This is a genomic window from Jejuia pallidilutea (assembly GCF_002973595.1).
GTDB classification, from domain to species: Bacteria; Bacteroidota; Bacteroidia; order Flavobacteriales; family Flavobacteriaceae; genus Jejuia; species Jejuia pallidilutea.
Genome location: NZ_PVEO01000001.1, coordinates 749,728 through 807,398, shown reverse-complemented (window position 1 = coordinate 807,398; position 57,671 = coordinate 749,728). Strand labels below are relative to the sequence as shown.

The 57,671-nt window shown below is 34.1% G+C and carries 45 protein-coding genes and 2 tRNA genes (2 of these 47 only partly in view); 30 read left to right on the top strand and 17 right to left on the bottom strand.

The features are described from left to right. A protein-coding gene (locus CLV33_RS03560) for an NAD(P)H-dependent glycerol-3-phosphate dehydrogenase (protein ID WP_105472713.1) crosses the window boundary here: on the bottom strand, positions 1 to 397 show its 5' end (the start). The gene continues 605 nt to the left of window position 1, outside the view; 397 of the gene's 1,002 nt are visible here — the first part of the coding sequence; its start codon is at positions 395 to 397; its stop codon lies beyond the left edge, outside the window. Positions 398 to 528: 131 nt separating this feature from the next. On the opposite strand from CLV33_RS03560, the gene CLV33_RS03555 reads away from it, so the two are divergent. Continuing rightward, positions 529 to 1,470: a nicotinic acid mononucleotide adenyltransferase gene (locus CLV33_RS03555; protein ID WP_105472748.1), complete on the top strand. Its 942-nt coding sequence runs from the start codon at positions 529 to 531 to the stop codon at positions 1,468 to 1,470. Positions 1,471 to 1,743: 273 nt separating this feature from the next. Then, positions 1,744 to 2,229, top strand: a complete 486-nt coding sequence (lysM, locus tag CLV33_RS03550; RefSeq protein WP_045370895.1) for a peptidoglycan-binding protein LysM — start codon at positions 1,744 to 1,746, stop codon at positions 2,227 to 2,229. 248 nt (positions 2,230 to 2,477) lie between these two features. On the opposite strand, the gene CLV33_RS03545 is transcribed toward lysM, so the two are convergent. The 4 genes from CLV33_RS03545 to CLV33_RS03530 all read right to left on the bottom strand — a co-directional run bounded on the left by CLV33_RS03545 (position 2,478) and on the right by CLV33_RS03530 (position 4,981). Further along, on the bottom strand, positions 2,478 to 2,840 hold the full coding sequence (locus tag CLV33_RS03545; RefSeq protein WP_042242345.1) for a methylglyoxal synthase: 363 nt from the start codon (positions 2,838 to 2,840) through the stop codon (positions 2,478 to 2,480). Between the two features lie 74 nt (positions 2,841 to 2,914). Continuing rightward, positions 2,915 to 3,493: a nicotinate (nicotinamide) nucleotide adenylyltransferase gene (gene nadD, locus CLV33_RS03540; protein ID WP_042247795.1), complete on the bottom strand. Its 579-nt coding sequence runs from the start codon at positions 3,491 to 3,493 to the stop codon at positions 2,915 to 2,917. 9 nt (positions 3,494 to 3,502) lie between these two features. Next, a complete protein-coding gene (gmk, locus tag CLV33_RS03535) occupies positions 3,503 to 4,087 on the bottom strand; it encodes a guanylate kinase (RefSeq protein ID WP_105472712.1) in 585 nt (194 codons plus the stop codon). A gap of 36 nt (positions 4,088 to 4,123) precedes the next feature. After that, complete coding sequence (locus tag CLV33_RS03530; protein WP_042242339.1) at positions 4,124 to 4,981, bottom strand: YicC/YloC family endoribonuclease; 858 nt, start codon at positions 4,979 to 4,981, stop codon at positions 4,124 to 4,126. A gap of 387 nt (positions 4,982 to 5,368) precedes the next feature. On the opposite strand from CLV33_RS03530, the gene CLV33_RS03525 reads away from it, so the two are divergent. Genes CLV33_RS03525 through CLV33_RS03505 form a run of 5 tightly spaced genes read left to right on the top strand, consistent with a single transcriptional unit; the run spans position 5,369 to position 11,843 of the window. Continuing rightward, a complete protein-coding gene (locus tag CLV33_RS03525; protein ID WP_105472711.1) occupies positions 5,369 to 6,970 on the top strand; it encodes a type I restriction-modification system subunit M in 1,602 nt (533 codons plus the stop codon). A 2-nt stretch (positions 6,971 to 6,972) separates the two neighbouring features. Further along, the gene (locus tag CLV33_RS03520; RefSeq protein WP_105472710.1) at positions 6,973 to 8,199 is read left to right on the top strand and encodes a restriction endonuclease subunit S; all 1,227 of its coding nucleotides are present in this window, start codon (positions 6,973 to 6,975) and stop codon (positions 8,197 to 8,199) included. A gap of 48 nt (positions 8,200 to 8,247) precedes the next feature. After that, on the top strand, positions 8,248 to 8,613 hold the full coding sequence (locus CLV33_RS03515; protein WP_105472747.1) for a four helix bundle protein: 366 nt from the start codon (positions 8,248 to 8,250) through the stop codon (positions 8,611 to 8,613). Positions 8,614 to 8,649: 36 nt separating this feature from the next. Further along, positions 8,650 to 11,499, top strand: coding sequence for a type I restriction endonuclease subunit R (locus tag CLV33_RS03510; RefSeq protein ID WP_105472709.1), 2,850 nt, complete (start codon positions 8,650 to 8,652; stop codon positions 11,497 to 11,499). A 2-nt stretch (positions 11,500 to 11,501) separates the two neighbouring features. Continuing rightward, positions 11,502 to 11,843 (top strand): hypothetical protein, encoded by a 342-nt coding sequence (locus CLV33_RS03505; RefSeq protein WP_105472708.1) that lies wholly within the window; start codon positions 11,502 to 11,504, stop codon positions 11,841 to 11,843. 247 nt (positions 11,844 to 12,090) lie between these two features. On the opposite strand, the gene CLV33_RS03500 is transcribed toward CLV33_RS03505, so the two are convergent. After that, positions 12,091 to 12,172: transfer RNA gene (locus CLV33_RS03500), tRNA-Leu, on the bottom strand. A 147-nt stretch (positions 12,173 to 12,319) separates the two neighbouring features. Here CLV33_RS03500 and CLV33_RS03495 point away from each other — a divergent pair. The 4 genes from CLV33_RS03495 to CLV33_RS03480 all read left to right on the top strand — a co-directional run bounded on the left by CLV33_RS03495 (position 12,320) and on the right by CLV33_RS03480 (position 15,991). After that, entirely contained in the window at positions 12,320 to 13,261 is a 942-nt protein-coding gene (locus CLV33_RS03495; protein WP_042242323.1) for a ribose-phosphate pyrophosphokinase, read from the top strand. A gap of 67 nt (positions 13,262 to 13,328) precedes the next feature. After that, the gene (locus CLV33_RS03490) at positions 13,329 to 13,964 is read left to right on the top strand and encodes a 50S ribosomal protein L25/general stress protein Ctc (protein WP_105472707.1); all 636 of its coding nucleotides are present in this window, start codon (positions 13,329 to 13,331) and stop codon (positions 13,962 to 13,964) included. 165 nt (positions 13,965 to 14,129) lie between these two features. Beyond that, positions 14,130 to 15,638 carry a F0F1 ATP synthase subunit beta gene (gene atpD / locus CLV33_RS03485; protein ID WP_045370897.1) on the top strand — a complete coding sequence of 503 codons (1,509 nt, stop codon included), beginning with the start codon at positions 14,130 to 14,132 and terminating at the stop codon, positions 15,636 to 15,638. Positions 15,639 to 15,715: 77 nt separating this feature from the next. After that, positions 15,716 to 15,991, top strand: coding sequence for a F0F1 ATP synthase subunit epsilon (locus tag CLV33_RS03480; RefSeq protein ID WP_042242316.1), 276 nt, complete (start codon positions 15,716 to 15,718; stop codon positions 15,989 to 15,991). 501 nt (positions 15,992 to 16,492) lie between these two features. Here CLV33_RS03480 and CLV33_RS03475 read toward each other — a convergent pair. Together CLV33_RS03475 and CLV33_RS03470 are read right to left on the bottom strand one after the other, a co-directional pair. Continuing rightward, on the bottom strand, positions 16,493 to 17,122 hold the full coding sequence (locus CLV33_RS03475; protein ID WP_042242313.1) for a response regulator: 630 nt from the start codon (positions 17,120 to 17,122) through the stop codon (positions 16,493 to 16,495). A 48-nt stretch (positions 17,123 to 17,170) separates the two neighbouring features. After that, a complete protein-coding gene (locus CLV33_RS03470) occupies positions 17,171 to 17,614 on the bottom strand; it encodes a retropepsin-like aspartic protease family protein (RefSeq protein WP_042242309.1) in 444 nt (147 codons plus the stop codon). 74 nt (positions 17,615 to 17,688) lie between these two features. Between CLV33_RS03470 and CLV33_RS03465 the strand changes: the two genes are divergently transcribed. From CLV33_RS03465 to CLV33_RS03430, 8 genes are all read left to right on the top strand, one after another. Further along, entirely contained in the window at positions 17,689 to 18,456 is a 768-nt protein-coding gene (locus tag CLV33_RS03465; protein WP_105472706.1) for a TatD family hydrolase, read from the top strand. Continuing rightward, the gene (locus CLV33_RS03460; RefSeq protein ID WP_042242304.1) at positions 18,453 to 19,487 is read left to right on the top strand and encodes an asparaginase; all 1,035 of its coding nucleotides are present in this window, start codon (positions 18,453 to 18,455) and stop codon (positions 19,485 to 19,487) included. Before CLV33_RS03465 ends, CLV33_RS03460 begins: the two co-directional genes overlap by 4 nt. Before the next feature lie 76 nt (positions 19,488 to 19,563). Further along, a tRNA-Ser gene (locus CLV33_RS03455) sits at positions 19,564 to 19,651 on the top strand. Between the two features lie 74 nt (positions 19,652 to 19,725). Further along, positions 19,726 to 20,499: a MotA/TolQ/ExbB proton channel family protein gene (locus CLV33_RS03450; RefSeq protein ID WP_042242300.1), complete on the top strand. Its 774-nt coding sequence runs from the start codon at positions 19,726 to 19,728 to the stop codon at positions 20,497 to 20,499. A gap of 21 nt (positions 20,500 to 20,520) precedes the next feature. Next, positions 20,521 to 20,955 (top strand): hypothetical protein, encoded by a 435-nt coding sequence (locus CLV33_RS03445; protein WP_042242297.1) that lies wholly within the window; start codon positions 20,521 to 20,523, stop codon positions 20,953 to 20,955. Positions 20,956 to 20,957: 2 nt separating this feature from the next. Continuing rightward, positions 20,958 to 21,566, top strand: coding sequence for an ExbD/TolR family protein (locus tag CLV33_RS03440; RefSeq protein ID WP_042242293.1), 609 nt, complete (start codon positions 20,958 to 20,960; stop codon positions 21,564 to 21,566). Positions 21,567 to 21,593: 27 nt separating this feature from the next. Beyond that, a complete protein-coding gene (locus CLV33_RS03435; protein ID WP_042242291.1) occupies positions 21,594 to 22,073 on the top strand; it encodes an ExbD/TolR family protein in 480 nt (159 codons plus the stop codon). Between the two features lie 143 nt (positions 22,074 to 22,216). Further along, positions 22,217 to 22,657 (top strand): LexA family protein, encoded by a 441-nt coding sequence (locus tag CLV33_RS03430; protein ID WP_042247790.1) that lies wholly within the window; start codon positions 22,217 to 22,219, stop codon positions 22,655 to 22,657. An 87-nt stretch (positions 22,658 to 22,744) separates the two neighbouring features. On the opposite strand, the gene odhB is transcribed toward CLV33_RS03430, so the two are convergent. The 7 genes from odhB to CLV33_RS03395 all read right to left on the bottom strand — a co-directional run bounded on the left by odhB (position 22,745) and on the right by CLV33_RS03395 (position 36,260). Continuing rightward, positions 22,745 to 23,959 (bottom strand): 2-oxoglutarate dehydrogenase complex dihydrolipoyllysine-residue succinyltransferase, encoded by a 1,215-nt coding sequence (gene odhB / locus CLV33_RS03425; RefSeq protein WP_105472705.1) that lies wholly within the window; start codon positions 23,957 to 23,959, stop codon positions 22,745 to 22,747. Between the two features lie 30 nt (positions 23,960 to 23,989). Continuing rightward, positions 23,990 to 26,731: a 2-oxoglutarate dehydrogenase E1 component gene (locus tag CLV33_RS03420; protein WP_105472704.1), complete on the bottom strand. Its 2,742-nt coding sequence runs from the start codon at positions 26,729 to 26,731 to the stop codon at positions 23,990 to 23,992. A 234-nt stretch (positions 26,732 to 26,965) separates the two neighbouring features. Further along, positions 26,966 to 28,498, bottom strand: a complete 1,533-nt coding sequence (locus CLV33_RS03415) for an SGNH/GDSL hydrolase family protein (RefSeq protein WP_105472703.1) — start codon at positions 28,496 to 28,498, stop codon at positions 26,966 to 26,968. Between the two features lie 11 nt (positions 28,499 to 28,509). Then, positions 28,510 to 31,353, bottom strand: coding sequence for a TonB-dependent receptor (locus CLV33_RS03410; RefSeq protein WP_105472702.1), 2,844 nt, complete (start codon positions 31,351 to 31,353; stop codon positions 28,510 to 28,512). A gap of 313 nt (positions 31,354 to 31,666) precedes the next feature. Next, on the bottom strand, positions 31,667 to 33,514 hold the full coding sequence (gene glmS, locus CLV33_RS03405) for a glutamine--fructose-6-phosphate transaminase (isomerizing) (RefSeq protein ID WP_105472701.1): 1,848 nt from the start codon (positions 33,512 to 33,514) through the stop codon (positions 31,667 to 31,669). A gap of 159 nt (positions 33,515 to 33,673) precedes the next feature. After that, positions 33,674 to 35,428: a DUF4270 domain-containing protein gene (locus CLV33_RS03400; RefSeq protein ID WP_105472700.1), complete on the bottom strand. Its 1,755-nt coding sequence runs from the start codon at positions 35,426 to 35,428 to the stop codon at positions 33,674 to 33,676. 22 nt (positions 35,429 to 35,450) lie between these two features. Next, a complete protein-coding gene (locus CLV33_RS03395) occupies positions 35,451 to 36,260 on the bottom strand; it encodes a glycogen/starch synthase (protein WP_105472699.1) in 810 nt (269 codons plus the stop codon). Positions 36,261 to 36,369: 109 nt separating this feature from the next. On the opposite strand from CLV33_RS03395, the gene panC reads away from it, so the two are divergent. The 11 genes from panC to CLV33_RS03340 all read left to right on the top strand — a co-directional run bounded on the left by panC (position 36,370) and on the right by CLV33_RS03340 (position 56,592). Continuing rightward, a complete protein-coding gene (panC, locus tag CLV33_RS03390) occupies positions 36,370 to 37,221 on the top strand; it encodes a pantoate--beta-alanine ligase (RefSeq protein WP_105472698.1) in 852 nt (283 codons plus the stop codon). A gap of 13 nt (positions 37,222 to 37,234) precedes the next feature. After that, complete coding sequence (gene panD, locus CLV33_RS03385; protein ID WP_034042051.1) at positions 37,235 to 37,585, top strand: aspartate 1-decarboxylase; 351 nt, start codon at positions 37,235 to 37,237, stop codon at positions 37,583 to 37,585. 4 nt (positions 37,586 to 37,589) lie between these two features. Beyond that, positions 37,590 to 38,552, top strand: a complete 963-nt coding sequence (locus CLV33_RS03380) for a lysylphosphatidylglycerol synthase transmembrane domain-containing protein (RefSeq protein ID WP_105472697.1) — start codon at positions 37,590 to 37,592, stop codon at positions 38,550 to 38,552. A gap of 74 nt (positions 38,553 to 38,626) precedes the next feature. After that, complete coding sequence (locus CLV33_RS03375) at positions 38,627 to 39,778, top strand: alpha/beta hydrolase (RefSeq protein ID WP_105472696.1); 1,152 nt, start codon at positions 38,627 to 38,629, stop codon at positions 39,776 to 39,778. Between the two features lie 55 nt (positions 39,779 to 39,833). Continuing rightward, complete coding sequence (gene radA, locus CLV33_RS03370; RefSeq protein WP_105472695.1) at positions 39,834 to 41,192, top strand: DNA repair protein RadA; 1,359 nt, start codon at positions 39,834 to 39,836, stop codon at positions 41,190 to 41,192. Positions 41,193 to 41,503: 311 nt separating this feature from the next. Beyond that, on the top strand, positions 41,504 to 45,910 hold the full coding sequence (locus CLV33_RS03365; RefSeq protein WP_105472694.1) for a LamG-like jellyroll fold domain-containing protein: 4,407 nt from the start codon (positions 41,504 to 41,506) through the stop codon (positions 45,908 to 45,910). 195 nt (positions 45,911 to 46,105) lie between these two features. Continuing rightward, on the top strand, positions 46,106 to 49,834 hold the full coding sequence (locus CLV33_RS03360) for a LamG-like jellyroll fold domain-containing protein (protein ID WP_105472693.1): 3,729 nt from the start codon (positions 46,106 to 46,108) through the stop codon (positions 49,832 to 49,834). Positions 49,835 to 49,957: 123 nt separating this feature from the next. Then, positions 49,958 to 53,362, top strand: coding sequence for an isoleucine--tRNA ligase (ileS, locus tag CLV33_RS03355; protein WP_105472692.1), 3,405 nt, complete (start codon positions 49,958 to 49,960; stop codon positions 53,360 to 53,362). A gap of 5 nt (positions 53,363 to 53,367) precedes the next feature. Further along, entirely contained in the window at positions 53,368 to 53,751 is a 384-nt protein-coding gene (locus tag CLV33_RS03350) for a TraR/DksA family transcriptional regulator (protein WP_042242249.1), read from the top strand. 138 nt (positions 53,752 to 53,889) lie between these two features. Further along, positions 53,890 to 54,516, top strand: coding sequence for a lipoprotein signal peptidase (locus tag CLV33_RS03345; protein ID WP_105472691.1), 627 nt, complete (start codon positions 53,890 to 53,892; stop codon positions 54,514 to 54,516). A gap of 45 nt (positions 54,517 to 54,561) precedes the next feature. Beyond that, positions 54,562 to 56,592, top strand: a complete 2,031-nt coding sequence (locus CLV33_RS03340) for a fibronectin type III domain-containing protein (protein ID WP_146109706.1) — start codon at positions 54,562 to 54,564, stop codon at positions 56,590 to 56,592. Positions 56,593 to 56,614: 22 nt separating this feature from the next. On the opposite strand, the gene CLV33_RS03335 is transcribed toward CLV33_RS03340, so the two are convergent. Continuing rightward, positions 56,615 to 57,178 (bottom strand): 5-formyltetrahydrofolate cyclo-ligase, encoded by a 564-nt coding sequence (locus CLV33_RS03335; protein WP_105472689.1) that lies wholly within the window; start codon positions 57,176 to 57,178, stop codon positions 56,615 to 56,617. A 58-nt stretch (positions 57,179 to 57,236) separates the two neighbouring features. Beyond that, positions 57,237 to 57,671: the 3' portion of a succinylglutamate desuccinylase/aspartoacylase family protein gene (locus tag CLV33_RS03330; protein ID WP_042242244.1), read on the bottom strand. The gene runs 537 nt beyond the window's last position; only the last 435 of its 972 coding nucleotides appear in the window; the start codon falls outside the window, past its right edge; its stop codon occupies positions 57,237 to 57,239.

Genomic DNA, 57,671 nt, shown 5'->3' with positions numbered 1-57,671 from the left:
TTTCAAAAGGCACATTGTAACGCTCGTTTATGTGCTCGCCTAATAATAATCCAGATTCTGGTACTATACCTTTTACCGCAGAAACTATTGTTTTGTTAGAAATATCTACCGTTAGTTTTTCTAATTCGCTATGAATAAATGCAGAAGGGATAACAAAAAATAACACATCGGCCCATGCGGCCATTTCATTGATATCGTTACTAAGCTTTAATTGCTCTAGATGAAACTCTACAGAACTTAAATAATTAGGGTTGTGTTGCTCTCGTAAAATATGCTCTTTTATGTATACACTGCGCATGTACCATCCAATTTTATTTAAGTTTTCACTAAGCATTTTTACTATAGCCGTTGCCCAACTTCCTGCTCCAAAAACTGCATATTTTAAAGGTTCATTCATAAAAAACTAAAAAAATGTTTCTGTTCCAAAAGTACATAAAATATAGAAGAATGAAGAAATGGGGGTGCTTCAAATTTTTTTTTGGCACGCTGTTTGAATCTATAGTAACAGAAACCCAAAAACGAATGATTATGAAGACTGTAAAATTACTTTTAAGCGTTGTATTGGCATCAACACTCTTTACGTCGTGTTATACAGAGGTTATCGTAGATGATTTTGTAGACGAACCAATAATTAATGCAAACCAAGTACTAAACTCTTACGAGCTTTGGTATGTAGATATAAACCAAACTATTGGCTTTGGAGAAATACCGTTTTTGCAAAAGGCATTTACTATTTCTTTTATTAATGGTACGCTTTACGCTAATAATAATTTGGTAGGTATAGGTAGTAGTGGCGATGGTTTTGGTATTGATGTAGCAAGTTATAGTGCATATAATGCCATATTGGACGTAACCCACGATATTGATGGGTTTGTAACGTTTGATGTGTTTGTTGTAGATAATAATACCATAGAATTATATAACCCCAATACGGATACATCGTACTTTTTAGAAGGGTACCAACGTAGAAATTTCGATTACGATTTTGTGTTCTACGATAATATTCATTATTTCTTGCAGGAGTATGAAGCTTGGGAAAAGACATTTACAAGTGAAATGGGAGCTATAAACGAGTTTGATAACGAGAATTACTTACAGTTTTTAGCAGGTGGTAACGATTCTACATTTAGAAGTTCTCAGGACAATTTTGGAACGAATCCTAATAACTTAATTTGGGACTACACAGGGGTTTACGGTGTTGGCGATGTATTAAACACTATAAACTTAAAAACTTTAACATTAGATTATGATTTCTTTGACAATGAATTCTTTGAACTAAGCGTTATAGATGACAGAACGATAGAGCTGTATCATCCATCTTCTAAAACCATTTACGAATTTAAAGGAAGAGGTTACATACAATATTTAAAAGCGGGTAGTACAAAAGACGAAACTGCTGCTAAAAAAGAAAAGAAACGTAAGTTTAAAAAAGAAAGAGTAGACAACCCAAGGGAAAGCTCGAGGTTATAAATAAATAGAAAATTAAGGGATGATATCCCGCAATAAGCGGGATTAGTTCAACTATTTAATTTGAGTATGGTTTTACAACAAGCCATTCAAATTAAAGTTTCACTAAAATTTTGGTTGGTTATTTAGTTTAGAAACCGTTTAAAGCAAACTTGCTTTGGGCGGTTTCTGTTTTTGGGTTAAATTATGTGACCATTTCGTTCCTTTTGTGTCTAAAAAATGTGTAGCTTTAAAAATTACATAAAATAAAATTATTAACCCTTAAAATAAGTTAACATGGGATTATTTTCATTTATTAAAAACGCAGGAGCAAAAGTATTTGGTATTGGTAAGACCGATGAAGAAGAAGCTGCTGAAGCTGCTGCTAAAGAGCTTAAGTTAGAGCAAATGGCTGCTAAAAAACTAGAAGAAACAATTAACGATTTACAGTTGCAGGTAGAAAACCTAAATATATTTATAGATGAAGACACAGCAACTATAAGTGGTGCCGCATACGACCAAGCTACAAAAGAAAAAGTAATTTTAGTGGTTGGGAACTCTAACGGTATTGCTGTTGTTGATGACCAAATGACGGTAGAAAATGTTGAGCCAGAGGCACAATTTCATACTGTAGTAAGTGGTGATACTTTAGGTAAAATTGCAAAAACATATTATGGCAACGCCATGAAATATCCTATGATATTTGAAGCGAATAAGCCAATGCTTACCGATCCGGATAAAATTTATCCAGGACAAGTATTGCGCATTCCTGCCTTAGACTAAAAACACCTACAATATTTATGTTATGATAAAACCCGGCTCGCAAGAGTTGGGTTTTTTATTCTCAAAAATAAAAATAGTATTGCTATTTAATTTTATGCGTTAAAATTATTTAAAACACATACTTAAAAGATATAACTTGCTATTTTACAGTCTAATAATTCATGTAAAACACTAAGTTTATCCTTTCTTCTTGTGGGGAATTAATAGGTTGTTTATTGTAGAATATAAAACTAAACAATGTTAGTTTATTAAAGAGCTTTAACTAACAATTCTGCTGTAGCAGGATTTGTAGCAAGTGGTACATCGTGTACATCGCATAGTCTCATAAGCATATTGACATCTGGTTCATGAGGATGCTTTTCTAGAGGGTCTCTAAAAAAAATAACCATTTTGCATATTCCTTCGGCAACTCTAGCTGCTATTTGGGCATCGCCACCAAGAGGGCCAGATAATAATTTTGTAACCTCTATACCTGCTTTCTCAACTTTTCCACCTGTAGTACCAGTAGATATTATACAGATGTTTTTTTCTTGAAACTTTACTTTATGCTGATTTAAAAACTGAACCATTTCAGCTTTTTTACCATCATGCGCGATTATGGCTATTTCCATTCTTAATTAGATTATAATTATTATACATAAACGAAATTAACTAATTGAAAATATCGTTTAAAACTAAGCTTGTTTTATTTATAAAAATTCATCTCATCTAAATATTCCCAAACATGTTGAGGTAACATAGGCTTAACATTTTTGCCTTCTTTAATGGATTTTCTAATAAAGGTTGAAGAAAGCTCCATTATGGGAGCATTAATAATGTGTATTTTTTTATGACCATCAAACCGTGTTTCAGCTTTGTCCTTTGAAATCCTAGGGTATACGTATATATGGTGGTTTTCAAGAATAAGCTCGTAGTTTTTCCATTTATGAAAGCTCTTTAGGTTGTCTTCTCCCATAATTAATGCAAATTCGTAATTAGGATATTTTTCCTGTAGGTGCACTAATGTGTTTACAGTATAATTGGGTTGTGGTAAGTTAAATTCAATATTACTAGGTTGTAATCTTTGGTAATCTTTTGTTGCTCGATATACCATTTCTAAGCGTTGGTAATTATCTAAAAGCGAGCTTTTCTTTTTAAAAGGGTTATGTGGTGTTACTACAAACCAAACTTGGTCTAGATCACTATACTCTGCAATATGGTTGGCAATAATTAAATGACCTATATGAATAGGGTTGAAAGAACCAAAATATAAGCCAACTTTCATGAATAGAGTTTAAGAATTAATAAATTTACTAACTATATTTTTAGCTTCTAGAAGGGCCTTGTCTAAGTTGTCGTTTACTATTATAGTATCAAATAATGGAGCGGTAGCTAATTCTGCAGAGGCTTTTGCAACACGCATGTTTATTTTATCGTCGCTTTCTGTTTTACGTTTTTTTAATCTAATTTTTAGCTCATCAATACTTGGTGGTTTTACAAATATGGCTAATGTTTCTTCTGGAAATTTTCGCTTTATACGCAAGCCACCAGAAACATCAATATCAAAAATTACATTTTTACCTAGTGCCCAAATACGTTCTACCTCGGCTTTTAAGGTGCCGTAGAAATTGTCGCGGTATACCTCTTCCCATTCTAAAAACTCATCATTTTTAATTTTACTTTTAAAGTCTTTTGCAGACATAAAATAGTAATCCTTACCATTAACTTCAGTACCACGTTTGTCTCTTGAAGTTGCCGATATTGAAAACTCTAGGTTTAAATCTTCAATACCCAATAAATGCCGTACAATAGTGGTTTTACCAGAACCAGAAGGTGCTGAAAACACGATGAGTTTACCTTGTTTCTTTTCTTTAGTCATGTTTAATTTTACTGTATACTGAGACTGGAAACTAAATTATAGTACATTTAATAATTGTTCCTTAATTTTTTCAAGTTCATCTTTCATTTGTACAACCAATTGCTGCATTGGGGCGAAATTGCTCTTAGAGCCAATAGTGTTTATTTCTCTACCCATTTCTTGACTTATAAACCCAAGTTTTTTTCCATTAGAGTCTTTAGAGTTAATAGACTCTGTAAAATAATTTAGGTGATTTTTTAAGCGTACCTTTTCTTCGGTTATATCAAACTTTTCAATGTAATACACAAGTTCTTGTTCAAATCTGTTCTCATCATATTTTTCCCTTAACTCATCAACGCCCTTTTTTAAACGCTCCCTAACACCCTCCACACGTTCGGGGTCCATTGCGATAACATCTTCAAGAATGTTACTAATTGCGGTAATACGATTGTTAAAATCTTCTTCTAGAACTTTGCCCTCGTTAAGTCTGTAACTAATTAAATCTTCTACAGCTTTTAATATTTCAGCTTCAATAGCTTTCCATTCGTCTTCATCAATTTCTTCCCTAACAGTATTTAGCGCATCAGGAAAACGTACTGCCATTTCAAGTAGTTGTGCATCATCTGTATTTACTATAGCCCTTAATTGCGACATGTACTGTTTTACAACAGGGGTATTTAATTGTGTTGAGGTATCTTCTGCTGTAGCTTCAACATAAATTGAAAAATCAATTTTGCCACGTACTAATTTATCGGCTAGTAGTTTTCTAATGGCAAGTTCCTTCTCTCTGTAAATAGAAGGCATTCTAGCATTCAAGTCTAAATTTTTACTGTTTAGAGATTTTAGCTCTATAGTGATTTTTTTTGTTGGTAATTGTAAAACAGATTTTCCGTAACCTGTCATGGAATAAATCATAAACACGTGTATTAAGTTTTGCAAAGGTAATTAAAACTGTAAGAAACCTAAGTATACCTATAAAAACACCTGTTTTCACATAAACACTACATGTAAACACACAAAACCACCACTCCTAAAAACTTTTGTGGTGCAACAATGACACCCAAAAAAACCTTTATTTTAATGGTAAACACAGTAAACCCTTAAAATTACCCAACACCACCACAAATAAAAACTTTTGTGGTGTAACTCAAAATACGCAAATACATCTGGTAATCAATAAAATAAAACATTCATTTTGATATTTTTTAATTTACTATAGTTTTAAGTTAATTATAAGGTAAACCATAAGGTCTGTTTCATATAAAACTTTATTTTTAACAATCGAAATTACTTACACCACTTATGTCAGAAGAACAAAAAAAACTACTAGAAAAACAATTATGGGCTATTGCTAACCTTTTACGTGGTAAAATGGATGCAGATGATTATAGAAACTATATATTAGGTTTTATATTCTTTAAATATCTATCAGAAAAGCTACATATATACGCTAACAAAATATTAGCACCAGACAATTTAACTTACGAGCAATTAGATGAAAATTCAGAGAATGGTAAGTTGTATATCGAAGCGGTTAAAAAAGCTTGTATTAAAGAATTAGGTTATTTTTTAAAGCCGAGTGAATTATTTACATCTATTGCTCAAAAAGGAAATAACCTTTCAGAAATAGAAACTAATGAAATTGATGAAGCGAAACAGTTTTTCATCATTGAAGATTTAGAGCGTATTCTAACCAATATTGAGCAAAGTACAATGGGTACAGAATCTGAAGATGATTTTGTAAAACTATTTGAAGATTTAGATTTAACATCTGGAAAATTAGGTAGAACCGTAAAAGCCCAAAATGAAACTATTGCAAAAATTATCACGCATTTAGATGAAATCGATTTTCAATTAGAAGACACTGAAAGCGATTTATTGGGTGATGCGTATGAATATTTAATTGGCGAATTTGCATCAAGAGCAGGAAAAAAAGCAGGGGAATTTTACACACCTCAAGAAGTTTCAACCATATTAGCAAAAATTGTTACTACACGTAAAAAGCGTTTAAAATCAGTTTATGATCCAACCTGTGGTAGTGGGTCCTTGTTGTTACGAGTAGCCAAAGAAGTGGATGATGTAGGAATGTTTTACGGTCAAGAATTAAACCGTACTACTTACAACTTGGCACGTATGAATATGATTCTACACGGTGTAAATTATCGTCAGTTTGATATCAAACAAGAAGATACTTTAGAAGAGCCTCAACATATGGATATAGAGTTACGTGCAGAAGCTATTGTAGCAAATCCACCATTCTCTGCAAAGTGGAGTGCAAAAGGTATTTTTAGTACAGATGATAGATTTAGTCAATACGGTAAATTAGCACCTAAAACAAAAGCAGATTTTGCATTTGTACAGCATATGATTCATCATTTAGATGAAAACGGTATAATGGCAACCGTTTTACCTCACGGTGTATTATTTAGAGGAAGTAGTGAAGCACATATAAGACGGTATTTAATAGAAGACAGAAACTACATTGATGCCGTTATTGGCTTACCTGCAAATATCTTTTTTGGTACAGGGATTCCAACCTGTATTTTGGTGATTAAAAAATGCAGAGAAGTTAATGAAGATGTATTATTTATTGATGCAAGTAACGAGTTTGAAAAACAAGGTAAAGACAACAAGCTACTACCAGAGCACATCAATAAAATTGTAGATACTTATACCAACAGAGAGGTTATAGATAAATACAGTTATAGAGCTACCTTAAAAGATATTGAAGATAACGATTACAACCTAAACATACCACGTTATGTAGATACCTTTGAAGAAGAAGAACCTATTGATATTAATGCCGTAGCTTCAGCAATACAAGCATTAGATATAGAAATTGCCGAAACCGATAAACGTATTGCTTCCTATTGTAAAGAGTTAAATATTAAAGCACCTTTTTAATAATGGAATTATTACAACCAAAACTGCGTTTTATTGAATTTAAAAATCAATGGATAAAGACAAAATTAGGTGCATTGGGTGTGTTTAAAGGTGGTGGGACACCTGCAACTAATAAGGCTAATTATTGGAAAGGTAATACCCCTTGGATTTCAAGTTCAGATATATTAGAAAATGATATTTTTAATATTAATATTACTCGTTATATATCAAATGAGGCAATCGAAGAAAGTGCTGCAAAATTAGTTCCGTTAAATAGTGTGTTATTTGTTTCAAGAGTAGGTATAGGTAAACTTGCTGTTTCTAATCTAAATTTATGCACAAGTCAAGATTTTGCTAACCTTACACCAAAAAAAGATAATAGTTGGTTTATAGCATATTATTTTTTATCTAAAAACAAACTACTTCATCAATTCGCACAGGGTACGTCAATAAAAGGTTTTACAACAGGGGATTTAAAAAGTATTCCTATAAATTTACCATCCATTCCAGAACAACAAAAAATAGCATCATTCCTTACAGATGTAGATGATAAAATTACCAAACTAACCAAAAAGAAAGATCTTTTAGAGCAATACAAAAAAGGCATAATGCAAAAAATCTTTAGTCAAGAATTAAGATTTAAAGATGATAATGGTAATGCGTTTCCTAAATGGGAAGTGAAGAAGTTGGGAGATTTAGGTAGTACTTTAAACGGTTTAACAGGTAAAACCAAAGAAAACTTTGGTAGCGGTAAACCATATATTCAATACAAGCAAATTTTTGATAGCTCTAAAATAAATATTGATAATTGTGGATTAGTTGATGTAACAAGTACAGATAATCAAACCAAAGTTCAATATGGTGATGTTTTTTTTACAACTTCATCTGAAACACCAAATGAAATAGGCACTGCATCTGTATTATTGGATAGTGTTGGCGAAATGTATCTTAATAGTTTTTGTTTTGGTTTTAGAGTAAATCAATCAATTTTATATCCATCATTTAGTCAGTTTCTATTCCGTAGTAACGATTTTAGAAAAAAAATGATTCCTTTAGCTCAAGGTAGTACAAGGTATAATATATCAAAATCTTCATTTCTTAAATTAAAGGTTTATTTACCATCTATTGAAGAACAAACCAAAATAGCCAATTTCTTATCAGATATAGATATAAAAATAGAAGCCTTAAATACCAAAATAGAAAATAGTAAAGCCTTTAAAAAAGGATTATTACAACAAATGTTTGTTTAATTAATTGATAATGGATGGTTGAGAATTGAGAATGGAAAATGGCTAGTTATGAAGAAAAAGGAAAATTTGGTGATGGATAAATCGTATGCTTTTGCTTTACGTATTATTGGTTTGTATAAATATCTAACTTCTGAAAAAAAGGAATATGTATTGTCTAAACAGTTATTGCGTAGCGGAACAGCTATAGGTGCTTTAATAAAAGAAGGTGAGCACGCACAGTCTAAAGCAGATTTTTTAAATAAAATGAATGTGGCATTAAAAGAAGCAAATGAGGTTACTTATTGGTTACAGTTATTAAACGATAGTAGTTATATTTCAGAAAAGGAGTACAATTCTATTTTTCCAGAAAGTGAGGCTATTTTAAAAATGCTAATAAGCATTGTAAAAACAACAAAACAAAACTTAAACCGATAATCATCAATCTTCAATTATCAATCCTCAATTAAAATAATGACAACACAGCCAGAACAAGTATTAGAAAACAATTTAATAAGCCAACTTATTAGTTTAGGTCATAAATCAGTTGTTATAAAAACAGAAGATGATTTATTAACCAACCTAAAAACGCAATTAGAAAAACATAATAAAACAACGTTTACAGCTTCAGAGTTTGAAAGAATAGTTATCCACTTATCTAAAGGTAACATCTACGATAAAGCCAAAACCTTACGAGATAAATATGTGCTTCAAAAAGATAACGGAGAGAAAGCATATATCGAGTTTATTAATCAAGATTTCTGGTGTCAAAATCAATTCCAAGTAACTAATCAAATTACTATTAACGGTAAACGAGAAAACCGTTACGATGTTACTATTCTTATTAACGGCCTACCATTAGTACAAATAGAATTAAAGCGAAGAGGTATAGAACTTAAAGAAGCCTTTAATCAAATTCAACGGTATCAAAAAGAATCTTTTGCATCAAACAATGCACTATTTAATTATGTACAGATTTTTGTAATTAGTAATGGTGTAGATACCAAGTATTATGCAAATAGCCAAAAACAGAGTTTTAAGTTTACATCGTTCTGGAGTGATGAAAAGAATAAAAAAATCACACAATTAGAACCTTTTGCAAATATCTTTTTAGAGCCTTGTCATATTGCTAAAATGATTACCAAATACATTGTGTTGCACGAAAGTGATAAAACATTGATGGTATTAAGACCTTATCAGTTTTTTGCAGTAGAATCAATAATTGATAGAATAAAGAATAGTAATAAAAATGGCTATATATGGCATACTACAGGTTCAGGTAAAACACTAACATCATTTAAAGCAAGTCAAATAATAACTCAAAATCCTAAAATTAAAAAAGTAGTATTTGTAGTAGATAGGCAAGATTTAGACGACCAAACAGTTAGAGAATTTAGAGCATTTGATAAAGATAGTATTGATGGTACAGAGAACACAAAAATGCTTATTAGTCAATTTTTAGATAATAATAGACCGTTATTAGTTACTACTATTCAAAAGCTAAATAGTGCCATATCAAAGGCTAAATTTAGAAAGCAAATAGAAGTTTTAAAAGATGAAAAAATAGTATTCATTTTTGATGAATGTCACCGTTCACAATTTGGAGATACGCACAAACGTATTGTAAATTTCTTTACCAATCATCAGTTATTTGGTTTTACAGGAACACCAATATTTGTAAAAAATGCGCTTAGTAAAAAAAGTATCAAACAAACTACAGCAAATTTGTTTCACGAGTGTTTACATCAATACGTCATTACAGATGCTATCCGCGATGAAAATGTATTAAAGTTTTCTATTGAATATTATAATGTGTTCAAATCAAAAGATGGGATTGATGATACGAAAGTAGAAGATATAAACAAGCAAGAAGTTTATGAAAGTGATGATTATTTGAATACTATTACCAACTATATCATAGCAAATCACAATCGTAAAACGCATCACAGAACGTTTACAGCAATGTTTTGTGTGAGTAGTGTAGATGTACTTATAAAATATTACGAGCTGTTTAAGGCTAAAAAGCAAGCTGGTAAACATAACTTAAATATTGCTTCTATATTTTCATACAGCCCCAATCAAGAGGATGCAGGTGCAAATGGCGAAATACCCGAAGAAGATTTTCCAGATATTAATATGGCTGCTGAAGCCGCTTCAACCTACGGTAGTATCCCTCACAAAGATAAGTTAGACCAATGTATTGCAGACTATAACAAACAGTTTGGTACTAAACACACCGCAAAAGATGGCAATGCCTTTTTAAACTATAAAAAGGATATTTCTAAACGCGTTAAGAACAAGCAGATTGATATATTATTAGTCGTAAATATGTTTCTTACAGGTTTTGATAGTAAGTCTCTAAATACCCTTTATGTAGATAAAAATTTAAACTATCACGGTTTAATACAAGCTTATTCTCGTACCAACAGAATATTAAACGAAAAGAAATCACAAGGAAACATTTTAGCGTTCCGTAATCTAAAGCAAAATACAGATGATGCTATTGCTTTGTTTTCAGATAAAAATGCGCAGGAAACTATAATAATAGCACCTTATGAAGAGCAAGTAAAGAAATTCAATGAAGCGTATAAGGTATTAATGGGAATTGCACCAACGGTAGATAGTGTAAATGATTTGGTTACCGAAGAAGACGAATTAGAATTTGCAAAAGCCTTTAGAGAAATAATGCGATTGAAAAATATACTAGCATCATTTATCGAATTTACATTTGATGATACCTATATGAAAGAGCAAGAGTTTGCAGATTATACAAGTAAATATTTAGACTTACACGATAAGATTAAAACGAATAATCAAAAAGAATCAGTATCTATTTTAGATGAAATTGATTTTGAATTAGAATTAATACATCGTGATGAAATAAATGTAGCCTACATAATGCGATTATTAGCACAATTAAAAGAAGCTACACCAAAAGACCAGGCAAAACAGAAAAAGCAAATTATAGATTTAATTTCAGGAGAAGCAGAGTTAAGAAGTAAACGCGCATTAATTGAAAAGTTTATTCAGAATAATTTACCTAAAATAAGTGATGAGGAAGATGTTGAAAGCGTGTTTAAACAATATTGGGAGGTTGAAACCAGAAAGGCTTTACATGAATTAACCGCTAAGGAATCATTAAAACAAGATAAGGTTGAAACCATTATAAATGACTTTCTATTTACAGGAAGAATGGCAACCGAAGACGTAGTAATTGAGGCATTAAAAAAACAACCAAGTGTATTGCATCGAGAATCAATAAGTAATAGAATTACAGAACAGATAAAGGATTTCATTAAGACTTTTATTAATGGAATTGATTAATTATGAACGCTGGATTAGAACATAATGAAAAACAAAAAGTAATTGGAGCATTAAGAAGTGCAACTCATAAATTGATTAAGCAATTACAGCAGGACAAAATAGTATCCTTACTAGAGTTTAATGAGCTGTGTAAAATAGCCTATAAAGATGATGTTTGGTTAGGTGCAATTAGCAAATTAAATTATGATTACAGAGATTATTCATTTCTAGATGTAAAAATTAATTGCAAGTATTTAGGAAGTAAATTTAAAGTTAGGTTTTATATGGGGCCACCTGCTCCAACTCATAATGAAAGACCTCATATTGCTCATAATTTAATGGTTGAGGAAGTTGATAATATTTAAAGGTTATTTATATCTATAAAAGCAAGGGGTATTAATATATTTTGTTGAATTATGCCTTCAAAACTCTTTAGTGTAGCTCCTGTTAGACTGTATTTCTAAAGGCGATGGCTATGAGTTTTGTTTTTAATTAAGTCAATAATAGCAAAACTTAGCTTTTTTTATACTAAAACTAAGGATATTGCGTTACTGTATTGTTTCTAGTTTAATCGTAAAACCCTGTTAATCATATAATTAACAGGGTTTTGTGTACTCAAGGTGGGAATCGAACCCACACTTCCGAAGAAACTGGATTTTGAATCCAGCGCGTCTACCAATTCCGCCACTTGAGCAATTTTGGATTGCAAAAATATATATTTTTTCGATATGTAACACGAAAATACTACGCAATATACTTTTCAGGTTAAAATAAATGTATAAATTTGCACCTCGTTAAAAAAAATCATCTTTTTTAAATCCTAAAAAACAACTAGTTAACCATGGGCGTTGTAAATACTGAAGCTAAAATTTTTGCTTGTACGCAAAGTACAGCATTAGGTGAAAACATTGCCAAGGCCTTTGGAGCAAAACTAGGTAATGTTATTACATCTACATATAGCGATGGTGAGTTTCAGCCGTCTTACGAAGAATCTATACGTGGTACACGAATTTTTATTATAGGTTCTACGCATCCAGAGCCAAGAAACTTAATGGAAATGTTGTTAATGATTGATGCCGCTAAACGTGCATCAGCAAGACACATAACCGCCGTAATGCCCTATTTTGGATGGGCAAGACAGGATAGAAAAGATAAACCACGTGTGCCAATTGCGGCAAAATTAGTAGCTAAAATGCTCGAGGCTGCTGGCGCAACCCGAATTATAACAATGGATTTGCATGCCGACCAAATACAAGGTTTTTTCGAAAAACCAGTAGATCATTTATTTGCATCTACCATTTTCCTGCCGTATTTAAGAAGCTTAGAATTACCAAATTTAACCGTGGCTTCACCAGATATGGGTGGTTCTAAAAGAGCTTACGCATATTCTAAGGCTTTAGGAAGCGATGTGGTTATTTGTTATAAGCAGCGTGCTAAGGCTAATACAATATCTCATATGGAGTTAATAGGAGATGTTACCGGTAAAAATGTGGTTTTAGTTGATGATATGGTAGACACTGCTGGTACATTAACCAAAGCAGCAGATTTAATGATGGAAAGAGGCGCGCTAAGTGTTAGGGCTATATGTACACATCCAATATTATCTGGTAAGGCTTACGAAAAAATAGAGGCATCTAAACTAGAAGAATTAATTACAACAGATTCTATTCCTCTAAAACAAAATAACGATAAAATAAGAGTGTTAAGTTGTGCAGAATTGTTTGCAGAAGTAATGGACAAAGTGCACCATAACAAATCCATAAGCTCTAAATTCGTAATGTAATCCTCCTTTGTTTATCGATAAAAGGAGAAAAAAAGAATATTAATTAAATTATTTATATAAAACAATTATGAAATCAATTACAATCAACGGATCTCAAAGAGAAAGCGTGGGCAAAAAAGCAACAAAAGCCTTACGTAATGCTGGTCAGGTTCCTTGCGTATTATACGGAGGAGATAAGCCAGTACATTTCTCTGCACCAGAATTGGCTTTCTCTAAACTTGTATACACGCCCAATGCGCATACAGTTGTGATTGAGCTAGACAATGGCGTTACTTTTAACGCTGTACTTCAAGATTTACAATTTCACCCAGTAACAGATAGAATTTTACATGTAGACTTCTACCAATTATTCGAGGATAAAGAAATTGCATTAAACATTCCTGTAAACCTTGTGGGTAATTCCAGAGGTGTTAAAAATGGTGGTGTTTTAAGAAAAAACAACAGAAAGCTGCGTATAAAGGCGCTTCCTGCTAACTTACCAGATTTTATAGAGATAGATATTACACCTCTTAAAATTGGAGATAAAGTAGCGGTAGGCGATTTGCCAAAAGAGGGCTATACCTTTTTACATTCAGACAATACAGTGGTTTGCCAAATTAAAACAGCAAGAACTGCTATTATTGAAGACGACGATGATGATGAAGAAATTGAAGGTGAAGAAGGAGCAGAAGCAGCAACTGCAGAAGAGACGTCTCAAGAATAAATTTATTAACAACGATTGTAAAAAGCACTTTCTTAACGAAGGTGCTTTTTTATTGTAAAAAACCTAAAAAACAACTTTAATTTTAAAATTTAAAATATATCTTTGCACGCGAAAACTAAAAGTGGTTTTTATCAATTAAATCGCATAATATTAAACACATAAGTAATGTCTAAAGTTACAGGTAAAGTTGCACAGATAGTAGGGCCAGTTATCGACGTTGAGTTCGCAGCAGGTTCAGAGCTTCCAAAAATTTACGATTCATTAGAAATAAACAGACCAGATGGTTCAATCTTGGTATTAGAAGTACAATCTCATATTGGTGAAGATACAGTACGTACCATTGCAATGGATTCTTCTGATGGTTTAAGTAGAGGTACAGAAGTTTCTGCTACAGGTGCTCCAATACAAATGCCTATAGGAGATGATGTTTATGGGCGTTTATTTAATGTAATTGGCGATGCTATCGATGGTCTTGGAGATTTGCCTAAAGCGGGAGAATCTGGATTGCCCATTCACAGACAAGCACCTAAGTTCGAAGATTTATCAACTTCAACAGAGGTTTTGTTTACCGGTATTAAAGTTATCGATTTAATTGAACCATATGCAAAAGGTGGTAAAATTGGTTTATTTGGAGGTGCCGGTGTAGGTAAAACAGTATTAATACAAGAGTTAATTAACAATATTGCAAAAGGCCATGGTGGTCTTTCTGTATTTGCTGGTGTAGGAGAGAGAACTCGTGAAGGTAACGACCTTTTAAGAGAGATGTTAGAATCTGGCATCATTAAGTATGGTGATGATTTCTTACATTCAATGGAAGAAGGCGGATGGGATCTTTCTAAAGTTGATAAATCAGCTATGAAAGAATCTAAAGCTACTTTCGTGTTCGGACAAATGAACGAGCCTCCTGGAGCTCGTGCTCGTGTAGCACTTTCAGGATTAACTATAGCTGAGTATTTTCGCGATGGAGCTGGAGACGGACAAGGAAAAGATGTATTATTCTTCGTAGATAATATTTTCCGTTTTACACAAGCTGGTTCAGAGGTGTCCGCACTACTTGGTCGTATGCCATCTGCGGTAGGTTATCAACCTACATTAGCAACCGAGATGGGTGCAATGCAAGAGCGTATTACATCAACTAAAAAAGGATCTATTACATCTGTACAAGCAGTTTATGTACCTGCAGATGATTTAACCGATCCTGCTCCTGCAACTACGTTTGCTCACTTAGATGCTACAACTGTATTATCTCGTAAAATTGCAGAACTTGGTATTTATCCTGCGGTAGATCCGTTAGATTCTACATCTAGAATATTAACAGCCGATATTTTAGGAGCAGACCATTATAATTGTGCACAACGCGTTAAAGAGTTGCTACAACGCTATAAGGAGTTACAAGATATTATTGCTATTCTTGGTATGGAAGAATTATCGGAAGAAGATAAACTAGCTGTATCTAGAGCAAGACGTGTACAACGTTTCTTATCTCAACCTTTCCACGTTGCAGAACAATTTACAGGAATTCCAGGTGTATTGGTTGATATTAAGGAAACCATTAAAGGATTCAATATGATTATGGATGGCGAATTAGATCACCTTCCTGAAGCAGCTTTTAACCTTAAGGGTACTATCGAAGATGCTATTGAAGCTGGTGAGAAAATGTTAGCTGAAGCCTAATTAAGTTCAGAGTTAAGAATTTAGAGTTCAAATATTGTAACTCATAACTTCTAACTCGTAACTCATAACTAAGAGATATGTATTTAGAAATTGTATCGCCAGAAGCGACTTTATTTAGTGGGGAAGTAGATGCTGTTGCTGTTCCAGGTGTGAATGGTGAGTTTGAAATACTTCAAAATCACGCACCAATTATTTCCTTATTAAAAGATGGGTTAGTAAAAATCTCAGGAAATATTGTTCTAGATGAAGAGGTGGCACCTAAATTTACAAAAACTGGTAAGGGGTTTGCACTTTCAATAAGTTCTGGAACCATAGAAATGAAAGACAATAAACTAATTGTTTTAGCAGATTAATAAAAAGTATATAAAACTTATTAAAAAACCCCCGAAACATTAATGTTTCGGGGGTTTTTATTTTAACTAACTAAAATAAAAATAAAGTTTAGAAAATAATAACCAGTAGGTTTATTGCAATAGTAGCAACGACTAAAATTGCGAGTCCAATTGCAAACGATCTGTCCAAGATAGTGTCTGTAGTTTTCATAGTGGATTAATAATTAAGTTAGGATTTCCCTTAAGATTTTTAAAAGAAACCCTGCGCTAGTACCGCACAGAGTTTCAGGTAATTCTCTCTCAAAAGAATTGATTAATAGCTTCTGTAAATGTAGGGGTAAGAGTTTAAAAAAAAAATACGCAGTTGTACGTATTTTTATGTGTTAGGCAAAGAGGTGTAAAAGCGAAAGCCCTAGATTTAATAATCTAGGACTTTCTAATAATTCTCCCTAAGAACTAATTAATAGCACTGTAAAAGTATAGTATATCTAGGTTGTAAAAAATACGTACTTCTACGTATTTTTATAAAAAAGGCTTATTTAAATTTGCCCAAATTGATAATGAAGTGGGCTTATTATCTAACCCTAATTTAGATACAATATTACTTCTGTGTTTGTCAACAGTTCTAGGTGAAATAGATAAGTCTTCGGCTATTTCTTGAGATGTTTTGTTTTCAGATATTAACTTTACAATTTTAAGCTCAGATTTTGTGAGTAACTGTAGTTCTTTGGGGCGTTTATTGCTGTTGTGTTTTAGGTAATGTGCAATTTCTTCGCTAAAATAAGGTTTGTTGTTTTCTACATGAGAGATGCAATTTTCTATCTCTTCAATAGCAAATTCTTTTAAAATATATCCATATACACCATATTCTAAAGCTTGGTCGTAAAGATCCTCTTCTTTATCAAAAGTAATAAGAATAACTTTCGTGGGCAGTTTGTTTTTTTGTACTTCCTCTGCTATTTCCAATCCTGTTTTAAAAGGCATTCTAATATCTAGAATAGCAATTTTAGGTTTGTGTTTTACAATGAGGTTGTAAGCACTTTTGCCGTCTTCTGCACTTCCTAAAATATTGTAGCCTTTAGAAGTTAAAAAGTCTGTTAAACCACGAAGCATTAGCGGATGATCATCTGCTATTACTATAGATGTATGCATTTAGTCTAGGGATATTTTTTGCTATTAATAAAAATAAGTTTGAAAAACTTACAATTTTAAATATAAATATTTTTTCTCATAATCAATTACGGCTTTACCTTTTTTCAAAATATCGGCACCAATAATACCATCAACAGGTTTAGAGTTATGGTTTATTAATGCAGTATTTACATGAACAAGATTAAATAAAACTAAAACCACTTTGTTATGATTCCATTTCCCTATTTTAATCTTATTTTTTCTAGACATTTTGGTTTCCATATCTATTGCGCCAGCGCCAGCAGCAAGTATTTTAGAGTCTTTTACTTTTAATTTAAAAGTCTCAATAGCTTCAAAACCAACACAAGAGCTAGATGCGCCAGTGTCTAAAATAAACCTGCCTTTTACACCATTAATTGTTGCTTTAATTTCAAAGTGGTTTGTTTTTGTAAGCTTTAATTTAATTTTGGTGTAAGCTTTATTTAAAAGAAAATCTTGAAGCGAAATATCCATCAGTTAGGTTTTAAGCAAATATAATCTATAAAATCGTTTACTTTTACAGAAAAATTCATTTAAACTTTATACACTTGGTAATAACAGATACCCATACCCATTTATATAGTGAAGCTTTTGATGAGGACAGACACGAGATGATTAACCGTGCTATAAAAAAAGGTGTTACCCGGTTTTTTATACCAGCAATAGATTCTACGTATACTGAAGCAATGCTTAAATTAGAGAGCGATTACCCCGAAAATATTTTTTTAATGATAGGTTTGCACCCTACCCATGTTAAGGAAGATTATGAGGAAGAATTGCTACATGTTGAAGAAATGCTAAAAAAACGACAGTTTTATGCTGTTGGGGAAATTGGAATAGACTTGTATTGGGATAAAACAACGCTTGGTATTCAACAAAAAGCTTTTAAGCATCAAATTCAACTTGCAAAAAAGTACAGATTACCTATAGTAATTCATTGTAGGGAAGCTTTTAACGAAATTTTTGAAGTATTAGAAACTGAAAAAGACGAAAATTTGTTTGGTATCTTCCATTGCTTTACAGGCACTTTAGAACAGGCACACCAAGCTATTTCTTATAACATGAAATTAGGTATAGGTGGAGTAGTTACTTTTAAAAACGGAAAAATCGATAAGTTTTTAAATCAAATTGGTTTAAAACATATTGTTCTAGAAACAGATGCACCATATTTGTCTCCAGTTCCCTACAGAGGTAAACGCAACGAGAGTGCTTACATTGTTAATGTATTAGAAAAACTATCAAATATCTACCATACATCTGTAGAAGATATAGCTGAAATTACAACTCAAAATTCAAAAGATATTTTTAAAATATGAGTATTTCTAAGCCCAACATATTATTAATTTATACCGGTGGTACTATTGGTATGGTAAAAGATGTAGAAACCGGTGCTCTGCATGCTTTCAATTTTAATAATCTATTAAAACAAATTCCAGAATTAAAACTGTTGGACTGTAAAATAGAAACGGTGTCTTTTGATAGCCCGATAGATTCCAGTAATATGAATCCTGAACACTGGATTCAAATTGCAGATATTATTGAATCAAACTATAATAGTTTTGATGGTTTTGTTGTGCTTCATGGGAGTGATACAATGAGTTATACTGCATCGGCCTTAAGTTTTATGCTAGAAAACTTAGCAAAACCTGTAGTTTTTACAGGAGCGCAATTGCCTATTGGAGATTTAAGAACAGATGCTAAGGAAAATTTAATAACATCTATACAAATAGCCTCTCTTTACAACGATAAAAACAAACCCATTATAAGAGAAGTATGTTTGTATTTTGAATATAAATTGTATAGAGGCAATCGTACCACAAAAATTAATGCAGAACATTTTCAAGCATTCAAATCGTTAAACTACCCTTGTTTAGCAGAATCTGGTGTGCATTTAAAGATAAATCACCAATATTTATTAAAACCAAAATTAAACACTCGCTTGAAAGTTCATAGAGTATTAGATACTAATATTGCCTTAATTAAACTATTTCCTGGAATGAATGAGGCTTACTTAAACAGTGTGCTGCACACAGCAAACTTAAAAGCAGTTATTCTAGAAACCTATGGTTCTGGAAATTGTACAACAGATAAATGGTTTGTCGATGCTTTAAAAAATGCAATATCAAATGGCGTACATGTTGTAAATGTTACGCAATGTGTTGGAGGTGGTGTAAATATGGGGCAATACGAAACCAGTAGTCATTTAAAAAAAATAGGTGTAATATCCGGAAAAGATATGACGACTGAATCTGCTATAGCTAAACTAATGTACTTATTAGGAGCGTCTTATTCAAAAGAAGATCTAAAAAACAGGTTTGAAACATCGTTAAGAGGAGAAATAGCCTAAATTTAACGCTTAAACACTTTACTGTTTGATTTTTTTTTTGTTATTTGGTCTCCCTTAAAAATTACGATTAAGCCACAGAGAGGTGGCCGAGTGGTCGAAGGCGCACGCCTGGAAAGTGTGTATACCTCAAAAGGGTATCGAGGGTTCGAATCCCTTCCTCTCTGCACAATTATATTTAGTTTTTAATTGTATTTTTTATATCTTTAACACTTTAACTAATAAAATTAAGATTTAGAACATGAAAAGATTATTTTCTATCCTTGCCATTACAGGAATGATGGTATTTGGAACTGCAAATGCAACTACTAACGCAACAGTTAATACTGCTGCTACAACTGTTGTAACTACTCAAGATAGCGAAGAAGCAGCACCAGCTGAAGAACTTGGCTTTCATCAAGGATTAAAAAAGCGTTTTATTGAAGGAGGCCCAGGCTTTATGGGTATTGTATTGTTGTGTTTAATTCTTGGATTAGCAATTGCTATTGAGAGAATTATCTTTTTAAACCTTTCTACAACAAACACAAAAAAGTTAACTCAAAATGTAGAAGACGCTCTAGCTTCTGGAGGTGTTGAAGCTGCGAAGGAAGTTTGTAGAAACACAAAAGGACCTATCGCCTCTATTTTCTATCAAGGTTTAGATAGAACAGATGAAGGTATTGAAGCTGCTGAAAAAGCTGTTGTAGCTTATGGTGGTGTACAAATGGGACAACTAGAGAAAAATGTTTCTTGGATTTCTTTATTTATCGCACTAGCGCCAATGCTTGGTTTCATGGGTACTGTAATCGGTATGATTCAAGCATTTGATAAAATTGAGGCTGCAGGTGACATGAACCCTTCGTTAGTAGCAGGTGGTATTAAAGTAGCACTTTTAACAACGGTATTTGGTCTTATTGTAGCAATTATTCTTCAAATATTTTACAATTATATTATTGCTAAAATTGATAGCATAGTTAACGACATGGAAGATTCTTCTATCTCTTTAATGGATATGCTTATCAGACACAAGAAGTAATAATTTAAAATTGTAACTATTATGAAAAAAATATTAACCATAGTATTAGCCATTGTTGGAATTCTTTCCATAGCATTTCTAGCAATGATAATATCAGCAGGAGACGATGCTGTAAAAGCAGGAGATGCCAGTAGTTCTGTTAACTCTATTATGTATATAGGATATATTATATTAGGTTTAACTCTAGCATTTGTTGTTATATTCAGCTTAAAAAATATTTTAACAAATCCAGACACACTTAAAAGTACCCTAAGAAGTTTAGGTTTATTCGCTTTGTTAGCAGTGATTTGTTATTTTGGATTAGCTAAGGGTGTAGAAACACCTTTAAAAGATGGTGGAACATTATCAGAAGGCGGATCAAAATTATTAGGAGCAGGACTGTACTTGTTTTATTTCCTAATTGTTATTGCTGGCCTTTCGATGTTGTTTTACGGAGTTAAAAAAATGATTAAATAATTATGGCAAAACGAGCAGCACCTGAAGTTAATGCAGGCTCAATGGCCGACATTGCTTTCTTATTATTGATATTCTTCTTGGTAACAACTACCATAGAGAAAGATTCTGGTATTAACCGTAAACTTCCTCCAATGGAAGACAATACCGAACCGCCAATAATAAAGCAGAAAAACATCTTTACGGTTCTAGTAAACAAACAAGACAGATTGCTTGTTGAAGATGAGCCAATGGAGATTAAAGATTTAAGAAAAGCCGCTAGAGAGTTTTTAGATAATAATGGCGATGGTACCTGTTCTTTTTGTAAGGGTGCAAGGGATCCAAAGTCATCTGATAACCCAGATAAGGCTATTATTTCTTTGAAAAACGATCGTGAAACTTCATATGCAGCCTACATATCGGTACAAAATGAATTGGTTGCAGCCTACAACGAATTAAGAAACAGGAGGGCTCTAGAAATAGGAGCCTCTAGGGGTTTTCCAAATATGAATTTCCAAGAAATGCAAGAATTGCATAAAGATGTGAGATGGAGTGGAAATAAGACTAAGTTAAAAGATCTTATTGATCAAATAAAAACAGAAATTCCACAGAAACTCTCTGAAGTAGTAGAATAAATAAATTAGAATTAAAAACTTAAAAATATGTCTAAGTTTAAAAAGAAAAAAGATGGAGGGTTAGCACCAATTAATACGGCGTCTTTACCTGATATTGTTTTTATGTTATTATTCTTTTTTATGGTAGCTACCGTAATGAGAGAAGATACACTAAAAATAAAAAATTCACTACCAGTAGCAGATCAAGTTGAAAAACTAGACAAGAAGAATCCAGTTAGCTACATTTACATGGGTAAACCAAGTGAAAATTATAAGAAGTATGGTACAGAAGCAAGAATTCAGTTGAACGACGATTTTGCTTCAGTAAGTGATGTAGCCGCTTTTATCGCTGCAGAACGTGCAGCCTTAAGAGAAGAGTTAATACCATTTTTAACAGTTTCACTTAAAGTAGATAGAGATGCTAATATGGGTATAGTAGGAGATGTAAAGCAAGAGCTAAGAAAAGTAAATGCTTTGAAAATCAATTACACTACTGGGGTAGGCGATGCCTTAACGAATATGAGGTAGATAAAAATAATCTTAATATTTTTAAAAAAGTCGAGGTTATAATATCTCGACTTTTTTGTGCGATAAACGTTTTTAGAATGAGTTAATAGTTTGAAATATTTATTAACTTTAAATAAACTTCATCTTAATAGCATTGGTGTAGAATGATATTACATAAATCTAAAAATCTTACTTTTTTTAAACCTAGGATTTTAAAAAATTCTGGCGCATCTTTCTTTGATATGGGAATATCAGCTGGATTTCCTTCTCCAGCAGATGATTTTAAAGAACAGCGGTTATCTTTAGACAATGAACTTGTAAAAAACAAGGAGGCTACTTTTTTTGCACGCGTAAGCGGACAATCTATGATTGGAGCTGGACTCGATGATGACGATTTGCTGGTAATAGATCGAAGTTTAGAGCCAACACACAATAAAATAGCTGTGTGTTTCCTAGATGGCGAGTTTACAGTTAAGCGTTTAAAAGTTGAAAATGGTACTATTTGGTTACAGCCAGAAAACCCAAGTTATAACCCAATAAAAATAACAGAAGATAACAATTTTGTTATTTGGGGAATAGTTACAAACGTTATAAAGAAAGTTTAGATATCTAATCTAATAAGCTACAGCAGATAAAAAAAGCGAAACATACAGATGATATGTTTCGCTTTTCTTTTAAATAAAAGAGTGTTTTTATAACTCCAGTGCTTTTTTAACATCATTGTCCATTAATAACTCTACAGGATTTTCTAGTGCTTCTTTTACGGCAACTAAGAACCCTACACTTTCTTTTCCGTCAATAATTCTATGGTCGTAAGATAGTGCAACGTACATTATTGGTCTAATTTCAACCTTACCATCAACAGCAACAGGACGTTCTACAATATTGTGCATACCTAAAATACCACTTTGCGGGGGGTTTATAATAGGCGTGGATAGCATACTTCCAAATACGCCACCGTTAGATATGGTAAACGTTCCTCCCGTCATTTCATCAACGGTAATTTGTCCGTCTCGTGCTCTAATAGCTAAACGTTTTACTTCAGATTCTACACCTCTAAAGCTTAAATTTTCTGCGTTTCGCATTACTGGTACCATTAATCCTTTTGGTCCTGAAACAGCAATACTAATATCACAGAAATCGTAGCTAACCATTTCTTTACCATCAATCATAGAGTTTACGGCAGGATACATTTTAAGAGCTCTTACAACGGCTAGGGTGAAGAAACTCATAAAACCTAAGCTTACACCATGTTTGGTCTTAAAGGTTTCTTTATACTCATTTCTAAGGTTAAAAATAGGAGACATGTCTACTTCATTAAAGGTAGTTAACATTGCCGTTGTATTTTTGGCCTCAACTAAACGTTCGGCAACCTTACGGCGTAACATAGACATTTTACTTCTTGAAGTACCTCTACTGCCCCCAGTAGGTGTTCCCATAGAAGGTACAGCCTTAACAGCATCTTCTTTCGTTACTCTACCATCTTTTCCTGTACCTTGTATAGAAGAGGCGTCCATACCTTTTTCTGCTAGAATTTTCTTTGCAGCAGGACTAGCACTTCCTGTAGCATACGTTTTAGATTCTGTAGCTGGAGCAGGAGTGGGCTCCTTTTGGGTATTTTCTTCTTTCTGCTCTGCTTTTGGAGCTTCATTACCACCTTCTGGTTTTTCTGCACTTGTATCTATATGGCATACCACAGCACCAACTGCTACAGCATCGCCTTCCTCAGCTTTTAAAGTAATAGTACCACTTGCCTCGGCAGGTAATTCTAGCGTAGCTTTATCACTATCTACTTCGGCAATAGCTTGATCTTTTTCAACATAATCGCCATCTTCAACTAACCAAGCAGCAATCTCTACTTCAGTTATAGATTCCCCCGGAGATGGTACTTTCATTTCTAAAATCATGTGTGTATAATTTTAATTATATTTTATTTTTTATTGTATATCAAAAACAGTGTCAATAACTCTCTGTTGTCTTCTTTTGTCCCTAGTACTAGAACCTGGAGCTGGTACTGAATTAAATGGTCTAGAATTTACTTCTAGTTTCACCAAATTCATACGTTGTAACATGTAGCTCCATGCCCCCATGTTTTCTGGTTCTTCTTGTGCCCAAACATATTTTTTAATATTTGGATAGCGATTTATAATTTCCTGAATTTTTTCAAAATGTAACGGGAATAATTGCTCAATCCTTACCAAGGCAACTTTATTAGTATCTAATTCTTCTCGTTTCGCTAATAAATCGTAATAGAACTTGCCAGTACAGAAAACTAATTTTTCAGCTTTTTTAGGGTCTATGGTATCATCAATAACCTCTTGAAAACTACCTGTTGCCAAATCACTTATAGACGATACGGCTTTGGTGTGCCTTAACAAGCTTTTTGGAGTAAAAACTATTAATGGTTTTCTAAAATCTCGTTTCATTTGTCGTCTCAACAAGTGAAACATATTGGCGGGTGTTGTACAATCTGCTACAATCATATTGTCGTTTCCACATAATTGTAGATACCGCTCCATTCTAGCTGATGAATGCTCAGATCCTTGGCCTTCATAACCATGAGGTAGTAAAACAACAATACCGTTTTGTGCTTTCCACTTATCTTCGGCTGCAGATAAGTACTGATCGAAAATAATTTGAGCACCGTTACTAAAATCACCAAACTGCGCTTCCCAAATTGTAAGCGTGTTAGGATTTGCCATGGCATACCCATAATCAAAACCTAGTACCCCATATTCAGATAAAAATGAATTATAGATATCCATGATACCCTTATTGTTTGGGTTTGTATTTAATAGGTTAACGCGTTCTTCAGATATGATGTCTCGTAATATAGCATGCCTGTGACTAAATGTACCACGTTCTACATCTTGACCAGAAATGCGAACATTGTAACCCTCTTCAAGTAAGCTTCCGTATGCTAGTGTTTCTGCCATACCCCAATCTAAAGTATCGGTTTCAAAAACCATTTTAGCACGTCCCTCTAAAATACGTTCAGCTTTTCGTAAAAACTTAACTCCCTTAGGAACTGTAGAAACAATTTTTGAAATATTTTTTAATTTATTTTCAGGGTATTTAGTGTTTTCCTCTTGCAACATGGCATTAACGTCCCTACGCGTAAAACCGTTCCAACGTTCTTGCATAAATTCGCGAACTTTAGAGGATTTAGCTTCTTTAGCCTTATCATATTCGCTCTCTAGAGTATTTTTAAATTCTGCTACAATCTCATCAGAGTAGGCCTTGTTTATAGTGTTTTCAGCTATTAACCTATCAGAATATATTTTATACGGATTGGGATGTTTAGAGATGTTTTTATAAAGGTTGGGCTGTGTAAATCTTGGCTCGTCACCTTCGTTATGACCGTATTTACGATAGCCTAACAAATCTATATAAACATCTTTTTTATAGCGCATTCTGTAATCTAGTGCCATTTCTACGGCATGTACCACAGCTTCTGCATCGTCGGCATTTACGTGCATTACAGGCGACAGGGTTACTTTAGCAACGTCTGTACAATAGGTACTAGAACGCCCATCGAGATAATTGGTGGTAAACCCTATTTGGTTGTTTACAACAATATGGATGGTGCCTCCCGTTTTATAACCACTTAATAGGCTCATTTGGGCTACTTCGTAAACAATACCTTGTCCTGCTATTGCTGCGTCTCCATGTACTAGGATAGGTAAAATTTTAGAGTCGTCTCCATCATAATCAGTATCAATTTTAGCTCTTGTAATACCTTCGGCAACAGGGCCAACAGTTTCTAGGTGCGATGGATTAGGTACTAAATTCATCTTGATGGATTTACCATTTTGATAGGTTTTATCTAGCGTTAATCCTAAGTGGTATTTAACATCGCCATCTATGTTTTCATCCTCAAAATCTTTACCATCAAACTCACTAAATAGCTCGTGTAATGGTTTTCTAAAAATATTAACTAAGGTACTTAAACGACCACGGTGCGCCATACCTAACACACATTCTTTAACACCATATTTTTCTACAGCATTGTATAACGTATTACTTATTGCAGGTATTAAAGATTCACCACCTTCTAAAGAAAATCGTTTTTGCCCTACATATTTTGTTTGCAAAAAGTTTTCGAAAGTTACTGCTTGGTTTAGCTTAGAAAGAATATATTTCTTGGTTTCAGCCGAATAACTGGGGTGGTTATCGTTCACATTTAATTTGTCTTGCCACCATTTAATTACGTCTGGATTTCGTAAGTACATATATTCTACACCAATGGAATCGCAATAAATACTGTTTAAGTGTTTAATGATAATTCGTAGTGGTTGGGCACCTATACCTAAAACTTCTCCGGCATTAAAAACGGTATCTAAATCGTTTTCGGAAAGCCCGAAATTTTCTATATCTAAAGTTGGTGTATAAGTTCTTCTGTCTCTTACAGGATTTGTTTTAGTAAAGAGATGTCCACGGCTTCTATAGCCATCAATTAAGCGAGCTACCTGAAATTCTTTTTGAATATGTTCAGGTATTTGAGTGGTAACCCCCTCAATTATCTCACCATCAAGACCATAATTTTCGCTACCAAAATCGTAACCTTGAAAAAAGGCTCTCCAACTAGGTTCAATACTATCTGGATTTTGTAGATATTGATCGTACAAATCTGCAAAATATGCTGTATGAGCAGCGTTTAAAAAGGAAAATTTATCCATTATTATTTTATGCTATCACTTTTAAAAAAAGATTCACCAAAAATACAACTTTTGATAAAATTAGATACGCTATTAAACATATTTGTAACAGTTTGTGTTTTTTTTAGTTAAACCTAAGCAATAAGCGTTAAAATTTTAACAGATTTCTTAAAAAAGTTATATGGTTAACAAAGCAAAAGACACCTTGATTCCAAAGGTGTCTTTTAAATATTAAAATTGAATGCGATATGCTATTTATTGTAAGGTAGGAGCATAATTAGTTGGATAATTGTTTGCTTTTGCAAGGTTACCAGAAGCTTTAAAGTTGGAACCAAAATTTTCATCAATAGCTTCTAAAAATTTGTTTGCCATAAAAGCATAGCCTCTTGCATTTAAGTGAATACCATCTAAACTAATAGCACCACCTGTAACTAAGTTGGCAGTAAGGTTAAAACCATCAAAATCAACTCCAGTACTTGCAACTTCACTAAGTATAGCATTTAAGTCTACTAAAGCAATACTTTCGTTAGAACTTGCTACACTTGCTATTGTAGCGTTATAAGCGTCTGTTGCTGTTTTAATTTCTGTAAGTTCATCAGCATCTAAAGCATCTTTATCATCTATACCATTAACAGCAGCTATAACCAACTGAGCTTGCTCTGGCGTTGGTGTGCCACCTTGCTGTAACAATCCTAATACTTGAAGTACCTCAGGGGTTAAGGCAACTGTACCATAACCTAGTGCCAAAGCATCTTGGTTTATGGTTAAAACTAATAATTCATCTTCTGTCATTTGTCTAAAACCTAATGGATTAGTTTGAGTTACAGGTACATCGATAATCCATCTATTTGGTCCTTCGTTAAAAGTAATTGCATATTGGGCAGCCAGTGCTTGTGCTTGTGCAGGAGGAACCCCTTGTAATATTGCCCCTTGTAAAAATATACCGCTAACAGCTTGAAATACTCCAGTTAATTGAGCTGCAGTTGCTGCATCAAGAACAAGAGCGTTGTTAGGTACAGTTGTAAAAAATGGTAAATCTGTTACATAGGGCACATTAGTTACAACACCTTTTGCGCCGTTTGATGTTAGTGTACTTACTAAGGCATTAAAAGCACCATCAAAAGTTGCTGAATCTGTAATAGGGTTAGACCCGTCTCCGCCAGATGTAGCATAGCCTAAAACATCGTTACCTCCAATTTCTGAAAGTGTAAAAAATGTAGGGTTTTGCGCCATAGCGTCTCCTAGCATGGTTGCAGTTGGGCTAGATGCCATTCTAACAAAATAAGGGTTGGCCAAACCTAGTGCTAAATTTGTAGGATTACCATAGCCATCAAATAATAAATGAAAGCTTTTAGCCCCTGGTACTCCCATATTATTAAAGCTTCCCGATAAATTGTTTAAAGCTTCAGTAGTTGGTGTAGCTGGTAACCTTACTGGTCCTGCTCCATTAAAGAACAGCCTTGGTTGAAATTGTGGGTTGGCCATTCCGCCAATAAGAAGCCCTCCAATATTATCATTCATTAACGGTTGTGTAAAATTACCGCCACCAACTTTTGCAAATTGTTGAGATAAAATATTTGGAAATGAGTTTTCTTGACTTGCTTTAAATAATGCGCCATCTGTAAACCCAGAGGTAAATGAAGCACCTAGGGCAACATAGTTTGAAAAGTCTGCACTACCAGAAGTAAGTTCTGGAAGCACTTCTGCTTCAGGAATTGGACTTTCTACTTCTTCACATGATAAAAAACCAATTAATAGAGCGAAAAGCGAGATATATTTGAATTTCATAATTTCTTTTTTTATAGATTATTAATTGTCCAAGACACATAATATTGCGAACCAATAAATCCAGTTCCAGCGGCAGTAAAGTATTCGTCGCCTAAAAGGTTGGTGGCTCCCGCTTTAAAAGATGATTTTAAACTTGGGACTCTAAAATTAATTTGAGCATCTAGAACATGGTAAGCAGGAATATCGGCAGTTAGGAAAGAGGCTTCCCAGACGTAGTTGTCGCTCCACCTCCATGCCAAATTAAAACCGAAATTTTTGAATAGATCGGCGTTTCCAAATGTGGCCTTAAATTTATGTTCAGGGGTGTTAAAATTTGTTTGAAAATCTGAATTTGCTTGTCTGTCAAAATCTAGTTTAGCATACGTATAATTTGCACCTAAATCAAAATCACCAAAGATTTTTGTTGTAACACCCAAAGAGGCACCATAAGAATTAACTTCTTCTGTTGTATTGGTATAGGCTCTGTAAGCCTGAAAATCGTTATTGGCTAAGGCAATTACCGCTAGTGGGGTAGGATTTCCTCCAACAGGGAAGGTTTGTGAAAGTTCTACATCTCCATAGAATGGGTTTACAACATCAACGGTTGTAATAAAGTCTTGATATTGGTTGTAATAAGCGCTAAAATCAATAATTACGCTTTCAACTTTACCTCTATACCCAACTTCGAACGAACTTACTTGTTCTGGACTTACAAGTTCAGGATTTGCTATTTGTAAATCTGCTGGATTTTGAGAAGCCGCAAAAGCGGTAACCGAACTTCTTGTAAAAGAATTATTGTAGGCTCCTGTTCCGTTGTAAGTAAAAGAACTTCCTCCTAAAATGGCTTGACCAGTAGGAGATATTTCAGTACCGCTTACAGTTCTAGTAAAACGCTCTGGATTATCGAAAGCACTACCAATTAATGTTATTGGCCCAACATTAAACCCTATGTATAAGGCTTGTGTATCAGGATTTCTAAAACCTGTTTGGAACGAGGCTCTTATGTTATGGTTTTTGCTTTCGCCAATGTTATAACCCAATGATAGTCTTGGAGAAAAGAATGCATCAAATAACTCAGATTTATCATAACGTAAAGAGGCTGTTAACTTTAAGCGGTCGTCTTCTAAAAATTCCTTTTGAATTTGAGTATAAAGACCAACTTCTGAATATGGAATTTCACTATCTCTATCGGTGTAAATAGAGCCAAAAGAGTTAAGTACATACTTTCTGTAAGACCCACCAACCTGAATTTCGGCAAAATCTGTGAGATGGCTAAAATTGTAATTGGCATCAGAATGGTAAATTTTAGATTCGTCTTTAAGTTGACTACCGGTTAATATATCTGGATCGTTAGTTACTGTATTAAAAGCGCTTTGGAATTCTGGAGTTCCAGGTTCGTAACGTCCAGTATCGGCAGCTTGTCTTGCTGCTGCATGAGCTTGATCTGCTGTTAAGCCCGCTAGTGTTCCTTGAATAAAAGCTCCAGCGTACTCACCAAACCATTGGTCGTCTGATTTCCATTGTCTATTAATATTTACGCCTGTAAATACCATATCATAAGAATCTCCAGCATTATCGGCAGTTACATAACCTCTAACAAAGAAGTTATCATTCTTAATTTCTAATTTGTGCTGTTGTAAAAAGAAATTTTTAATAGAGTACCTGTTGGAACCTTGATAAATTGTAGAACCAGAACCTATTTTACCAACATATTGTATTTCAAAATCATTTTCCCAAGGGCGATAATACAATCCCCAGTCTGCTTTTATACTTTTTGCATCATAATTTGTGAGGTCTTGTTCGTTGTAGCCTGTTCTACTCACATTAACATCTGGTATTAAGTTGGCCAATGCTGGATTTGGCAATTGACTGAGAAATGTTGGACTTTCTTTTACGTTTCTAAGATTTGTTGATACCAAATCTCCATACACATTAACACCATCATAATCAATATCATTTTCACGGGTGCTATTTGGCTTAATAAAAGTACTATTTCTGTCTTTTCCTCTGGTATCATTAGCTACCCAATCGGTTCCTTGTAAATAGCTAAAGTTTACTTTTGCAGCAAATTTGTCATTAAATTTATGTGCAACTCTAATACCGTAATCTTTATACTCATTATTACCCGCAGCTTCTTGCGATGTTACCCCACCTTTTACATAGCCGCTTATCCCAGAATGGTCAAAAGGGCTTTTACTGGTCATAAACAAAATACCATTAAAGGCATTAGCACCATATAACGCTGAGGCAGCTCCTGGAAGTAATTCTACACTTTGCACATCGGTTTCTACCATGCCCAGTAAGTTTCCTAGTGGAAAGTTAAGAGCGGGTGCTGCATTATCCATACCATCAACGCGTTGCATAAAACGCGTATTGGCGAAAGTGGCAAAACCTCTAGTGTTAATAGATTTAAATGTTAAACTGTTGGTGTTAATATCTACACCTTTTAAGTTTTCTAAGCCATCATAAAATTCAGCCGATGCTGTATTTTTAATGGCTTTAAGCCCGTAACGCTCAATAGTTACTGGCGATTCGAATATACGTTCAGGTGTTCTCGAAGCTGAAATAACCACCTCATCTAAAGCAGTTCCTTCATTTAGTATAACATCAATTGTTTGGTTGTTTGATGTTATTTCCTGCGAAAACGATTCGAAACCAACACTACTTACTTGAATGGTAAAAGGCGGTGTTTGGTTTGTTGTTAAGGTAAAGCCGCCATCAAAATCTGTGACAGTTCCTATGGTTGTACCAACAATTATTATGTTGGCACCTGGTATGGGTTGTCCGCTATCATCATTAACGGTTCCAGAGATAGTTGTTTGTGCATAAGTTACAGCACAAAACAAAAACAAAGTAAACTTGAGAATTGTTTTCATCTATATTAACTAGTTTTATTAAGGGTTTAGTCTATTGCGTTAATAGACATGTACGGGCTAAAAATATAAAAAAATTATGCACGCATAGTAGATATTCACAAAAAAATGTATTAAAAGTTACATTTTTGATAAAAAAGTAGTGATAAAAATAGAAATAAGTAAATTAAAAAGGTTGTATGAAGCGTATTATCTTTAGTGCACTTAAAGCGGTTTTTTTAAAAATCAAAATTCTGATAATTAAAACATTAGCTTAATATGCTACCAGTTTGAAAGGCATTAAAAAAATTTTCAGACAACCTTAATAAAAATATTGTTATTCTACAGTAACAGATTTTGCCAGATTTCGTGGTTGATCTACGTTTTTACCTAGCATTACAGCAATGTGATACGATAATAATTGTAAAGGAATAGTTGTTAATAATGGTGATAGCGCTTCAATAGTTTCAGGAACTTCTATCACGTGGTCTGCAAGCTCTCTTACTACGGTGTCTCCTTCGGTAATTACACCAATAATTTTTCCTTTTCTAGATTTTATTTCTTGAATATTGCTTACTACTTTATCATAGTGTTCAGCTTTTGTAGCGATAACCACAATAGGCATATTTTCGTCTATCAAGGCAATTGGCCCATGCTTCATTTCTGCAGCAGGATAGCCTTCAGCATGAATATAAGATATTTCTTTTAGCTTTAGTGCGCCTTCTAGTGCTACAGGGAAATTATAACCTCTACCTAAATACAAAAAGTTTGCAGCATCTTTATAAATGTGAGACACTTCTTTTATGTGGGCATCAGCTTCTAGGGCCTTTTCAACTTTTTCAGGGATTAGTTCCATCTCTAATAAATAGCGACGAAAGTCTGAACTAGAAATAGTACCCTTAGCACGTGCTAAACGCAACGCTATTAAAGATAATACTGTAATTTGAGTAGTAAATGCTTTTGTTGAAGCTACGCCTATTTCTGGTCCTGCATGTGTGTAGGCCCCGGCATCACTTTCTCTAGCTATTGAAGATCCAACAACATTACAAACGCCAAATACAAATGCACCTTTAGATTTAGCCATTTTTATAGCGGCCAATGTATCGGCAGTTTCACCAGATTGGGAAATAGCTATTAAAACATCATTTTCTGTAATTACAGGGTTTCTATATCTAAATTCTGAGGCGTATTCTACTTCTACAGGAATTCTAGCTAAGTCTTCAAAAATATATTCAGCAACTAATCCTGCATGCCATGATGTACCACAGGCTACAATAATAATACGATTAGCATTAAGGAATTTTTTCATATTATCCTCTACGCCTGCCATTTTTATAATGGCTTCATCTCTTAATAAACGCCCTCTATAAGTATCTGTTATCGCCTTAGGTTGCTCGTGTATTTCCTTGAGCATAAAATGGTCGTAACCACCTTTTTCAATTTGTTCCAGGTTTAACTGTAATTCTTGTATGTAAGGATCGACCAAAGAATCGTCTTTTATTTTTCTTACTTTAATACCTTTGTGGAATCTAATAATGGCCATTTCTTCGTCTTCTAAATAAATGGCGTTTTTTGTGTATTCTATAAAAGGAGATGCATCACTGGCGATAAAAAATTCTTCATCACCTATGCCTACAGCAAGTGGGCTTCCTAAACGGGCTACAACTACTTCTTCTGGTTTGTTTTTGTCGAATACGGCAATAGCATACGCGCCAACAACTTGGTTTAATGCTATTTGTACGGCTTTACCTAATTTAACACCTTCTTTAGTTTTAACTTCTTCTATGAGGTTAATTAATACTTCGGTATCGGTATCAGATTTAAACGTGTAGCCTCTTTTTATTAATTCTTGTTTTAGTGAATCGTAATTTTCAATAATTCCGTTGTGAATTATTACTAAATCTCCTGAATTTGATACATGCGGATGAGAGTTTACATCGTTAGGAACACCGTGTGTAGCCCAACGGGTATGGCCAATTCCAAGATTACCGGTTTTAGAAATTTGGGTTTCTACGCAAGCTTCTAAATCAGAAACTTTACCTTTTGTTTTTGATACTTTTAAGTTTGTACCATCAAATAGCGCAATACCTGCACTGTCGTAGCCACGATACTCTAAACGCTTAAGGCCTTCAATTACAATTGGGTAAGCATCTCTATGTCCTATATATCCAACAATTCCACACATAATTTTTTATTTGATTTTTTGGGGTTATTTTAGACGAACAAATATGTAAAATAAAAGCAACGACTTGTAATTATTTATGTGAATGTATCATTTTACACGATAAAAACCATTTTAGTGTAATATTAAGCACGTAATAATTTATTTTAAACCACTTATTTGTTATTCAGACTCTGTAAAGAATATTTCTAAGCGCATTTTTTTATCATCATCAGCACTGTTGCTTCCATGTAACACTGTTCCTCTGGGTGTAATTACGGTAGAGGCTGGTACACCAGTAACATCACCAATATCATTAAGTAGTTGTGTGCTTAAATTTAAGTTTACGTTATTAGAAAGTACTAGCCCTAGTTTTGTATTGTCAATATCCTGAATTAAGATACTGTTTAGCAAATCGGTAATTTTAAGTTTGTATTTTGAAATTCCGTTTTCGTCGGTTATTCTTCGGCCTAAAGTAAAGGATCTTGAGACTAAAGGGTTTGAAGCATCGATTGAAACATCAAAATTGTAATCTAAAATAGGGCTATTATCTCCTAAATCGTATAGGTAGAGTCTGTCGTAAGTATGATAATCTTCTCCATTAGCGTCTTTAGGGTCATCGGGAGTTATAAAAGTCTCGTCTTCATAAATCACTAAATGCGCTTCATTTATAAGTCGCTTAAGTTGATATAGTTCATTTACAGGTGCTAATACGTTACCGTTTTTATCAGTTTTTCTAAAAGTCTTTTTAAAACACTCTAGAGCATCATCGTCTTCTTGTCCATCGCCATCACAATCTACTAAACCGTTAAACAAATCTATAACAGCCATAGAGCCAGCAGTACCTTTTAAATAAAGTTTTTCATCGCCATTGGTTGTGTTGGGCGTTGTTGGAAGAATAGCTGGATTATAATTGTTAATAAAGGTATTAAGCCTGTTGCCATTAAAATTTAGTACATAAGTCCCAGTATCACGATCTGTATCAGTGTCATCTCCGTCTTCACTAGAATAGTTAATGGTAAGGGTTGCGCCAGTATCAGCTAGGTTTAACAGAACCATACTTCCCTCGCCATTTTTGGCTTCGGCTTTTATGTATAAGCCTCTAAAATGATTGTGGAAGTTGTTTGTATTGCTTAAAGTGGGTAAACCTGCTTGGTCTAAGATTAGAGATTTCCAATAGGCTTTACTCTGGGGTGTTTCAGCTAGTTCAATTACTTCAGCGGGAGGTAAATAGGTTGTAGACGATGTTTCTCCTACAGTATCTGTTATTGCTCTAGCGGCACTGCTAGGTTCTATATCACCATCAAAAAAGGTAAATCCAATGTGGTCATCAAAATTAATTGTACCGCTTTCAATTTCGGCAAAATTATCGGTGCTATTTATGGATGCATCTGCTTTCGAAAAATAGTTTTGAGAATTATCTTCGGGGTTATTGGGGTTAAAGTTTCTTAAAAAATATTTATTCTCGTAAACTTTTAGGGCTATAGGCTTTATGTTTTCTGGGTTGTTGTTTTCAACAAATAAAGAGTCTAGTCTATATATAGGAGTTCCATCTGTTTCAACACCTGTTTGAGTACTAAAATAAGGTATAGTTAAGGTTACAGATTCTACCGTTGGGTTTATACCAAACATTTCTGCGCTGTTAATTGCAAAACTAGTAGGTGTTACTTGGGTAACAATACTTGCAGTTGTTGTGCCGTAAATAGGATCGTTAAAAAAGCCTAATAGATTTGATGTTAAACCATTTATTTGTTGCCCACTTAAATTTCTATTATAGGTTATAATAGGTACTTCTAACTGGCTAGCGTTAAAATTAAAATTGTTTTCACCAAGAACATCACTTTCAATAGAGCTGTATTCTCTGTCGCACGCTACAAATGCCAATACAATAAACAACACAGCAACGGTGTATTTTAGGGCTTTAAATATCTTCTTCATAAATCTTAAAGGACGATTGGGATTAACCTAAAACTTCAGTGCTAAAGAACTGAGTGTAAGCTTCACCAAATTCGTCTTTGCTTTTGTATTCTAAAACAGGTTTGTTAGATTCTTTAATGTATTTCTCTAAATTGTCTGGTAAAACTTCAGAACCTATAATTAAAGCATCAGAATAATCTACAGCAACTTGCATTAAATTATTGTACGTAGGCTCTTCTAACGGTTTTATAGCTTCTTCGTTTATGTTGTCAAATTTAATCTTATTGACCATATCTTTATTTAACGTATTGTTAAAACTTTGATTGTATACCGAAGTAACTATTTTACTTTCGTTAAAAAGCGGCTCGTCTTTGTAGTATTCTCTAAGGTATAAAGGTAACAAAGAGGCTAACCAACCGTGTACATGAATAATATCTGGCGACCAATTGAGTTTTTTAACCGTTTCTATAACACCTTTTGCGAAGAAAATTGCACGTTCATCGTTATCGTCAAAAAGCTTTCCATTTTCGTCGGTTAAGGTAGCTTTCCTTTTAAAATACTCGTCGTTGTCTATAAAATAAACCTGAATACGCTCTTTTGGAATAGAGGCTACTTTAATGATTAAAGGCATGTCTAGGTCGTTAATTACTAGGTTTATACCAGATAACCTTATCACTTCATGTAATTGATGTCTTCTTTCATTAATATTGCCATAACGAGGCATGAAAATTCTAATTTGACCACCTTGTTGATTAACCATTCTGGGAGCCTCGAACGACATTGAAGAAATTTCGGTTTCAGGTAAATAAGGCACTACTTCAGATGATACATACAATATCCTCTTATCTTTCATATATGGTTTGCTTTTGCAGATTCAAAAATAAAAACACGCAAAAGTACAAAAATTTATGCAAAGTCCCCGTAAAATCTTAAGTTTGCACCCGTTAATTTTTTATTACAAAGTGAAGATTTACACAGAAAAAGATAGAATTAGTACCGAAATAGCAGCATTAAAATCTAAAGGTTTAAGTGTTGGAATGGTGCCAACCATGGGAGCGCTCCACCAAGGCCATTTACAGTTGGTAATTAAGGCATTAGGCGACAATGATGTTGTAGTGGTGAGTATTTTTGTAAATCCAACACAATTTGATAATAAAACCGATTTAGAGAAATATCCTAGAACGCTAGAAAATGATGTAGAATTATTAGAAACAGTTAGTAAAGACCAAATTATGGTTTATGCGCCTACGGTTGACGATATTTATGAAGGGCATGCCATATCTGAGGCGTTTGATTTTGATGGTTTGGAGTTTGAAATGGAAGGAAAATTTCGCCAAGGACATTTTGATGGTGTTGGTACTGTAGTAAAGCGTTTTTTCGAAATTGTGAAACCTGATAGCGCTTATTTTGGTGAAAAAGATTTTCAGCAATTGCAAATTATTAAAAAGCTGGTTGAAAAGCATCATATTCCCGTAAAAATAGTAGGCTGTAAAATTCATCGAGAACCCAGTGGTTTAGCTATGAGTTCTCGTAATACAAGGTTAAAGCCCAACCATAAAACTGCTGCGCCGTTTATATATAAAACACTAAAAACTGCCAAAATAAAATTTGGCACAGAAAGTGCTAATAAAGTTATGGAATGGGTTGAAAATCAGTTTAAAAACCACGATACACTAAAACTAGAGTATTTTTTAATCGCTGATGCTAAAACCTTAAAACCAATTAAAAGAAAATTAAATAAAAAAAAGTACAGAGCCTTTATAGCTGTGTATGCGGGCGAAATTAGACTTATTGATAATATCGCATTAAATTAATTACCTTTGCCACATGCAAATTCAAGTTGTAAAATCTAAAATTCATAGAGTTAAATGCACAGGTGCAGAACTCAATTATATTGGTAGTATTACTATTGATGAAGATTTAATGGATGCTGCTAACATTATACAGGGAGAAAAAGTTCAGATTGTAAATAACGACAATGGGGAACGTTTAGAAACCTACTGTATACCAGGGCCCCGAAACAGTGGTGAAATCACTTTAAATGGTGCAGCTGCTAGAAAAGTTTCTGTAGGAGACACGTTAATTTTAATTACTTATGCTTTTATGGATATAGAAGAAGCAAAAGTATTTAAACCTTCTTTAGTGTTTCCAGATGAAGCTACTAACCTCTTAAAATAAAAGGTTGAATCCTAAAATAAAGCGAATATTAACTATAACAATTCCACTAGTATTAGGGGTGTTTTTGGTTTGGTATTCTTTATCTCAAATATCACTTGAACAATTAGTCAGCTATTTTAAAAAGGCCGATTACACATTTATTTCATTAGGTGTTTTCTTTGGTTTATTAAGTCATTTATCTAGGGCTTACAGGTGGCGTTTTCAGTTACAGCCCATGGGTTATCATATTAAGTTAGGTAATAGTGTAATGGCAGTTTTTGCGACATATCTTATTAATTATACTGTTCCAAGGGCTGGCGAGGTAGCTCGGGCTTCTATTTTAACAAATTACGAAGGCGTACCTTTTGAAAAAGGCTTTGGAACCATTGTAGCAGAACGCATTGCAGATTTAATTATGATGTTTTGTATTATAGTGGTTACCCTTTTTCTGCAATTTGATTTTATATACGGTTTCTTGGTTGAAAAATTTAACCCAACTAAAATAATTATGGGTGTTTTTTTGCTCTTGTTTTTTGGTATAGTTTTTACAATTTTTATAAAACGCAGTAATTTAAAAATAGCCTTAAAAATTAAAAGTTTTGTAAATGGTTTAATAGAAGGCGCCTTGAGTATTTTTAAAATGAAAAAAAAGTGGGCATTCATTTTTCATACATTTTTTATATGGACTATGTATGTTCTTATGTTTTATGTAACCTCTTTTGCTTTAGAAGAAACTAGTTATGTGCCTTTTGCGGCCATATTAATTGGTTTTATAGCAGCAAGTTTTAGTATTGCTGCCACAAACGGTGGCATTGGCTCTTATCCTGAAGCTGTAGTTCTCGCATTTACTTTGTTTAATATTCCCGAAGACCCTAGTCGTGCCTTTGGATGGATTATGTGGGGATCACAAACTTTACTAATTATTGTATTTGGAGGATTATCTCTTATTTATTTACCAATTTTTAACCGAAAAAAGGCAATCAAGTAGCAGTATTGTTAACTTTCAATCTCTAAGTTAATTTATTACCTTGCCGCTATTAAAATCTCAAATTATTTTTGAAAATGAAAAACGCATGCATTTTTGTTTTTTTAATAGCTGTGTTAATACCAGTAGTTAATGCGCAAGTAAAGTACGAAAACTTTCAATCGGCTAAACTGGGTGAAGAACGGCAAATTAAAATTCAACTACCAAGAGGATATGATTTTAATAAAGATAAAAGTTATCCTATTTTTATTGTGCTCGATGGTGATTATTTATTTGAGGCCGTAGCAGGAAACGTAGATTATTACTCTTATTGGGAAGATATGCCAGAGGCCATTGTAGTAGGGGTAAACCAAGTAGATACGCGTTACGAAGATTGCTTATATTCCGAACAAAACTCATTACCTGTGGAAACAGGTGCTAATTTTTTCGAGTTTTTGGGTATGGAGCTTTTGCCATATATAGAGGCTAACTACAGGACAGTAAACTTTAAGGTAGCTGTTGGTCATGGTAATACGGCAAACTTTATCAATTATTATCTTTTAAAGTCAAACCCATTGTTTCAGGCTTACATCGTTGTTAGTCCAGAATTGGCGCCAAATATGTTAGCGTATATTCCTGAGAGCTTAACTAAAACACAGTCTAAAATTTTTTATTATCTAAGCAATTCCGAAGGCGATACTTCATCTTTAAAACAAATGACAGAAGCTTTGCACACCGATGTATCTGCGATAGAAAACGATAATTTATCGTACAGCTTTAATACCTTCGAAAATGCCTCACATTACTCTGGGCCAGCACATGCTATCCCCAATGCGCTTCAAAATATATTTAAGGTATTTCAGCCTATAAGTAAGAAAGAATATAAGGATGAGATTTTAGAATTAGAAATTTCTCCAGTAATATATCTAGAAGAGAAATACCAAGCCATTCAAGATTTATTTGGAATAGAAAAAAAGATTTTGATTAACGATTTTAAAGCAATCGCAGCAGCAATAGAGAAGAACGAGCTATTTGAATATTATGAACCACTTGGAAAACTAGCGCGTAGACATTATCCCAAAACGCTATTGGGAAATTATTATTTGGCAAGGTTTTATGAGGAAACAGGAGAGCCAAAAAAAGCGATGAAAACGTATCAATCGGCTTATACCTTAGATGAAATCGCAGGTATTACAAAAGATAAAGTGCTACAACTTGCAGATGCTATTAAGCAAGATTTTGGATACTAGTTTAATATTTTAAACCTAAACTTACGGCTCTCTTTTAGAGGGGATAAAAACAGATATGGCAAAAGTAAAAACAACATTTTTTTGTCAAAATTGTGGCGCACAATATGCAAAATGGCAGGGACAGTGTAATGCTTGTAAAGCGTGGAATACTATAGCGGAAGAGGTGCTGCAAAAACCAGAAAAAAGCGATTGGAAGACAGCTTCCAGTCCATCAAAACGTGTTTCAAAACCATTGCAGATAAAAGATATTGATGTTTCAGAAGAAGCACGATTAAATACTTCAGACAATGAGTTTAACCGTGTTTTAGGTGGCGGAATAGTCCCTGGTTCTTTAACATTGTTGGGTGGCGAACCTGGAATAGGGAAAAGCACATTGCTACTTCAAATTTCACTTAAGTTGCCATATAAAACGCTTTATGTTTCTGGTGAAGAAAGCCAAAAGCAAATAAAAATGCGGGCAGAACGCATTAACCCCGAAAATAACAATTGCTATATTCTCACAGAAACTAAAACCCAAAATATATTTAAGCAAATAGAGGCTTTAGAGCCAGATATTGTTATAATAGACTCTATACAAACCCTACATAGCGATTATATAGAGTCATCTTCTGGAAGTATTTCTCAAATAAAAGAATGTACTACGGAGCTTATAAAATTTGCTAAGGAAACAGCAACTCCAGTCATCTTAATTGGTCACATTACTAAAGATGGTAACATTGCTGGACCAAAAATTTTAGAGCATATGGTGGATACTGTTTTACAGTTTGAAGGCGATAGAAACCATGTATTCCGAATTTTAAGAGCACATAAAAACCGTTTTGGTTCTACAAACGAATTGGGTATTTATGAAATGCAAGGATCTGGATTGAGGGAGGTTTCAAATCCGTCAGAAATATTAATTTCTAAAAAAGATGAAGAGCTCTCAGGTAACGCTATTGCTGCAACATTAGAAGGCATGCGCCCTTTAATGGTTGAAGTGCAAGCCCTTGTAAGTACAGCGGTTTACGGTACGCCTCAACGAAGTGCTACAGGTTTCAATGCCAAACGATTAAACATGTTATTAGCTGTTTTAGAAAAAAGAGCTGGTTTTAGGTTGGGTGCAAAAGATGTTTTTTTAAACATAACCGGAGGCATAACGGTAGACGATCCTGCTATAGATTTAGCAGTTGTTGCGGCAATTCTATCTTCAAATGAAGATGTGGCTTTACAGAGCGATTTTTGTTTTGCCGCCGAGGTTGGTTTGTCTGGAGAAATTAGACCTGTACAACGTGTAGAACAACGCATTTTAGAAGCCGAAAAATTAGGGTTTTCAACAATTTTTGTATCCAAATACAATAAAATAGCACTTAAAAACACTGTAATTAAAATTCAATTGATTTCTAAGATTGAAGATGTAGTAGAGTTTATTGTTTAGTAATAGAGTCTCAAAATTATAGTTTCGAAACTAAAAAAATCTTATTTTTTGTCTCTTTATCGAAAAAATACTGCTCTTTATCCGATTTTATGTTGCTTTTATCGAATTTTTAATCTAGATTTGTCCCTGTTATAGGTATCGTTATACCTACATATGAAATAATATTATATACTTCCCTCAAAGTGTTATTTCACAAATTAATCTAATGAACCATCATATTTTGTTATTCTGTTGTGGGCTAAGGCTTACAAATAGTACTGCTATTAAACAATAATTATAAATTAATTCGATTTCCCCAAAATCTATTAATTATGAAATTTAAACTACTGTTAACATTACTCTTAACGTATTGCTATTACTTAAAAGGAACCTCTCAAACTAACGCACCAAGTATTCAATCTGGAGTTACGTTTCAATGGAGCGATACACAAACTGCAGCAAATCATTCAGCTACCATACAAAGTATTACAGTAAACGGTATTGTTTACTTAAATTTCGGATTGCCTACAGGCTATGAAATAACGCAGTTAGGGCCTAATGGGCACAGTGCCAATAGAATTCTTGAAAATGGGGTTAATTTAGAGAATACAAGTTCAAGTAGCACATGGAATGCTTCTGCTTTATCGGCATTTCAAGATTTAAATTTAAACCACTATTTCAATTCCAGCTATAATGGAAGAAATATTTGTGATGATTTTGTAAGCGAATCTACTACAACTGCGCAACGACAAACATTAACTTATGGTACTGGAATTTTGGCCACCTCTAGTGGAATTATAGCAGTAACGGAACGTAATGCAAATAACTGTCTTCACCTAGAGCTTTTTGGTATTCCCGCAGGTGGAGGCGCCGAACAGTCTTTAGGAGAAACGTTTATAAATCAAACTTCAACTCAATTTGGTTTTGGGGGAACAGGAACAGGAGGCCCAAACGGATTGGGAACTCCCGGGGCTATAAACCCTCCTAAACCAAACTCAGATTATTGGTTAAGCGACAGGGTAGTAGAAAACAAAGGAACACTTGGTATTGCGTTATTCTATTTAGATGATATTGCTCCTAATGGTTCTGTAATTACTAAGGCACAATTAACAGCCTCCACTACAGATCATGCTGATGGCAAATTATTTATATTCACCTTAGAAGACGAAGATAAAGATGGTTACAGTGATGTAGATGATTTAGATGATGATAACGATGGTATAAAAGATACAGATGAATCTGGAGGGGTAGACCCTTCTGCAGACCACGATACGGATGGTATTCCCAATAGTAAAGATCCAGATTTTTGTACCCTAGGTGCATCTGGGTATTGTGAAAATATGGATCAAGATGGCGATGGTATTCCAAATTATTTAGATTTAGATAGTGATAATGACGGTATTACCGACGTTAGAGAATCTGGAGGGACTGATGCCAATAATGATGGTGTCGCAGATGGTGCCATTGGTATAACTCCAACCACAAACGGTATACCAAGTTCTGCTGGTACGGGAACAATTCCGGTGAATACCGATGGAGATCTGAATGGTAGCGGAAACCGCTACTTAATTTATGATTTTTTAGATATCGATTCAGACGATGATGGTATTCCAGATAATGTAGAAGCGCAATCTACAATAGGTTATATGGCTCCAAGTGGAACAGTATCAATTTTTGGAATAGATACTATTTATGGAACAGGCTTAACATTACAAGATACAGACGGTGATGGTATTCCAGATTATATTGATTTAGATTCTGATAATGACGGTAGTCCAGACGAGGCCGAAAACGGTATGCCTTTTCCCAGTACAAATCAAGATATGGATGCAGATGGTTTAGTAAATCCATTTGAAACCACAAATATAAATGATCCTGTTTGGGATGTTAATGAAGATATTGAAAACCCTTCTAGCTTATCCATTCTTCCTGATGGTGATGGTGATTTAGGTTCTGGAGGAGATTTAGACTATAGAGATGTATTTAATGCAAACCCTCCTGCCATTGCTACCATAGACTTTGATGGTATTGACGATTATGTGGTAGGTAAAGAATTAATGTCCAGTTTTAACGAAAGTAATACCAATGGTATTACGTTAATGGGCTGGGTAAAAAACGACTTGAGTGATAGCGATACTTCTACAGTATTTTTATTTGGAGAAGATAATGCTATAGAGTTAACAGCTACTGGGGCTAAACTAGAATTTTCTGGGCGCTTTAAAACTTCGGTTGGAGGCTCACATACATCAAAATTTTCAAGGGCTAATGGGTTAAAGCAAGGTATATGGAGACATGTGGCTGTTACTGTAGATTTTACGAGCAATAACGCAAGCATGTTTATAGATGGTAAATGGGTACATACACGTAATTTGGCATACCCTGGAGGACATGATGTTGTTGGTTTTTACAGTGAAGTAACAGCGCAATCAGAAAAATTTATGTTAGGCAGGGAGAACGAAACCAGTGCTTCATATTACGATGGTTGTATAGATGAGGTTCGTGTTTTTAACAACGTATTTACAGAAGCTGAGATCCAAGAAATTGTATTTCAAGAAATTGAAAATAGTGGAGGTAAATTAAAAGGCGCCATTACTCCTGGACAAGTTTGTACTAAAAATTGGAGCGATCTTAAGTTGTATTACCCTATGACCAATATTGTTGGTTTTACCTTACCAGATGAATCTGGGAATAACAATTCTGGAATGTTGCGCAACATAACTTCAATACAAGAACAAACAGCACCAATGCCTTTTACAACAAAGCAAGATGGCAATTGGCACGATAAAAGCACATGGTTGTATGGGGATGTATGGGCATTACCAGGAGATGAGTTGTCTCAAAATTCATCTAATTCAGACGAATATTATACTTGGGGTATTTATCATATTAGAAATAGCGTAACCTTAACCACATCTTTAAGCAAACCTAGTTATCCTGGAGCTTTGGAGGGTCTGCATGCATTAGCACTTATAGTAGACCAAAAAGACTGGGCTGATAACGGGGATGTTGTTCTTACTGTTGGAAATGAAACTAATGATTTACAATTAAATGTCTCTAAATATTTAAACCTAGGTGGCACTATAGATTTACTGGGAGATTCCCAGTTAATCCAGACCGAGACGAGCGACCTGGTAACCTCCTCACAGGGAAAGATACTAAGGCGACAGGAAGGCGCCACCAACCCATATTGGTACAACTATTGGTCCTCGCCAATAGGCACCTTACGAGCCACGAGCTACAGAAACAACAATACCTCGGCCAACAACACGAACAATACCTCTTATAACCTCCAGATGCTCAGGGACGAGTCTGGTGCAGGGATGCGCTTTACTACCGATTACACGGGCAACGGGCGCATAAGTACATTTTGGCTGTACACCTATATCAATGGTTTGTCCTATTACGATTGGACAAAAATAACCAAGACCACTTCCCTTAGCCCGGGCATTGGTTATACCCAAAAAGGCACGGGCTCACCTTTGGCACAGCAGCAGTATATCTTCCAGGGCAAGCCCAACAACGGGACAATACTTGTAGATGTAGAAGATCGCGGGGGTCCAGGATCAGTTGCAGGCACTAGCAAGACGGAGTTTTTGTTGGGCAATCCCTACCCGTCGGCGTTAGATATCGGTAAGTTTATAGACGATAATGAGGGCGTTATAAAGGGCGATATCCAGTTATGGCAACAATGGAGCGGTAACTCGCACAACCTAGATGCCTATAACGGTGGTTATGCCCAGGTAAATAAAATGGGAGCAGTAAGAGCCTCTCAGTTCATAGGTTTGGAAGGAGCTACAACGGGAGGTCTGGAAGGCACCAAAGTACCATCAAAATATCTACCCGTAGGCCAGGGCTTTATTGTGGAGATAGAGAACGACGGAGTAACGCCGTTTGATGGTACGGTAGAATTCAACAATGGTCAACGCGTGTTCGTTAAGGAATCCGATGCAGATGGAGATTTCAATAACGGCTCTGTGTTCTTTAAGACGCAGGGCGTAAAGGGTACAAAAGTTAGCCAATCGAACACTGGTGCTTCAAATACGGACAGCATACAAAAGATACGCTTGGAGTTTAGGTCCGTAACAGGTCCAAGCACAAAGCGGGAGCTGCTCCTAGGGTTTAGCGAGCACACCACAGATGGCTACGACTATGGCTATGATGCAGAGGCACACGATGCGAGCAATAATGACCTTAATCTAGCCATGGCAGGTAAGCACATGAACATGCAAGCTTACGGAGCAATAACAGCAGATAAAGTAGTGCCGCTACATTTTAGATCATCGGGCGATAATAGTTTTGAGATAGAAATCTCAGAAACAGAAAATATAGATGCAGGACAGGAGGTTTACCTAAGGGACAATCTTACAGGAGATTACTTTAACCTTATGCAGGACCAACCGTATAGGTTTACCTCGTCGCAAGGTGTTTTTAATAACAGACTGCAGCTTGTGTTTCAAGATGCTGCATCGGCACTAAGTACAGCCGAGGCATCCACAGAAGAAAATTATATGTATTACGATAAGGGGGGTAATGTACTGTATGTAAAGAACATGAGTGGAGATATAGCAAAGTTTGTACTGTACAGTATTACAGGGCAGTCTATGATGGCGCTAACCGATGTGGAAGCTTCAACGTTAAGCAATGGTATTAAACTACCTGAAATGGCCAGTGGTACGTACATTGCTGTGTTTAGGTTAGACACAAATCAAGTGCTTACCAAGAAACTGGTTAAGAATTAAAACGTATTTTAACGATAAAAAAAGCTTTTAATCGTTAAAAATATACGAAATAATTAGTTTCTTGTAGTTTATTGTATTAATTTTGCTACACATAAAACGAGCCTACTTTGATTAACATTCTCTCAGTTTTTCAATTTCTCAAAGGGTGTAAACGTTGCACCTGCATAAATTTAATTGACCCTAAACAATTAAACCATGAAAAGAAATTATGTAAAACGCTTAATAAGGTTTTTCAGCTTCATTACTGTCCACTTTATTTTAATTAACACAATTAATGCGCAATACTGCCAGCCAAAAAATATTGGAAAATTCAACGTTAACTATATTTCTAATGTTGCAATAGGCACTATAAACAATAGCAGCAATGGGAATACGGGCAACTACACATATTTCTCAGATATTGCAGCTACCAATGTTATTGCGGGAGAATATCTAGAAGGTGAAATTACACTGACTATAAATGGATGGAATACAGCAAAAAATACAGTAATCATCTGGTTAAATTTTAATGAAAGTAGCGATGATGATTTTGACGATGATAGCGAGCGTTTTTTAATTTCATTTCAGGACAAAAATAATACCAGGGGTAATAAAGAGGTAAAAGTACCTTTTAAGATAGAAATCCCAAGTAAAATAAAGCCAGGGAATTCAATTTTAAGAGTAGGTTACAGAACAGGTAATAGTAATAACTTTAGTTCGTGCGATTTCAAATACGAATCGGGTGAAGTTGAAGATTACAATATTACATTTATTTCAGATTATGATGAAGATGAAGATGAATTTGAACCCGAATTTTGTGAGCCCAAAAACATAGGTAGTTTTAATACAAACTACATATCAAATATTTCATTTGGAAGTATTGATAATACTAGCTCTGGAAAAACAGGAGATTATAGTTACTATTCAGAATTACCAGCAACAGATATACCCGTAGGTTCCAAACTAGAAGGCACAGTTACAGTAACGCTTAATGGATGGAACTCTAATACCAATATGGTAGTGGTTTGGTTAAATTTTAATGAGACCAACGACGATGATTTTGACGACAATGGTGAGCGTTTTTTATTTCCGTTTAGAGACACTAATAACACTGGAGGTAAAAAAACTGTTAAAATTCCTATTGAAATAAAAATTCCCGAAACTGTTAAACCTAGCAAATCTGTAATACGATTTGGCTTAAGAACTGGTAAAAATGAAAATTTTACTGCATGCGATTTTAAATATCAAGCAGGAGAAATTGAAGATTACAAAATTAACTTTATTACAGGCGAAGAAGAAGATAAAGACACAGATGGAGATGGAATTCCAGACTCTGAAGACATGTTTACGCCTAATCCTCCAGCATCGTCAACTTTAGACCTAGACGGTGTAGACGATTATTTAGATAGTAACTTAAACCTTAGTGGTTTTGAGCAATTAACCTTAATGGCCTGGGTAAAGCTAGATGAAACTTTTTCTGAAACAGGAACGCTGTTTAGCCAAGGTAAATTAAAAGTAAAGGTTAATAAGAACAAGCGCGTAGTGGCAAGAATTAATGGAAAGTCTATTGTGTTAAAATCTGATGATGAATTAGAAGGATTGAAAGAAAATCTATGGACACATATCACCGTTACTTTTAACAATGCGCTTAGAAAAGATAAATTAAAAGTTTTTATAAACGGGCATTTGGCCAAAACAGGAAACGACGAATCATACTCTAAACCTATTGAATCATCTCAAAACCCTTTTACAATGGGTAAAAATGTGTCAACAAATAAAGAGTTTTTTAATGGGGATATAGATGAAGTAAGACTGTTTAATATAGCATTATCCGATAATCAAATTCAAAAAATTGTATACCAAGAAATTAAAGAAGATGCAGGCAGTGTAGCTGGTGTAATAGTTCCAAAAATTATAAAAGATGATGTAACACAAGAAGCCATTCCATGGTCTAGTTTAGTAGCCTATTACCCTATGAGCAATATTATAAGCTCAACTACCGAAGATTTTTCATCGTATACTAATACCGCAACACTTTACAATGCTAAAACAGTAAAAGCGCAAACAGCTCCTATGCCTTTTAAAACAAAGCGTAATGGTACGTGGACGGGGAAGGATAATTGGTTGGAAGATGTATGGGATACAAAAGAATTAGAAGATTCTTATTTTACAATTGTTAGGGTTAGCCATGATATAGCTGTAAATACCTCAATTAAAACATCGGGTTTAATATTAGATTCTGGAAAAACAATAACCCTTAAAGGCGATAATGAATTAAGAAATAGCTATTATTTAGAATTAAACGGAACGATTGATTTAATGAACGACTCCCAACTTGTTCAAACAGAGCATAGCGATTTGGTAACCTCTAGCGAGGGTAAAATATTAAGGCGTCAAGAAGGTACATCTAGTGCGTTTTGGTATAATTACTGGGCAGCTCCTGTAGGTATAAAAAAGGCATCTGCCCTAACCAATAACAATGCAACTACGAATAACCCAAATAACACTGATTTTAGATTAGATATGCTAAAAGACGATTTTGGCTTTAACACACAATTTACAGGGAATTACACTGCAAATGGCAACATAAGCACATATTGGCTGTATACGTTTATTAATGGCACTTCGTATTGGGACTGGACACAAATAACACCCTCAACGCAAATAACACCCGGTATGGGTTATACCCAAAAAGGAACAGGGGTTCCTAGCGAAACACAACAATATATTTTTGAGGGGAAACCAAACAATGGCACCATATTAGTTCCTGTAAAAGATAAAGGCGGTCCAGGTTCAGTCGCAGGAAAATCTAAAACCGAATTTCTTTTAGGAAATCCTTATGCCAGTGCCATAGACGTTGTGAAGTTTATTGACGATAATGAAGGTGTTATTGATGGTACTATACAATTATGGCAACAATGGAGTGGTGCTTCCCATAACATGGCAGATTATGATGGAGGTTATGCTCAAGTAAATAAGCTAGGAGGCGTTAGGGCTCGTCAATTCTCAGGGCTTAACGGCGGAACAACAGGAGAAGCCGTGGGTACTGTAGTACCAACAAGGTATTTGGCTGTTGGGCAAGGGTTTATTACAGAAATAGTTGCAGATGGTAATGTGGTATTTAACAATAGCCAACGCGTATTTGTAAAAGAAGCAGATGCAGATGGTAAATTTAACAATGGGGCTGTATTTTCTAAACAATCAACATCCAAATCTGTTAGTGATACTACACATGTTGAAAACAATGAAGATCTTATAAAAAAAATACGTTTAGAATTTAATACAATAGTTGGTCCTAAGTCAAAAAGAGAATTATTATTAGGATTTAGCGACATAACATCAGATGCTTTCGATTATGGATATGAAGCAGAAACGGATGATATCAGCAATAACGATTTAAATTTAACCTTAGAAGGTAAAAACATGAACATACAGGCCTATAGTGCTATAACAGCAGATAAAGTAGTGCCATTAAACTTTAGGTCATCAGGTGATAATACTTTTGAAATTAAAATATCAGATTTAGAACATATAGACGAAAACCAAGACATTTATTTAAGAGATAATCTTACTGGAGAGTATTTTGATTTAAGACAAGAGCAACCCTACACATTTACATCAGTACAAGGCGTATTTAACGAAAGATTAGAAATTGTATTTCAACCTAAAGCAGCAACACTAAGTTCAGAAGAAGTACAAACAAGCCAAAACTATATTTATTACGATGTGTTAAACAACGTGCTTTATGCTAAAAAGCTAAATGCAGCGGTAACCAAGTTTACCATATACAGTATCTCTGGGCAGTCTGTAATGCAGTTAAGTAATGTAGATAGTGCTACATTGCACAACGGTTTGCAGTTACCAAATATGTCTAGCGGTACTTATATAGCAGTTTTTAGAACAGATGATAACCAGGTAATTACTAAAAAATTTATAAAGAATTAACCCGTTTTTATAACCAACCTTGTTAAAAAAAGCTGAATATTTTGTTCGGCTTTTTTTCTGTTTTAAAATTACACATTTAAGGATAATTCATTAAATTCGCGAACTTATAAGAAATAGGTATAAATGCACATGAAATTTGCTGAATATAAAGGACTTGACTTACCAAAAGTAGCAGATGAAATTCTCAGCTATTGGGAAGAAAATAATGTTTTCGAGAAAAGTGTAACCACTAGAGAGGGTGCTACACCTTATGTGTTTTACGAAGGGCCACCATCTGCAAATGGCTTACCCGGTGTACACCATGTATTAGCACGAGCTATTAAAGATATTTTTCCAAGATATAAAACCATGAAGGGTTACCAAGTAAAGCGTAAAGCTGGTTGGGATACACATGGTTTACCTATAGAGTTGGGCGTAGAAAAAGAATTGGGCATTACCAAAGAAGATATAGGCAAAACCATTTCGGTAGAAGATTATAATGCCGCGTGCAGAAAAGCGGTAATGAAGTATACAGATGCTTGGAACAACCTTACCGAAAAAATGGGCTATTGGGTAGATATGGACGACCCATATATTACTTACGAGCCCAAATACATGGAGTCTGTTTGGTGGCTGTTAAAGCAGATTTACGATAAAAAATTATTATACAAAGGCTATACCATCCAGCCCTATTCACCAAAAGCAGGAACCGGTTTAAGTTCGCATGAGTTAAATCAACCAGGTACCTATCAAGATGTTACTGATACTACTATTGTAGCTCAATTTAAGGCAATTCCAGAATCATTACCAGATTTTTTAAAGAATGAAGGCGATATTTACTTTTTAGCTTGGACCACTACACCTTGGACGTTGCCAAGTAATACCGCTTTAACAGTAGGGCCTAAAATAGATTATGTTTTAGTTGAAACCTATAACCAATACACGTTTAAACCTATTAAAGTTGTATTGGCAAAAAAATTAGTCAGTTATCAATTTTCAGGAAAGTTTAAACAAGTTGAGACTACCGATGATGTTTTGACCTACAAATCTGGAGAAAAAAAGATACCTTTCAGAATAGTAGCAGAATGTAAAGGAACTGATTTAGTTGGTATTAAATACGAACAACTTTTGCCCTATGCGCTTCCAAACGATAATCCAGAAAACGCTTTTAGAGTAATTTCTGGAGATTTTGTAACTACCGAAGATGGTACAGGAATAGTACATACCGCCCCTACATTTGGTGCAGACGATGCCTTGGTGGCAAAACAAGCTACTCCAGAAATACCACCTATGTTGGTAAAGGATGAGAACGGTAATTTAGTACCACTGGTAGATTTACAAGGGCGTTTCCGTCCAGAAGTTGGAGAGCTAGCTGGTAAATATGTAAAAAATGAGTATTACAACGAAGGAGAAGCACCAGAACGTTCTGTAGATGTTGAAATTGCTATTCAATTAAAAACAGAAAATAAAGCCTTTAAGGTTGAAAAATACAAACATAGTTATCCCAACTGTTGGCGTACCGACAAGCCAATTTTGTATTACCCGTTAGATTCTTGGTTTATAAAAGTTACTGATGTTAAAGAGCGTATGCACGAACTAAACAACACCATCAACTGGAAACCAAAGAGTACAGGAGAGGGGCGTTTCGGCAACTGGTTGGCAAATGCAAACGATTGGAATTTATCTCGCTCACGCTATTGGGGAATTCCGCTGCCAATTTGGAGAACCGAAGATGGTAAAGAAGAATTGTGTATTGGCTCGGTTGAAGAATTAAAGACGGAAATGGCAAAAGCTGTTGAAGCAGGTGTTTTAGATAAAGACATTTTTGAAGATTTTGAAGTGGGTAACAATTCTGAAGAAAACTATGCTAAAATAGATTTACATAAAAACATTGTAGATCAAATTACTTTAGTATCACCATCAGGTCAACCCATGAAACGCGAAAGCGATTTAATTGATGTTTGGTTCGATTCTGGTTCTATGCCTTATGCGCAATGGCATTATCCATTTGAAAATGCCGATTTAATAGACAATGGCACTACATTTCCCGCAAACTTTATAGCCGAAGGTGTAGATCAAACCCGCGGATGGTTTTACACGCTTCACGCCATAGCTACCATGGTTTTTGATTCTGTCGCTTACAAAAATGTAGTATCTAATGGATTGGTGTTGGATAAAAACGGACAAAAAATGTCTAAACGTTTAGGGAATGCTGTAGATCCGTTTGAAACACTAAGTACCTACGGGGCAGATGCCACACGGTGGTACATGATTTCTAATGCAAACCCATGGGATAATTTAAAGTTCGATTTAGATGGTGTAGAGGAGGTGAAACGTAAATTCTTCGGAACACTTTACAACACCTATTCTTTCTTTAGCTTATACACAAATTTAGATAAATTTAGTTATGCTGAAGCTGATATTCCTTTAGAAGACAGGCCAGAGTTAGACCGTTGGATTCTTTCAGAATTACACACCTTAATTAAAAAGGTAGATGCTTTTTATGCAGATTACGAACCTACAAAAGCAGCACGTGCCATTTCAGATTTCACACAAGATTATGTAAGTAACTGGTATGTGCGATTAAGCAGAAGACGTTTTTGGAAAGGCGATTACCAAACCGATAAAATTTCGGCATACCAAACTTTATATACATGTATGGTAACTATTGCCAAATTAGGCGCGCCTATTGCACCATTCTTTATGGATAGATTGTATTTAGATTTAAATGCAGTAACCCAAAAAGAAACTTTTGAAAGTGTGCACTTAGCAGATTTCCCTGTGTATAACGAAGCTTATGTTAATAAAAGCTTAGAACGAAAAATGGAAGCGGCACAAACAATATCATCTTTAGTATTATCGTTAAGAGCAAAGGAGAAGATAAAAGTACGCCAGCCCCTTCAAAAGATTATGATTCCTATTGATAGTGCACAACAAAAAGAAGAGATTTTAGCAGTATCAAACTTGATAAAGCACGAGGTAAATGTTAAAGAGATTGAATTACTTGACGACGCTTCTGATGTTTTGGTGAAAAAAATAAAACCAAACTTTAAAGTTTTAGGGCCTCGCTTTGGTAAAGATATGAAGGCAGTTGCTAGTGCAGTAATGAACTTTACGGCGGAAGATATTAACAAAATTGAGCAAAACGGAAGTTTTAACGTTGAAATAAACGGAAAAAATGTTACTTTAGAACGCGATGACGTAGAAATTACGTCTCAAGATATTGAAGGATGGTTGGTTGCCAACGAAGGTTCGTTAACTGTTGCGCTAGATGTTACCATCTCTGATACTCTTAAAAAAGAAGGTATTGCTAGAGAATTGGTAAATAGAATTCAGAATTTAAGAAAAGATTCTGGTTTTGAAGTGACTGATAGAATTGATGTAAAATTACAAAAGGACGAGCAGGTTAAACAAGCTGTAGACTCTAATATTGATTATATAAAAACCGAAACATTAACAGAAGAATTAGAAATAATTGAACAAATAGATAACGGTATAGAAATTGCTTTTGATGACGTAAATACCAAACTATTTATCACAAAACATTAAAAATTATGGCTTCAAATACAAACGTAAGATACTCGGATGCGGAACTAGCAGAATTTAAAAAGCTAATTCAAGAAAAAATAGATAAAGCACAACACGATTTAGAATTGATAAAAAGTGCTTATATGAACGACCATAATAATGGTACAGACGATACGTCGCCCACGTTTAAAGCGTTTGATGAAGGCAGTGCTGTAATGAGCAAAGAATCTAACTCGCAGTTGGCTATTCGTCAAGAAAAGTTTATTCGCGATTTAAAAAATGCGTTGATTAGAATTGAGAATAAAACCTATGGCGTATGTCGTGTAACGGGTAAATTAATTAATAAAAAGCGTTTAGAATTGGTACCACATGCAACCTTAAGTATTGAAGCTAAAAACATGCAGAAATAACACATTCCTTTGTCGTTTTTAGCGATATTGAAATGAAAAAAAGAAATTTCATAAACAAAAACGCCAATCTTTACAGTAAAGAAAGGCGTTTTTCTTTTAAAAATGGCACCCTGAGCGTAGTCGAAGGGCTTTCAAAACATGTCACTAAAAAAATCCATTATTTTAATCGTTATTATTTTGCTTATCGACCAAATAAGCAAAGTATACATTAAAACTAACTTTATGCTACACGATAGCGTTGCCGTATTTAGTTGGTTTAAAATTTACTTCATTGAAAATGAAGGTATGGCCTGGGGCACACGCATTAGTGATATTTTACCTTTTATATCAGATAGGACAGCAAAAACATTTTTAACCTTATTTCGTATAGTTGCTATTTTTGGAATAGGGTATTGGTTGTACAGTGTTACAAAAAAACAAAGTTCACGAATTTTAACAGTAGCCATAGCACTTATTTTCGCGGGCGCTCTAGGTAATATTATTGATTCTGTATTTTATGGAGTTTTATTTGAGGATAGTTACAATCAAGTAGCAGGCTTTCTTCCAAAAGAAGGTGGATACGATAGTTTATTGCATGGTAAAGTTGTAGATATGCTATACTTCCCAATGTATAAAGGCTATCTTCCCGAATGGATTCCAAAATATGGTGGTAAATTCTTTACGTTTTTCGAGCCTGTATTCAATATAGCAGATATGGCCATAAGTACGGGGTTTATGATGCTTATTGTGTTTAATAAACGGGCTTTTGCAAAAGACATAAATTAATTGGTTACAATAAAGTTATTACGAGTTTTTAATTAAAGTATATAAATGAATTATAAGTTTCAGTTAATAGTTTTCTCTATTTTTTCTCTGTCATTATTAATGCTTTCATGTGAATCAGATGACATTAATGAAAGGGACTCTATCAAAAAAGACGTTAAAAAAGAAGATTTATATGGTATTTGGTCTATCTATAATGTTGAGTTAAATAATCAAATACAAAATGTACCAGTTAACTTTGAAGAGTGTGGTAGAGATTTTTTCATATACCAAGAAAATGGGCTGTACGAAGAGTTTTTATTTCAAGAATCTCGTAATTGTATACCTACAAAAAATATATTGAATTGGGAATTGGATAATGGTATTTTAAGATTATCAACAACCAACCAAACAGAAACTATAGAAGTAAATAATGTTAATAATACAACGTTTGTTTTTTCTGCTAATCTTGATTTGGATGGGGACGGTAAGTCGGAAAAATATAAGTTTACAGCACTCAGGTATATTCCTCCAAATGAAATGGATATATATTCCAGTAGTTTTTCAGCGAAACATTTTACAGATCGTATAGAATTTAACTGGGATGAATATATAGGATATAACAACTTTTTAAAGTATGAAATATATCGGTCTACAGCCAATTGCGATATTGATTCAGCAGATTTAATTGGGTCAATTGAGGACGTTAAAAATACTAAATTCATTGACGAAAATGCGCCAAATGCGGAATCACTTTGTTATTTTTTAAAAATTTATACTAATAAAGGCTTATTGGGGCAAAGCGATGCAAGATATATATATACCGAAAATATAATCCCGAAAAACGTTACTATTAAGGACGCGTCATCTGCAGAAAATTCTGTGACTATTTCTTGGCAAAAGTATGAAGGATATCATTTTTCACATTACGAAATAAGGGTACAAGATCAAAATGAGAATTCAAGTCCCAATATTGAAACTGTTAAAATCATTGATGATATCAATATAACCTCATATACTGATGAAATGCCTCCCTATGTAAATCATCCTGTTTACTCAATTTATGTGCATAATATATTTGGTAATATTAGTCCTTTAGAAAGGGATAAAAACATGATTGAAACTAATTTTACACGATCAGAACTATTAGAATTCGATTATATACGGTTCTTAAATTTTGATCCAGCTGGTAAGGTATTTTATTTCTATGGAGTGAATCCTGACAATTCAAGACGTTTAATTAAATATGATTACATAAATAAAACTGTTGAAGCTGAAGGGTTTAAGTTGCCAACAGTGCAGACTGATGTTGAAATGCAACTAGTGAATTCGGAAAATGGCGAAGAGCTTATTTTTGAGCAAGGAGGGGATTATTGGGTTTATGATACTACTGATTTAACTTTTAAATATGCTTTGAAGCCTGGTTTTGGATTACGTGATAGTTTTGCATATTTGAAAAATAACATTTGGATATTTTCTGATAAAGATGATGTATTTACTTTTAAAAGAAATGGTGATGAAATGTTGCAAATAGATGAAAAACCTCATTTTCCAGATCATCAAGGAGGAATGAATTATGAAATTACAAAGTTAGATGATACAAATATTCTATTAAGTCATAACAACGAAGGAAGGGCTATACATTTCAGTGTAGATAACGAAGGTTATATTACTCAAAAAGGTATAATAGAAATTCCTTTATGGGCTACCTATAACAGTGATATTTCTGTAAATTCCACGGCATCATTAATACTTAATAAAAAGAGGAACAAAGTATATTCTTCAACTGATTTTTCGGAAGTAGCGAGTTATACAAATCCTTTAACTACATCGAGTATAAATACCTCTGGAACGAAGATATTCGGTACGGATAAGGAAGAAGTTTCCGCTCGTATTTTTCAGGGACATAAAAAAGAGATTGTAGTCTATGATTTAGTCCAAAATAGTATAATAAATATAGGCACCAAAGGGTATCCGCTATATGTTGTTGAAGACAACGATGGAAATATTATAAGTTTGTCCTCAGGTTTCCCTAGAGATGAGTATTATGATATTCACAATCACAATATGCCAGATATGTTTGTTGAAATTATTGAATAATTTCAAGAATTGATTGCGAGAATTAAAATCTATAGGTTTTGTCTGGTATCACACAATAATCCAACCCAATATCCCCTTTAAAAACATCCTTAATCTCATCTTCAGCATCAAAATAAGATAAGCCTATTTTAATGGTTTTTGGGTTGCAGTCGCTTAAAAATCTATCGTAAAAGCCTTTGCCGTACCCTACGCGGTTTCCAAGTTTATCAAAGGCTAAAAGCGGTACAAATACCACTTCAATTTTGTCGTTTAAAATTTCAATACCCTCTATAGGTTCTGGAATGCCGTAACTGTTTTTTTTAATTACAGTACTATCTGTTAACAAAAAATTAGAGAGTGTTCCTGCTTTAAAATTACATTTAGACACCACAATATGTTTGTCTTTTCCAGACAGGATATTTAAAATGTAGTCGGTATTAATTTCTTTTTTTTCTTCAATAGATAAAAAAATATGATAGAATGAATGTTCCCAAATAGGAAGCTTTAAAAGCCTATTGGCAATAGCAATGCTGTAGTTGTCTATCTGTTCTTCTGATAGTTCTTGCCGAAGTGATTTATATGTTTTTCGTAATTCTGATTTGGTCATGTTCAATAGGTTATATTCTAGAACTTATAGATTTAAAACCCTAAAAGCTCTGTTGGAATCAAGATTTAATTTTAGTAGAAACATGAAACAAAGCATCGCCTTGATATACAATAGGCAGTTCATTTACATTAATAACATACCCTGAGTTTTGTGCTCTCACAAAGTAATTAAATTTACCATAAGGATCTGTAATGTTACCAATAATATCATCTTTTTCAATTTTTGCCCCAACATTTATAGATGCTTTAAACATTCCAGAATATTTGGCACGTTGCCATTTACTATCTTCAATAAATACAGTACTTTTTTTAGGTTTAGAAGACTTAAAAACAGTTTTAAGCATGCCTAAATGCTTTAAAACACGTTTCGCGCCATTAACGCCAGAATTTGTTACCACATCGTCTATATGAAACGATTTTCCACCTTCAAACAATAATAGGTCCTTGCCTAATTTAGTACATGTGGTTCTAAAGGATTTGGTTAAGTTTTTAGA

What these genes read in the sequence shown, in the direction of transcription:
- CLV33_RS03420 (WP_105472704.1), bottom strand. Translation starts at nt 26,731, where the DNA reads ATGGATAAATTTTCCTTTTTAAACGCTGCTCATACAGCATATTTTGCA.
- CLV33_RS03345 (WP_105472691.1), top strand. Translation starts at nt 53,890, where the DNA reads ATGTCACTAAAAAAATCCATTATTTTAATCGTTATTATTTTGCTTATC.
- CLV33_RS03525 (WP_105472711.1), top strand. Translation starts at nt 5,369, where the DNA reads ATGTCAGAAGAACAAAAAAAACTACTAGAAAAACAATTATGGGCTATT.
- CLV33_RS03440 (WP_042242293.1), top strand. Translation starts at nt 20,958, where the DNA reads ATGGCAAAACGAGCAGCACCTGAAGTTAATGCAGGCTCAATGGCCGAC.
- CLV33_RS03430 (WP_042247790.1), top strand. Translation starts at nt 22,217, where the DNA reads ATGATATTACATAAATCTAAAAATCTTACTTTTTTTAAACCTAGGATT.
- CLV33_RS03545 (WP_042242345.1), bottom strand. Translation starts at nt 2,840, where the DNA reads ATGGAAATAGCCATAATCGCGCATGATGGTAAAAAAGCTGAAATGGTT.
- atpD (WP_045370897.1), top strand. Translation starts at nt 14,130, where the DNA reads ATGTCTAAAGTTACAGGTAAAGTTGCACAGATAGTAGGGCCAGTTATC.
- CLV33_RS03555 (WP_105472748.1), top strand. Translation starts at nt 529, where the DNA reads ATGAAGACTGTAAAATTACTTTTAAGCGTTGTATTGGCATCAACACTC.
- CLV33_RS03335 (WP_105472689.1), bottom strand. Translation starts at nt 57,178, where the DNA reads ATGACCAAATCAGAATTACGAAAAACATATAAATCACTTCGGCAAGAA.
- CLV33_RS03495 (WP_042242323.1), top strand. Translation starts at nt 12,320, where the DNA reads ATGGGCGTTGTAAATACTGAAGCTAAAATTTTTGCTTGTACGCAAAGT.
- lysM (WP_045370895.1), top strand. Translation starts at nt 1,744, where the DNA reads ATGGGATTATTTTCATTTATTAAAAACGCAGGAGCAAAAGTATTTGGT.
- CLV33_RS03445 (WP_042242297.1), top strand. Translation starts at nt 20,521, where the DNA reads ATGAAAAAAATATTAACCATAGTATTAGCCATTGTTGGAATTCTTTCC.
- panD (WP_034042051.1), top strand. Translation starts at nt 37,235, where the DNA reads ATGCAAATTCAAGTTGTAAAATCTAAAATTCATAGAGTTAAATGCACA.
- CLV33_RS03360 (WP_105472693.1), top strand. Translation starts at nt 46,106, where the DNA reads ATGAAAAGAAATTATGTAAAACGCTTAATAAGGTTTTTCAGCTTCATT.
- CLV33_RS03510 (WP_105472709.1), top strand. Translation starts at nt 8,650, where the DNA reads ATGACAACACAGCCAGAACAAGTATTAGAAAACAATTTAATAAGCCAA.
- CLV33_RS03435 (WP_042242291.1), top strand. Translation starts at nt 21,594, where the DNA reads ATGTCTAAGTTTAAAAAGAAAAAAGATGGAGGGTTAGCACCAATTAAT.
- CLV33_RS03340 (WP_146109706.1), top strand. Translation starts at nt 54,562, where the DNA reads ATGAATTATAAGTTTCAGTTAATAGTTTTCTCTATTTTTTCTCTGTCA.
- CLV33_RS03460 (WP_042242304.1), top strand. Translation starts at nt 18,453, where the DNA reads ATGAGTATTTCTAAGCCCAACATATTATTAATTTATACCGGTGGTACT.
- nadD (WP_042247795.1), bottom strand. Translation starts at nt 3,493, where the DNA reads ATGAAAGTTGGCTTATATTTTGGTTCTTTCAACCCTATTCATATAGGT.
- CLV33_RS03520 (WP_105472710.1), top strand. Translation starts at nt 6,973, where the DNA reads ATGGAATTATTACAACCAAAACTGCGTTTTATTGAATTTAAAAATCAA.
- CLV33_RS03470 (WP_042242309.1), bottom strand. Translation starts at nt 17,614, where the DNA reads ATGGATATTTCGCTTCAAGATTTTCTTTTAAATAAAGCTTACACCAAA.
- CLV33_RS03450 (WP_042242300.1), top strand. Translation starts at nt 19,726, where the DNA reads ATGAAAAGATTATTTTCTATCCTTGCCATTACAGGAATGATGGTATTT.
- CLV33_RS03365 (WP_105472694.1), top strand. Translation starts at nt 41,504, where the DNA reads ATGAAATTTAAACTACTGTTAACATTACTCTTAACGTATTGCTATTAC.
- CLV33_RS03490 (WP_105472707.1), top strand. Translation starts at nt 13,329, where the DNA reads ATGAAATCAATTACAATCAACGGATCTCAAAGAGAAAGCGTGGGCAAA.
- CLV33_RS03515 (WP_105472747.1), top strand. Translation starts at nt 8,248, where the DNA reads ATGAAGAAAAAGGAAAATTTGGTGATGGATAAATCGTATGCTTTTGCT.
- CLV33_RS03395 (WP_105472699.1), bottom strand. Translation starts at nt 36,260, where the DNA reads ATGAAAGATAAGAGGATATTGTATGTATCATCTGAAGTAGTGCCTTAT.
- odhB (WP_105472705.1), bottom strand. Translation starts at nt 23,959, where the DNA reads ATGATTTTAGAAATGAAAGTACCATCTCCGGGGGAATCTATAACTGAA.
- CLV33_RS03350 (WP_042242249.1), top strand. Translation starts at nt 53,368, where the DNA reads ATGGCTTCAAATACAAACGTAAGATACTCGGATGCGGAACTAGCAGAA.
- gmk (WP_105472712.1), bottom strand. Translation starts at nt 4,087, where the DNA reads ATGACTAAAGAAAAGAAACAAGGTAAACTCATCGTGTTTTCAGCACCT.
- CLV33_RS03475 (WP_042242313.1), bottom strand. Translation starts at nt 17,122, where the DNA reads ATGCATACATCTATAGTAATAGCAGATGATCATCCGCTAATGCTTCGT.
- glmS (WP_105472701.1), bottom strand. Translation starts at nt 33,514, where the DNA reads ATGTGTGGAATTGTTGGATATATAGGACATAGAGATGCTTACCCAATT.
- CLV33_RS03505 (WP_105472708.1), top strand. Translation starts at nt 11,502, where the DNA reads ATGAACGCTGGATTAGAACATAATGAAAAACAAAAAGTAATTGGAGCA.
- CLV33_RS03400 (WP_105472700.1), bottom strand. Translation starts at nt 35,428, where the DNA reads ATGAAGAAGATATTTAAAGCCCTAAAATACACCGTTGCTGTGTTGTTT.
- CLV33_RS03480 (WP_042242316.1), top strand. Translation starts at nt 15,716, where the DNA reads ATGTATTTAGAAATTGTATCGCCAGAAGCGACTTTATTTAGTGGGGAA.
- CLV33_RS03415 (WP_105472703.1), bottom strand. Translation starts at nt 28,498, where the DNA reads ATGAAATTCAAATATATCTCGCTTTTCGCTCTATTAATTGGTTTTTTA.
- CLV33_RS03375 (WP_105472696.1), top strand. Translation starts at nt 38,627, where the DNA reads ATGAAAAACGCATGCATTTTTGTTTTTTTAATAGCTGTGTTAATACCA.
- ileS (WP_105472692.1), top strand. Translation starts at nt 49,958, where the DNA reads ATGCACATGAAATTTGCTGAATATAAAGGACTTGACTTACCAAAAGTA.
- radA (WP_105472695.1), top strand. Translation starts at nt 39,834, where the DNA reads ATGGCAAAAGTAAAAACAACATTTTTTTGTCAAAATTGTGGCGCACAA.
- CLV33_RS03410 (WP_105472702.1), bottom strand. Translation starts at nt 31,353, where the DNA reads ATGAAAACAATTCTCAAGTTTACTTTGTTTTTGTTTTGTGCTGTAACT.
- CLV33_RS03530 (WP_042242339.1), bottom strand. Translation starts at nt 4,981, where the DNA reads ATGATTTATTCCATGACAGGTTACGGAAAATCTGTTTTACAATTACCA.